Below are 56393 nucleotides of genomic sequence, written 5' to 3'. Positions count from 1 at the left end.
CCACATGTCGTTTGCGATCAAGGCCGAGGGCCTGGTCAAGCAGTTCGGGGAGACCAAGGCGCTGGACGGGGTGGACCTGGAGGTTCCGTTCGGCAAGGTGGTGGGGGTGCTCGGGCCCAACGGCGCGGGCAAGACCACGGCCGTGCGCATCCTGGCCACACTCATCAAGCCCGACGCCGGGCACGCCACGGTCGGGGGTTTCGACGTGGTGCAGGACCCGGTGCGGGTGCGCTCGCTGATCGGGCTCACGGGCCAGTACGCGTCCGTCGACGAAGACCTCAACGGCATCGAGAACCTGGTGCTGATCGGCCGGCTGCTCGACCTGTCGCGCGCCGACGCCAAGGCCCGGGCGAAGGAGCTGTTGGAGCGCTTCGAGCTGTCCGATGCCGCCAAGCGCCCGATCCGCACCTACTCCGGCGGCATGCGCCGGCGGATCGACCTCGCCGCGAGCCTCGTCGGGCGACCCGAGGTGCTCTACCTCGACGAGCCCACGACCGGGCTCGACCCGCACGCCCGCAACGAGGTGTGGGCCGTGGTCCGCGGCCTCGTCGCCGACGGCGCGACGGTGCTGCTCACCACGCAGTACCTCGAGGAAGCCGACCAGCTGGCCGACAAGATCACCGTGTTCGACCACGGCCACGTGGTCGCCGACGGCCGCGCCGACGAGCTCAAGCGCCGCGTCGGCGGCCAGACACTTCAGGTGCGCCCGACGTCGCTGGCCGACCTCGACGCCGTCGCCCGCATCCTGGGCGAGCTCACCGGCGTCCGGCCGACCCGAGACAACGACACGGGCCTGCTCACCGCGCCGGTTTCCGACCCGGTGCTGCTGTCCACGCTCGTGCGCAAGCTCGACGAGGCCGGCATCACCTCCGACGAGCTCGCGCTGCGGCTGCCGAGCCTCGACGAGGTGTTCCTGGCCCTGACCGGCCACTCCGCCGAACCGACCACTGCCGACACCCAGCTCGAAGGGAGCCTCGCGTGACCACGCTCGCGCTCGATCCACCCCGTCGCATCAGCCCGGTGAAAGGCACGCAGCACGCGCTTTCCCTGGCCTGGCGCGGAATCCTGAAGATCCGCAAGAACCCGGAGCAGCTGGCCGATGTGACGCTGATGCCGATCATCTTCCTGCTGATGTTCACCTACCTGTTCGGCAACGCGCTGGGCGGGTCCATTTCGAACTATCTGCAGAGCCTGGTGCCCGGCCTGGTCGTGATGAACATTCTGCAAGCCAGCTTGACCGTGGGCGTGCAGCTGAACACCGACGTCACCAAGGGCGTGTTCGACCGGTTCCGCAGCATGCCGATCGCGCGCTCGGCGCCGTTGGTCGGCGCGGTGCTGGCGGACCTCGTGCGCTACGTCGTGTGCCTGGCCGTGCTGATGATCGTCGCGATGGTGATGGGCTACCGCATCGAGACGGGGCCGATGCAGTTCCTGGCCGCGATCCTGCTGGTGCTGGCGTTCGGGCTGTGCTTCTGCTGGGGCTCGGTGTTCGTCGGGATGCTGATGAAGTCGCCGGGTGCCGCGCAGGGCCTGATGTTCGTGTTCATCATGCCGCTCACCTTCGGCAGCAACGTGTTCGTCTCCACCGCCACGATGCCGGGGTGGCTGCGGGCGTGGGCGGACATCAGCCCGGTGAGCCTGATGGCCAACGCGTTGCGGGGCTTGATGAACGGCGGCGCGGTCGCCGGACCGCTCGGCGGGGCGCTGGCGTGGATGGTCGGGGCCGTGGTGGTGTTCTTCCCGCTCGCGACCTGGGCCTACCGCCGCCGTGTCTGAGCGACTGTCGCACTAGGACCACAACAGAAAATGGGGGCGCTCGGTCCCCTTCACCGCGGGGGTGGTGGAGGGGACCGAGCTCGTCAGGTCCCGATTTCCTCTTCCAGCCAGGCGATACCGGCGTCGCGGTCCAGCGCGCGCATCTCGGCGACGAGCTGCGCGTACCGGTCCGCGCCCAGCTTGTCCTCCAGCCCGGCGATCAACCCAAGCACCTCCGGGCTGCCGAGGTCGAACTCGCCCCGGATCAACGCGCTCAGCGCCAGCATGCGCGCCGCCGTCTCGAACCGGCCCTGCGCGAAGCGGATCTCCGCGACGACCTCCACGATCCGCGCCAGGTCGGGCATGTCGCGGCGGTTGGTCACGGAGCGGATGGCGGCCGCGGCGTGCGGCAAGGCGTCGTCCGGCTTCCCCTCCGTCAACGCGATCCTGGCGTGGACCATGCCGAACCACTCGTCCTCGAAGTTGCCCGGGTAGGGCCAGTCGTCGCGGCTGTTCGAGATGGCCTTGCCGACGGTGCGCGCCTCGTCGAGCCGGCCCTCGCGGATGAGTAGTTCGAGGCGGCCGAACGACAGGATCATGGTCAGCTCCCGGTTCGCGCTGCCCGCGTAGCGTTCGGCCGCCGCCAGCTCACGCCAGGCGCCTTCGTGGTCACCACCGCGCGAACGCTCCACGGCCAGGCGCCACCACTGCTGGATCACGTCGTCCTGCGAACGCAGCTCCATCGCCAGCCGCAGGCCCTCGGTGTACGCCGCGATCGCCCCGGCGTGGTCGCCGCGCTGCGACAGGCTCGTGGCGCGGAAGCTCAACGTCATCGCCAGGCCCCAGCGGTCGCCGATCTCCAGGAACCCGGCGTGAGCCTCCTCGCGGGCGCGCGCGGAACCCTCCAGATCACCCTCGTCGGCGAGCAGGAAGCTTTCGGCCCAGCGCGCCGCGGCCCGGCTCCACGGGTCGTCGCTGCGGGTGGAGCGCTCGATCTCGCGCCGGGCCAGCTCGCGGTGGCCGCTGAGGAACGCGACCATCGGCACGGCGAGCGCGAGCCACGGGTTGCCCGTTACCGCGTCCGTGCGCAGGCAGTCCTCGATCACCTCCTCGGCACTCGCGAGCGCCTGCGGGCCGGTCATCATGTGCATCATCAGCTGGCTCAGGCGCAGGCTGGCCGCGACGTCGGGCGCCAGGCGATCGCCGAAGGCGAGCACATCGACCACGAAGCGCTCGGCGCGCTCGCTCTGGCCGAGGATCGAGAGGTACCAGAACATGCCATACAGCAGCCGGCTCGCGGAATCGACGTCCTCGGAGTCGATGGCGCCGCGCAGCGCGGTGGTGAGGTTGTCGTTGTCGTGCTCGAAGATCGTGATCGCCGTGAGCTGGTCACGGGTGCGCAGCCGCGGCTCGGTGCGTTCGACGAGGTCGACGAAGTAGCGCACCATGGCCGCGCGCAGCCGCTCGGTCTCCCCCGACGCGGTGAGCCGCTCGGTGGCGTACACCCGCAGCGTCTCCAGCATGCGGTACCGCCCGCCGACCGTGTCCACAATGGATTTCTCGACGAGGGAACCCAGCACGTACACCACGTCTTCGGCGGGCAGGAGCTCACCGTCGGCGCAGACGGCGGTCACGGCGTCCTCGTCGAACGTCGCCGCGAACACGGCCAGCCGCCGCGCCAGGGCGAGCTCCGCGTCGGTGAGCAGGTCCCAGCTCCACTCCACGACGGCGCGCAGCGTGCGTTGCCGCGGCAGGGCCGTGCGGCTGCCGGAGGTGAGCAGGCGGAAGCGGTCGTCGAGGCGTTCGGCGATGCCCGTGACGGACATCGAACGCAGGCGCGCCGCCGCCAGCTCCAGCGCGAGCGGCATGCCGTCGAGGCGGCGGCAGATCTGCGTCACGGCGTCCACTGTGGACTCGTCGAGCGTGAAGTCCGGCCGCACGGCGATGGCGCGGTCGAGGAACAGTCGCGCGGAGTCGAGCGCACCCACTTCGCCCGGCGGCGTCGACTCGGCCGGCACGGGCAGCGGGCCGAGCGGGCACAGCGCCTCGCCGGTGATGGCGAGCGGTTCACGGCTGGTGGCCAGGATGCGCAGCGCCGGGACGCGGCGCAGCAGGTCGTCGGCCAGCTGCGCGGCGACCTCGACCACGTGTTCGCAGTTGTCCAGCACCAGCAGTGTTTCGCTGCCGCTCAGCGCCTCGACGGCGTGCTCGAACAGGTCGATCGGCTTGCGCAGCACCTCGGTCTCAGTGGCGCGCACGTCGCGGATCCCCAACGCGGTGAGCAGCGCGCCGAGCACGTCGTCGGCGTCGCGGACGCCGGCGAGCGGCGCGAACCACACGCGCCCGGGCCCGTGCGCCGGGTGGCGCGCCGCGGCCTCGGTCGCCAGGCGTGTCTTGCCCGCACCGCCGGGGCCGACGAGCGTGACGAGCCGAGAGCCGTCGAGCAGCTCCGACAGCTGCTTCAGCTCGTCACCGCGGCCGACGAAGCTCGTGAGGCGCACCGGCAGCCGGTCGGTGACCGTCGCGGCGGGCGCGAGCTCGCCGCGCAGCGCCTGCAGGTGGATCTCCTGCAGCTCGGCCGACGGGTCCACGCCCAGCTCGTCGGCCAGTGTCGCGCGGATCGTGCTGTACGCGGCGAGCGCGTCGGCTTGGCGCCCGGCCGAGCACAGCGCGCGGATGCGCAGGCCGGCGAGCCGCTCGCGCAACGGGTGGGCCTCGGCGGCCGCGGTGAGATCGGCGAGTACGTCGGCGTGGCGGCCCCGCCGCAGCTCGGCGTCGAAGCGATCCTCGGCGGCTTCCGTGCGCAGCTCCTCCAGCCGGGTCGCGGGCGCGGCGGCGAACGGCGCGTCGAGCACGTCCGCCAGCGCGGCGCCGTGCCAGAGGTCCAGAGCAGTGCGCAGCAGCTCGGCCGCGCGCGACTCGCGGCCCGCCGAAAGCTCACGGCGGCCCTCGGCCGCGAGCCGCTCGAACCGGTGCGCGTCGACGGTGTCCGCGGCCAGCGCGAGCCGGTAGCCGCCGGCGCCGGACTCCAGCTCGGCCCCGGCCGGCCGCAACGCGCGGCGCAGGCGCGAGACCAGCGACTGCAGCGCGTTGGCCGCGTCGGCGGGCGGCTCGGTGCCCCACAGGCCGTCGATGAGCACTTCGGCCGGCACCGCGCGGCCGGCGTCGAGCGCGAGCCGGGCCAAGAGCATGCGAAGGCGCGCACCGCCGATGTCCACCGGGGTGCCGTCGTCGCAGGCCGCCCGCAGCGGACCCAGGAGCGCCACGCGCATGGCACCAGCTTTCCAGACGGATGCTGAGGACGGGTCCGAACGGCCGCCGGGGAACCGACGGAAGTGTGGACTTTCAGGACAAAACACCACGATCAGGCGTCAACAGCCCTTCGCGGCGATACGTTGCAAACGGTTTCCCGAGCAGCAGACAGGAGCGTTCATGAGACTGCAGCACCGCTGGCGTCGCCCGGCAGTGACGGTCGTCGCCACGCTGGCCGCGCTGAGCCTGGGCGGCGGCATCGCCTCCGCAGGGCAGGACGGGTACGGCTGGGGCACCCCGGGTGCCGACGGAGCGGGCGACAGCTACTACCCGCAGGACGGCAACGGCGGCTACGACGTAGCCGACTACGACCTCGCCGTGACCTACGCGCCGGACAGCCACCAGCTCACCGGCGTGCAGACGATCAGCGCACGCGCCACGCAGACGTTGAGCTCGTTCAACCTCGACCTCAGCGGCCTCACCGTCGACTCGGTGAAGGTCAACGGCCTCAAGGCCAAGTTCACCCGCAGCGGCGACCACGAGCTGACCATCACGCCGTTGCTGCCGCTGTTGCACGGCCTGCCGTTCCGCACCGTGATCACCTACCACGGCGTGCCCGCCCCGATCAGCGACCCGCTGCTGGGCAACAACGGCTGGCAGTACGCCAAGGACGGCGGCGCGTTCGCCGCGGGCGAGCCGAAGTCGGCCAGCACGTGGTACCCGGTGAACGACACCCCGCTCGACAAGGCGACGTTCCACCTGGCCATCACCGTCCCCGACGAGTGGGGCGTGATCGCCAACGGCCGTGAGCGGGGCACGCACAAGACCTCGAAGGGCACCACGCACGTGTGGGCCGAGACCACGCCCGCCGTGCCGTACATGACCACGGTCGCCATCGACAAGTGGACGTTCGACAAGCGCAAGCGCAAGGACGGCACGCCGATCGTCAGCGCGTTCGCGCCCGGCACGCCCGATTCGACCAAGCAGGCCGACGCGCGGCTGCCGGAGGTCCTCGACTTCCTGGAGTCGAAGTTCGGCCAGTACCCCGTGGACGCCGCGGGCGGCATCTACCTGGCCGAGCCCATCGGCTTCTCGCTCGAAACGATGAGCCGGCCGATCTACTCCGGCCGCGCGGGCAACGTCGACACGATCGTCCACGAGAACGCCCACCAGTGGTACGGCGACACCGTGGCCGTGGACCACTGGAAGGACGTCTGCCTCAACGAGTGCTTCGCCTCCTACGCCACCTGGCTCTGGGACGAGGCCAAGAACGGCGTGAACCTCGACGACCAGTACCGCCAGCAGGTGGCGACCGCGTCCGACCGGTTCTGGAACGGCAAGCTCTACGACATGGGCCCGGGCAACGAGTTCACCTACGTGTACTCCAAGGGCCCGGTCGCGCTGCACGCCCTGAGCAAGTACATGGGCGAGGCCGCGTTCGACAAGGTGCTCAAGACGTGGAACTCCTTGCACCGCAACGGGAACGCGAACATGCAGGAGTTCCAGAAGTACTGCGAATCCGTGTCTCACAAGGATCTGCAGGGCTTCTTCGACGCCTGGATCTACGGCTCGGGCAAGCCGGCCGACAAGTATCTCTACCCGGGCGACCTGAACACAGTGTGATCTGCGGCGGCTCCGCCGCCGCGTGCGAGATCGCCTTTAAGCCGGCTCCTTCCCACCCGACATGATCGGCCCCGGGGGCCGACCACATCGGGTGGGAAGAAACCGGCGCGATCTCGCTTCGTGGTTAAGGTTCGTGGTTGTCTGGTCGTATGACTGTGTTGCTCACGGGGTTCGCGCCGTTCGGCGGCTCGGCGACGAACCCTTCCTGGCAGGCGGCGCGGCTGGTGGCTTCGCGGCGCGACGACGTGGTCGCGGTGGAGTTGCCGGTGGAGTTCGGCGCGTCGCTGACGGCCTTGCGGGCGGCGATCGAGCAGCACCAGCCGAATCTCGTGGTGTGTGTGGGAGAAGCGGGTGGGCGCGGCGCGGTCACGCCGGAGCGGTTGGCGATCAACCTGATCGACGCGCGGATTCCGGACAACGCCGGTGACCAGCCCGTCGACGTGCCGGTGACTGCGGGCGGCCCGGCGGCTTACTTCACCACCTTGCCGGTCAAGGCGGCCGTGGCGGCGATCCAGGCCGAGGGTGTGCCCGCGGCGGTGTCGCACACGGCGGGAACCTATGTGTGCAACCAGGTCTTCTACGGCCTGATGCACCTGCTCGCCAACGAGTTCCCTGCGCTGCGAGGTGGGTTCGTGCATGTGCCGTCGGCTCCGGAGCAGGGCGAGGCGGGGCCATCGCTCGACGCGCGACAGTCGGCAACCGCGCTGGACGCCGTGATCACGGCCGCGCTGACCACCGCGGATGACCTCGACGTCAGCGCTGGAACGTTGAACTGAGGCTCGGGAACGGCGCTTCGCGGTCCTCACGCAGGCGGTTGTAGAACTCAGTGAACTCCACGGCTGTCTTCGCGTGCCGCGCGACCACCGACGCCACGGGTTCCGGCAGCGGCAGCTCACCGGCGGCCGCGCGGCGGACCGCGGCCAGCCGTTCGGCGCGGTCCCAGGTGCCGTGGACCTCCGTGACCAGCCACTGCGTCAGGTGCATGGCCAGGTACGCCTCGTCGTGCTCGACGTTGAGCTCGGCGAACGCGCGCTCCTCGGCGCTGAGGTCGAACCGCGTGGCGAACGCGAGCCCGAAGTCGGTGAGGTAGATCCGCGAGCCGTCGGTGAGGTAGTTGCCGAAGTGCGTGTCGAAGTGCAGAACGCCTTGCTCACGAAGGAAAGCGGCCGTCTCGAACAGCTGCTGCTCGACGTGGTCCGCCTCGTCGAGGTGCTCCTTGAGCCACAGGTGCAGCGTCGTCGGGAAGTACTCGCAGAACAGCACCAAGCTCGTGTCGGCGGCCTCCAGGTCCTCCAGCCGTCGGCGCACGGGCGCGGAGCCGCCCCAGTACTCGACGTCCTCTTCGAGCGGCTGGTCCGGCACCCGGCCGGCGCGTACTGGAAGCACCCGCCAGTGGTGCAGCAGCGGGAAGTGCTCGCACTCGCCGCCGAGCACCCAGCCGTTGGCCATGGTGTGCAGCGCCAGCTCGCGCCACGCCGAGCCCTCGGGTGAGCCACTGACGCCGTAGTGGCAGAACGTCGGCAGGTCGTAGAGGTTGGCCGTGTCGTGCGGGTGCTCGCGTTCGAGCGCGGTCAACGGCATGCACTTCGCGAACACGGGTGTGCCGTCGACGTCGAGCCGCACGCCGGTGCCGCCGATGCCTCGGGACACGACTTCGGCCGTTTCGAGGCGTTCGACGAGCTGGCGGTCGCTCAGCAGCGACAGCGCCGTGGCCGCTTGAAGGTGCTTGGTGAGCCGGGAATCCCCCATGGCTTCGACGATACGGAGAAGGGCGGCTCCCCGTGGGGAACCGCCCTTCTCAGGTACTGCGCTTTCTCAAATACTGCGGGTGATCAGTCGTTCTCGGTGTCGTGCTCCGAGGCGCCGATGGTCACCGGCGGCGCGTCCGGAACCGAAGACGGGCGCTTCTCACCGCGGAAGGTGAAGTGCGCTTCGTCGTCGCGGTCCTCGGGGTTGCCGCTCCAGCCCTCGACGTCGACCAGGATGATCTGACCCGGCTCGACCTCGCCGAACAGGATCTTCTCCGACAGCTGGTCCTCGATCTCGCGCTGGATCGTGCGACGCAACGGCCGGGCGCCGAGCACGGGGTCGAAGCCACGCTTGGCCAGCAGAGCCTTGGCCTTCTCCGTGAGCTCCAGCTCCATGTCCTTGGCCTTGAGCTGCGTTTCCACGCGGCCGATCATCAGGTCGACCATCATGATGATCTGGTCCTGCGTGAGCTGGTGGAAGACGATGATGTCGTCGATCCGGTTCAGGAACTCGGGCCGGAAATGCTTCTTCATCTCCTCGTTGACCTTCTGCTTCATCTTCTCGTAGCGGTTGGTGACGTCCGCTCCGGAGGAGAAGCCGAGGCTCACGGACTTGGAGATGTCCGAGGTGCCCAGGTTCGAGGTGAAGATCAGGACCGTGTTCTTGAAGTCGACCGTGCGACCCTGGCCGTCGGTGAGGCGGCCGTCTTCGAGCACCTGCAGGAGCGTGTTGTAGATCTCCTGGTGCGCCTTCTCGATCTCGTCGAAGAGCACCACCGAGAACGGCTTGCGCCGCACCTTCTCGGTCAGCTGCCCGCCCTCTTCGTAGCCGACGTAGCCCGGAGGGGCACCGAAGAGCCGCGAAGCGGTGTAGCGGTCGTGGAACTCACCCATGTCGATCTGGATGAGCGCGTCGTCCTCGCCGAACAGGAAGGCCGCCAGCGCCTTGGACAGCTCGGTCTTACCGACACCGGACGGGCCGGCGAAGATGAACGAGCCCGACGGGCGCTTCGGGTCCTTCAGACCCGCACGCGTACGGCGGATCGCCTGGGAGACGGCCTTGACCGCGTCCTCCTGGCCGATGATGCGCTTGTGGAGCTCTTCCTCCATGCGCAGCAGCCGGGTGGTCTCCTCCTCGGTGAGCTTGAACACCGGGATGCCGGTCCAGTTGGCCAGCACCTCCGCGATCTGCTCGTCGTCCACCTCGGCGACGACGTCGAGGTCGCCGTCCTTCCACTGCTTCTCGCGCTCGCCCTTCTGGCCGAGGAGGGTCTTCTCCTCGTCACGCAGGCGCGCGGCCCGCTCGAAGTCCTGCGCGTCGATCGCGGACTCCTTGTCGCGGCGGACGTCGGCGATCTTCTCGTCGAACTCGCGCAGGTCCGGCGGCGCGGTCATGCGGCGGATGCGCATGCGGGCGCCGGCCTCGTCGATGAGGTCGATGGCCTTGTCCGGCAGGAACCGGTCGTTGATGTAGCGGTCGGCCAGTGTGGCGGCCGCGACCAGCGCCGAGTCGGTGATCGAGACGCGGTGGTGCGCCTCGTACCGGTCGCGCAGGCCCTTGAGGATCTCGATGGTGTGCTCGAGCGACGGCTCGCCGACCTGGATCGGCTGGAAGCGGCGCTCCAGCGCGGCGTCCTTCTCGATGTACTTGCGGTACTCCTCGAGCGTGGTCGCACCGATCGTCTGCAGCTCACCGCGGGCCAGCATCGGCTTCAGGATCGAAGCCGCGTCGATGGCGCCCTCGGCGGCACCCGCGCCGACGAGCGTGTGGAGCTCGTCGATGAACAGGATGATGTCGCCGCGGGTCTTGATCTCCTTGAGCACCTTCTTCAGGCGCTCTTCGAAGTCACCGCGGTAGCGGGAGCCGGCGACCAGAGAGCCCAGGTCCAGCGTGTAGAGCTGCTTGTCCTTGAGCGTCTCGGGCACCTCGCCCTTGACGATGCTCTGGGCCAGGCCCTCGACGACGGCCGTCTTGCCGACGCCCGGCTCGCCGATGAGCACCGGGTTGTTCTTGGTGCGGCGGGACAGCACCTGCATGACCCGCTCGATCTCCTTGCCGCGCCCGATGACCGGGTCGAGCTTGCCCTCGCGGGCGAGCACGGTCATGTTGCGGCCGAACTGGTCGAGCACCAGCGACGACGACGGGGTGCCCTCGCCGCGGCCCGAGCCGCTCTCGGTGGACTTCTCGCCGGTCTGGTAGCCCGACAGAAGCTGCAGCACCTGCTGGCGCACCCGGTTGAGGTCCGCGCCGAGCTTGACGAGCACCTGTGCGGCGACGCCCTCACCCTCGCGGATCAGACCGAGCAGGATGTGCTCGGTACCGATGTAGTTGTGGCCGAGCTGCAGCGCTTCGCGCAGCGACAGCTCAAGCACCTTCTTGGCCCGCGGCGTGAACGGGATGTGCCCGCTCGGCGCCTGCTGGCCCTGGCCGATGATCTCTTCGACCTGCTGGCGCACTCCCTCGAGGGCAATGCCCAGCGACTCGAGCGCCTTGGCGGCGACACCCTCACCCTCGTGGATCAGACCCAGGAGGATGTGCTCGGTGCCGATGTAGTTGTGGTTGAGCATCCGGGCCTCTTCTTGGGCCAGGACGACCACCCGCCTCGCGCGGTCGGTGAACCTCTCAAACATGCGCACTCCCTCGACTGCTGCGTCGGCGGCCCGTTGCCGGCGCGGATTCACACCCGCGTCGGACAGCACCGTGAGACCACTGTAGTAGCCAAGCGGTCGCGCTTGCGTACCACTACGGCTTGCGGTGGCCTTTCAACACCCGGCCGGCGACCTGTCCGGTCACCCTCCAATATCCGGTTGCCCTGCACTTTTACTTCCTGTCGAACGTACGGCCCCGCGTTCGGATTCCGCGCGCACCCCCCTGTCCGCTCAGCGCGAACACATCCGGGAGCTGCCCGTTTCCACCAGGTGGGCACCCGATTGGCGCAACCGCGAAATCTCTGTAAGGTTAGGCACGCCTAATCAGTTCGGCCGGTGAGGAGGGCCGCGGTGAACCAGCAGCGGTCTTCCCGCGACGTCGGTGACGTCGGCGACGGCCTCGCCAGTTCGCTCCTGCGGGTCGGGGGGCTACAGGAGCGCGGTGAGCTGCGGCGAGACGTCCCGACCGGGTGGTTCCACTGCGCCGAGCTGCTCGAACACCCCGAGCTTTTCACCGAATGGCGTGAACGGCTGGAAAAGTGGCTTCTCCACAACCACGGCGCCGCGCCCGAGCGCACGGCCGCGAGTTACGTCATGTCGTGGTACCTGCATGTGCCCGCGTACGTCGGCGCGCTGCTGCTGCACCACGAACGCCGCGTGCCGTCGCTCAAACCAGAGCAGCTCGCCTTCGGCCTCGGCGACGACCGTCCGCACCCCGAGGGCATGGCCGTGCTGGGCGACAGCTTCTACTGCCTGCCCACCGACCCCGGCTCCGCTCGCGCGGAAGCCACGGTCGTGGCCGACGAACGCGCGCTGGCCGGCGTGCTGCGCGCCCAGTTCGTGGCGCACGCCACACGCTTCGTGCGCGCGTACGCGCCGAGCAGCCGGCTGGGTCGCCGCATGTTGTGGGCCGCGGCCACCGACGCGCTGGACAACTCACTGTGGTGGGCCGGCCGTCAGGGCGGGACGCCGGACGCGGAAGGCGCCGGTGTCGCCGACGCCGCGTTGGTGCTGGACGACCGGTACCGCCCGCTGACCTCCGCCTCGACCCTGCGCATGGCCGTGGACGCCGAAGGGCACCGCGCCTGGGAACGGCGGCGGGAGAGCTGCTGCTTCTCCTACCTGCTGCCGGGCGAGGCCGAGTGCGAGGAATGCCCGCGCGTCTGCTCGCGATAAGCGCAGGTCACGCGCGCCAGGCCGGGTTGCGGCCCGACGCGCCCAGCGCGCGGTTCAGCGCCGGAGCGTCCGACGGAACCGGTACCTCGGGGCCGTAGACGCCCATCGCCCGCGCCTGCTCGCCCATGGCGACGGCGGACGCGCGCACGGCTTCCGCGGCCTCGTCGCTACAGGTCAGCAGCGTGCCCGCCGCGCGGGCGAGGTCCCAGCCGTGGATCACGAACTCGCCGAGCACCATGTCGCCGACGACGGCCGCGGGCATCGTGGCCGAGCCGAGCGTCGCCAGGCTTTCCACGCGGCTGCGGGCGCGAAGGCGTCGACGAGGTCTTCGGTCTGCTTCCCCAGCGTTGCGAGCCAGTCTTCGCCGAAGAGGGCGGCGTCGGCTTCGGTGCCGGTCGCCGTGTACGTCTCGCGCCGGCCGGCGGCCACGAGCCAGGGGCCCCAGTAGAGCAAGTGGTTGAGCAGGCCGCGCACGTCGTAGCCGGCGCACGGGGTGGGCGCCGTGAACGGTTTCGCGGCGGCTGCCACACGCAGGAACTCGGCCGCGGCCGGGCGCAGCAGGGCTGAGTGGTCGGTCATGCGTGAAGCCAAGCACCGCGGGTGACGGCCGTCTTGAACGAACGCGACGCACTAGCGTGAAGCGCATGCGCTCGATCCCGCGCGGCATCGTCGACGAGCACGTGGCCCGCACGAAGTTCACGCTCGCCCGCTACGCGCCGGCGCCCGCGCTCAACGAGTTCGTCGACTACCACTGGGTGCTGCACTGGGACCTCGACGGCTTCCACGATCAGCACGTGCTGCCCAACATCGCGGTTCACGTGACCTTCTTCCCCGGCGCGTGCGGCGTCTACGGCCCAGGCCACACCCTGTTCACGCACCGGCTCGAGGGCCGCGCACACGGCCTCGGTGTGCGATTCCGGCCGGGGTGCTTCCGCCCGTTCCTCGGCGCGCCGGTGCGAACGCTCGCGGACCGATCCGTGGCACTCGAAGCGGTGTTCGGCCGGGAAGGGACCGCGGCCGCCGAATCGGTGCGAAATGCGAGCGGCGATCAGGAAATGATCGCTGCAGTCGACAACTTGCTGATCGCAAAGCACTCGGCTCTTCCGCCCGCCGCGCCGACGGTCGCCGCGGCGGTGGAAACAATCGCGGGGGATCCGGAAATCACACGCGTCGATCAACTCGCCACGAGCGCCGGCTTGTCCGCACGTGCACTTCAGCGGCTCTTCGCGGAACACGTCGGCTGCACGCCCAAGTGGGCGATCCGGATATACCGCCTGAACGACGCCGCGCGCAACCTCGCCGACGCCGGAAGTCCCGATTTCGCGGACCTCGCAGCCCGGCTCGGCTATAGCGATCAATCTCACTTCACCCGCGATTTTCGTGCGGTCACCGGATCCTCGCCCGGCGAGTTCGCCCGATCGGCTCGCCGAGCCGTACCGGCGCAGCACGAGCGTTCTTGAACACTCCGCCGCGGTGAACACAAGCCACGGTGAACACAAGCCGCACTGAACGCAAGCCGACCCGGCACAAGCGACCGGACAGAAACCGGACAAGCAAAACGGCCGCCGGAAATAACCCGGCGGCCGCCTCCTCGTTGTGTCCCTCAGTTCTTCTGGTGGTAGGCCTCCACGACCTCCGACGGGATCCGGCCCCGGTCGGAAACCGCGAAACCGTTCTTGCGCGCCCAGGCGCGAATGGCCTGGTTCTGCTCGCGGTCGACGGTGGCCGGGCGGGCCGAGGCCTTCGCACCCGCGACCGGGCGCAGCGCGGCGCGCTTGCGGCCGCCGGCACGGCGGGCGTGCTCCACGTACTGGGCCAGTGCGTCGCGCAGCTCTTCGGCGTTTTCCGAGGAGAGGTCGATCTGGTAAGTCACACCGTCCAAACCGAACTCGACGGTCTCTTCGGCCTCACTGCCGTCGAGGTCATCGACCAGGGAGACGAGCACCTTCTGTGCCATCTGATTCCTCCTGCGGGGCTTACGCGAATGATCTGGTTACGGGGCGAGCCCCGGGACAGAAGTCTTTGTCACTCACATTAATACCCGCTCATCCCCCGACGTGCAAATCTCGTTTGAGATAAACCCCGCCGGTTCCTACCGTCGGGTGGGGTTATTCAGGCCGTACGAGGGGGAAGAGGATCGTCTCCCGGATACCGAGACCGGTCAGCGCCATGAGCAGCCGGTCGACTCCCATTCCGACACCGCCGCTCGGTGGCATTCCGTACTCCAGGGCGCGAAGGAAATCCTCGTCGAGACGCATGGCCTCGCTATCACCCTGTGCCGCCAGGAGGGACTGTTCGGTGAGGCGCTGCCGCTCCACGACCGGATCCACCAGCTCGGAGTAACCCGTGGCGAGTTCGAAACCGCGCACGTAGAGGTCCCACTTCTCCGCGACCCCGGCCCGGCTGCGATGCTGCCTGGTCAGAGGGGATGTCTCGAGCGGAAAATCACGCACAAATGTGGGCGCGGTGAGATCGTCGCCCACGAGGTGTTCCCACAGTTCTTCGACCAGTTTGCCGTGGGTGAGCTTCGGGTCCACCTCGATCTCGCGCGCCGCGGCGATCTTGTGCAACCGCTCGGCGGGAGTCTCGGGTGACACTTCTTCACCCAATGCCTCCGACAGCGACTCGTACATGCCGAGCGTCGTCCATTCGCCGGAAAGGTCGTACTCCGTTCCGTCGACGAGGGTGACGACCTGGGTGCCCAGCACGTTCTCCGCGGCCTCCTGGATGAGTTCGCGGGTCATCACGGCATTCGTGTCGTACGTGGCGTAGGCCTCGTAGTACTCCAGCATCGCGAACTCGGGCGAGTGCGAGGAGTCGCTGCCCTCGTTGCGGAAGTTGCGGTTGATCTCGAAAACCTTCTCGATCCCGCCGACCACGCAGCGCTTGAGGTAGAGCTCCGGCGCGATGCGCAGGTACAGCTCCAGGTCGAACGCATTCGAATGCGTGACGAATGGCCTGGCCGCGGCGCCGCCGTGCAGCGTCTGCAGCATCGGCGTCTCGACCTCAGTGAATCCGCGGCGGTGGAACGACTCGCGCAGCGAGCGCACCACGCCGGCGCGAGTGCGCACCACATCGCGAGCCCGATCGCGCAGAATCAAGTCGACATAACGCTGCCGGATTCGCGTTTCCTCGGCGAGGTCGGAGTGCGTGTTGGGCAGCGGCCGCAGCGCCTTCGACGTGAGCTGCCACTTGTCGGCCATCACGGAAAGTTCACCGCGCTTGGAAGTGATCACCTCGCCGGCGACGAATACGTGGTCACCGAGATCGACATCGCTCTTCCACGACGCGAGCGACTCCTCACCGACCTTCGCGAGGCTGAGCATCGCCTGCAGTTCCGTGCCGTCGCCCTCACGAAGAGTGGCGAAACACAGTTTGCCCGTATTGCGCAGAAACATCACCCGGCCGGTGACGCCGACCGTCTGACCAGTGGCGGTGTCGGGTGCGAGATCTGTGTGCGCGGCCCGGATCTCGGCGAGCGAGTGAGTGCGGGGAACCTCTACGGGGTAAGGATCGACACCCTCCGCGATTATCCGGTCGCGCTTGTCCCGGCGCACCCGCATCTGTTCGGGCAGGTCGTCTTCGGGCAGCGCGTCGGGCGCGGGGAATTCGGTCATGGCCCATAGCGTACGAACCCGCTGGTCGGCGACGCCAACCGGATTACCCTTCGAGGCACCGGCGCTGCCTTTTCCCGTATTAGTCTCGGTTCTCGTGACCGAAGCCACGTATGACCAGGAACTCCACGCCCGCCGCGCCTCGTCGTTCGGCGGCCACGCCGCCGCCTACGCCGAGCACCGGCCCGACTACCCGCAGGCCGCCGTGGAATGGGGGCTCGCCGGCGCCGCGCACGACGCGCACGACGTGCTCGACCTCGCCGCCGGCACCGGAAAGCTCACGCAGGGGCTGGTCGACCTCGGCCTCACCGTGACCGCGGTCGAGCCCGACGAGGGCATGCTCGCCCAGCTGTCCAAGCTGCTGCCGGACACGACGGCGCTGACGGGCAAGGCCGAGGACATCCCGCTGGCCGACGAGTCCGTCGACGCGGTGTTCATCGGACAGGCGCTGCACTGGTTCGATCTCGAGCCCGCGTTCGCGGAAATCCGCCGCGTGCTACGCCCGTGCGGGGTCGTCGTGGCGCTGTGGAACCACGACGACGCGACGGTGGAGTGGGTGGTCGAGTTCTCGAGGCTCGTGCGCACGGGCGTGAGCCGACTGTTCCGCGACGAGAACGAGGGCCTGACGGCAGCCGGCTTCGAGCCGTTCGAGGACCACGAGTTCCCGCACACGCACCGCCGCACGATCGACTCGCTGCTGGCCACCGTCGGCACGCACTCCAACTTCCTGGTCGCCGAAGCAGCCGAACGCGACGCGGCACTGGCTGCCGCTCGTGAGTACCTCCTGGCGGTGCCGGAAGCGGGTGCGGGCGAGTTCGACTACCCGCTGGTGACGACTGTTTTCCGGGCGCGCAAGAGCTGAGGTTTCCGGCGACGAAGATCACCGGCAGGGCGTGCGAGTCGGTGCTAATTTCGGAACTGATGCCACTCGGCGTCCCGGACGAGAGCGTCGTACCCGGTCAGGACAAGACGGCGCAGTGAATGAACACGTCACTGCGAAAGGTTCTTGATCATGGCTTGGGCAGTTCTGGTTGTCGCGGGCTTTCTGGAAACCGTCTGGGCGGCCGCGCTGTCGGCCACGAAGGGTTTCACGAAGCTGTGGCCGACGGTGGTCTTCCTCGTCGCCCTCATCGCCAGCATGGGTGGTCTCGCGTACGCCCTGCGCAGCATTCCCCTCGGCACCGGTTACGACGTGTGGGTCGGTATCGGTGCCGTGGGGACCGCCTTGTACGGCGTCTTCGCCCTCCACGACCCCGCGACGATCGGCCGCATCGCGTGCCTGGTGCTGATCGTCGTCGGGGTTGTGGGGTTGAAGGTGCTGCACTAAGGAACGGTGATCTCCAGCGCGCTGAGATGCTTCGGATCCCCGATGACGTCGATCGCCGTGATGCGGTCGCCGTCGAAGGTGAACGTGAGGACCACCTCGAGACGGCCGCGTGGGGCCAGCACCAGAGCGGGCAGGCCGTCGACCAGCGCGACCTGCGTGCCGCGAGCCCGGTCGGACGCGAGCAGCGCGCCCTTGCTCACGCTGCGGACGCCGCGCAGCACCACGGGCGCCGGAGCGCCCGAGACGACGGCGTCGGCCTGCAGCACCACATCGGGGTCGAGCAGCTGCAGCAGCGCCTCGAAGTCGCCGCCGCGCGCGGCCGCCAGGTAGGCCTCGACGGCCCGGCGACTGCGCGTGACGTCGGCGGCCGGCTGCTCGCCCCGGACCCGGCGCCGGGCGCGGCTGGCCAGCTGGCGCACGGCGGCGGGCGTGCGGTCGAGCATCACGGCGATGTCCTCGAACGGCACCGCGAACATGTCGTGCAGCACGAACGCGATGCGCTCGGCCGGCCCCAGCGAGTCGAGCACGACCAGCAACGCGAGCCCCACCGAGTCGGCGAGCTGCGCTTCTGCCTCGAGGTCGAAGTCGTCGCCGCGCTCGAAGACCTCGGCGTCGAGCGAGTCCTCACGCCGGCGTTCGCGCGCGCGCAGCTGGTTGAGGCACTGGCGCGAGACGACCGTGGTGAGCCAGGCGGGCAGGCTCTCGATCTCGGCCGAGTCCACGCCGTCGAGCCGCAGCCACGCTTCCTGCACGGCGTCCTCGGCCTCGCTCAGCGAGCCCAGCATCCGGTACGCGACGCCACGCAGCCGCGGGCGGTTCTCCTCGAACTGCTGCGCCAACCAGGCCTTTTCGTCCACGTGTCACATTCCTCCGTCGCGCGGGTTCACCGAAGTAGACACCGACAATCCCGGTCACGTGACCGGAACGGAGGAACCCGATGAGCACGATCCTCGTCACCGGCGGCACCGGCACGCTCGGCACCCTCGTCACCCCGCAGCTGCGGGACGCGAAGCTGCGCGTGCTCAGCCGCCACGCCCGCAAGCCCGCCGACGGCATCGAGTACTTCGCCTGCGACCTGCTCAGCGGCGATGGCCTGGAAGCCGCGGTGGACGGCGTGGACGTGGTGCTGCACCTGGCCGGCGGCCCGAAGGGCGACGACGTGGCCACCGCGAACCTGGTGAAAGCCGCCGAACGCGCAGGGGTGGGCCACTTCGTGCTCATCTCGGTGATCGCCGCCGACCGCGTGCCGCTGGGTTACTTCACGCGCAAGTTCGAGGCGGAGAAGACCTTGATCGCCTCGGGCCTGCCGTGGACGATCCTGCGCGCCGCCCAGTTCCACGGCTTCTGCCTCGACGCCGTGCGCGCCGCCGCGAAACTGCCCGTCGTCCCCGTGCCGGGCGGCATGCGGTTCCAGCCGGTGGACGCCCACGACGTCGCGGCTCGCCTCGCCGAACTGACCCTCGGCGCGCCCGCCGGCCGCGTCCCCGACCTGGCCGGCCCGAAGATCTACACCATGCGCGAACTCGTCGAGGATTACTTACGGACCAACGGAAAACGCCGCCCCAAGCTGCCCGTCCGGCTGCCGGGCAAGGCCGGCCGCGCCTACCGCGCGGGCGACAACCTCAACCTCGACGCCGAAACCGGCACCCGCACCTGGGAGGAATTCCTCGCGCGCGACTAACGCACGTTGCGTTCATAAACCAACCGCAAGCCCAGCAACGTCAAATCGGGCACGTGTTCCTTGATCGTCTCCGATTCGCCGATCACCAACGGCGCGAGGCCGCCGGTCGCGATCACCGCGACCGGCTCGGTTTCCTCGCTGCGCAGCTCGCGCACGATGCGCTTGACGAGGCCGTCGACCTGGCCCGCGAAGCCGTAGAGGATGCCGGACTGCAGACATTCCACGGTGTTCTTGCCGATGACCGAGCGTGGCGGCACGAGCTCCACCTTGCGCAACGCGGCCGCGCGGGCGGCGAGCGCGTCCACGGAGATGTCGATGCCGGGGGCGAACGCGCCGCCGAGGAACTCGCCCTTGGCGGAGATGGCGTCGACGTTCGTGGACGTGCCGAAGTCGACCACCACGCACGCGGTGGCGTGCAGGTGGTGGGCGGCGAGGGTGTTCACGAGCCGGTCGGCGCCCACCTCCTTGGGGTTGTCCACGAGCAGCGGCACACCCGTGCGCACGCCGGGCTCCACCACGATCTTCGGCAGCCGCGAGTAGTAACGCCCGAGCATCACCCGCAGTTCGCGCAGCACGGCGGGCACTGTGGACAGTGCGCTGATGCCGGTGATCGCGTCCGCGTGCGGACCGAGCAAGCCGCGCATGGTGAGCGCGAGCTCGTCGGCGGTCATGCGCGCGTCGGTGCGCATGCGCCAGTCGCCGACGAGCCGCTGCCCCTCGTACAGGCCGAGGACGATGTTGGTGTTGCCGACGTCGACGGTGAGCAGCAACGCGGACTTCCTTTACTGCGGCCCCGGTTTCGCCGCCGACTCAGTGGATCACAGTTATGACTTAGCTTTCCGCGTGCAGCAACGCGTCGAGGCGGCGCGCGTCCGCGGTTTCGGCCACGGGGAAGGCGATCGTGTCCTCCTCGGGCAGCGTGACGGTGCCGCTCAGAAGCCCCGACCCTTCCGGCGCGTGGGCCGGGTCGGTGCCGCGTTCGACGATCTGGTTGTCCTCGTCGACGAAGATCACCCGCGGCTTGTAGTTCAGCGCCTCCACGCTGTCCATCTGGCCGTAGGAGATGAGGATGACGAGGTCTCCGGGGTGCACCAGGTGCGCCGCGGCGCCGTTGATGCCGAGCACGCCGCTGCCGCGCTCGCCCTTGATCACGTAGGTCTCGAGCCGGGCCCCGTTCGTGACGTCCACAATGGACACCTGTTCGCCCGGCAGGAGGTCGGCGGCCTCCATCAGGTCCTCGTCGACGGTTACCGACCCCACGTAGTGCAGATCCGCCTGCGTCACGGTGGCCCGGTGGATCTTCGACTTCAGCATCGTGCGGTACATCGTGGACTCTCCCTATTCCCCTGCGTCCAGATCCACACTCGGATGGTCCACAGCCCGTCCGAGCAGCACTCCCACGTTGTCGATCAGCCGGGTGCTCCCCACCCGGGCGGCGATCAACAACCGTGCCTCACCGTCGACGGGCGCCGGCCCGAGATCGGTTCCCCTCAGCTCCAGGTAGTCCACCTCCACCTGCGGACGCTCGGCGAGCGTCCGGCGAGCCATCGCCAGCACCGCTTCGGTCCCGTCGCGGCCGACGTGCGCCCCCGCGGTCAATGCCGCGGAGAGCACCACGGCGTCCTCCCGCTGCTCCGGCGTGAGGTACACGTTGCGGGAAGACAATGCGAGCCCGTCGCGCTCGCGGACCGTCGGCACCCCGATCACGCGGGTGTCGATGTTCAGGTCGGCCACCATTTTCTTGATCAGCACCAGCTGCTGGTAGTCCTTCTCCCCGAAGAACGCGTAGTCCGGGCGCAGCAGGTTGAACAGCTTCGCGACGACGGTGAGCACCCCGGTGAAGTGCCCGGGCCGCACGGCGCCTTCCAGCTCGTCGCCGAGCGGGCCGGGGTGCACGGTGACCATCGCGTTCTCGGTGTACAGGTCGCTCGCCTTCGGCGTGAAGGCCAGCTCGACGCCGGCTTCGGCCAGCGTCGCGAGGTCCTCCTCCATGCGCCGCGGGTACGCCTCGAAATCCTCGCCCGCGCCGAACTGCAGCGGGTTCACGAAGATCGACGCGGCCACGATCGTGTTCGGCAGGCGCTTCGCGCGGCGCATCAGCTCGCGGTGGCCGGCGTGCAACGCGCCCATCGTGGGCACGAGCGCCACCTTGTGGCCGACGCTGCGCAGCGCGCGGCTCACCTGACTGATGTGTTCGGGCGGCTGGTACGCGTTGAGCGTGGCGCGCTGGAACTTCGGTGTGGTCACGGGGTCTGCCCTTCGGCGGGGTCGTCGAGGAGGTCGGTCAGCTCGGCGGCGGTCGCCGCGTCGAGCAGGCCGGCGGCGCGGGACCGCTCGGCCGTGCGCCGGGCCAGTGCCCGGTAGGCCGGGGCGATCGCCGGCTCCGAGTCCGCGAGCACGGTGAGGTGCTTGCGGACGGTGCCGAGATCACCACGCGCCACCGGGCCGGTGAGGGCGCGGTCGCCGTGGCGCAGCACATTATCCAATGCGGCCGACAGCAGTGGCGCGACGAGTCGTTCCGAATGCCCGATTCCGGCTTCGCGCAGCAGCTCCGTGCAGTCCGCGACGAGCGTCATCAGGTGGTTGGCGCCGTGCGAGAGCGCCGCGTGGTAGAGCGCGCGGGCGGCCTCGGGGATGCGCACGGGCTCGGTGCCCATCTCCACGGCCAGCGCTTCGCCGACGTTCCACGCCACCTCGTCGTCGGGCGCCGCCGTGACGCCGATGCTGGCGGTGCTGAGGCGTTCGAGGTCCTCGGCGCGGCCGGTGAACGTGAGCACGGGGTGCAGCGCGAGCGCCAGCGCGCCGGCCTGCGCGGCGGGCTTCAGGACGTCGACTCCGTGGGCACCGGAGGTGTGGACGACGATCTGGCCCGGCCGCAGCGACTCCGTCGCCACGAGCCCGCGGACCATGCCTTCGAGGGCGTCGTCGGGCAGTGCGAGCAGCACCAGGTCGGCACGGCGGACGACCTCGTCGGGCGGCAGCAGGGGGACGTCGGGTAGCAGGCGTTCGGCCCGCGCCAGCGACTCGGCCGACAGGCCGGATGCGGCGACCACCGTGTGCCCGGCCCTGGCCAGTGCGGCGCCGAGGACGCTGCCCACCCGGCCGGCCGAGACCACGCCCACCGCGAGGCGGGCCGGTCGGTTCATGGCGTGCGCCTGTGGACGCTCATGGCTCGAAACTCCTTGGCTCGTTCCAGTCCCGCTCTTCCGGCGCGGGTACCAGACGACGGCGCGAGAGTAGCCCCGTCGCGTCCGGATGGCGGAGCTCTGGTGACGAGCTTCACCCGGTCGTTCAATCGCGGAGGTAATTTAATCGCGCCTCGGGGATCTGTGTGGCGGAGGGCCGCCGCACCCCCGCTGAGCACGGGTTTCTCGACTCGATCGAGCTACCCCGCGAGGGGGATGACGATCATCGCGGCTCGCCCGCGGTGGCGAGACGCACGGCGTCGGCCCGAGCGGTTTTGAGGGTGCGCAGCAGCTCGTCCTGACGCTGCTGGTCCTCTTCGCTGCGGATGCTGTTGCGCCCCAGGAACGCGAGCTCCGACACGCTCGCCTGGTACAGCCCGACCGCCCGCGCCGCCGCTCTGCCGGACTCGCGTCTGGCCTGTCTGCGCCACGCACGGCGCCCCGAAAGACTCGCCAGCAGGCTGACCTCCGACTTCGCGATCCACCGGTCGGCCACCATCTTCGGCAACGCGGCGGCCACGATGCGTTGTTCGCGCCGCCGTTGCAGCACGATCACGTAGACCACACCGATGAACAGCGGCACCATGATCAGGAAGTACACGGTGAGGAACGCCTTCGAGCCACCGAGCGTGGCGGCGCTGTTCCACAGCGCGTGGAGGCAGACGCCCGCGAGGTACCCGGCCAGCGGCGCGACCACCCGCAACCACCGCTGCCGCGTGCGTGCCGCCACCCCGAAACCGATGCCCGCCATCACGGCGAACAACGGGTGTGTGAACGGCGACAGCACCCCGCGCAGGAAGAACGCGGCGAGCACGCCCGCGTTGGCGCCGTTGCCGAAGCCGTACTCGGCGAACGCGCGGCCGAAGTAGTAGATGTTCTCGGTGAACGCGAAGCCGGCCGCCGAGAAGCCCGCGTAGACGATCCCGTCGACCACCCCGTCGAACTCCGCGCTGCGGCGCCAGAAGATGAGCAGCACGAAGGCGTCCTTCGCAGCTTCTTCCACCAGCGGAGCGGAGACGAGCGCGCTCACCTTGGAGCCGTTGCCACTGCCGAGCAGGATGTCGCCCACGGCCTCGGCGCCACTGTTGATGACCAGCGCGGTGATCGTCGCGATGCACGCGCCCCACGCGAAAGCCAGCAACAGCAACTTCGCGGGCTCCGGCTCCCACCGGTCCACCCACAGGAACCCCGCGACCACCACCGCGACCGGCACGAGCGCCGCCAGCACCCCGATCGCCACCGCCCCCACGCCGACGCGCGCCGTGGCCAGCCCGAACAGGAACAGGCCACACAACGCCACGACGATCAACCCGACCACGGGCAACAACACCGTGACCCGACGCGGAAGACGAGCACCTGGTCTCGCCGCTGAGCCCTTCGTGGTGGGGAGGGTTCCGTTCACGAGCGGTCACCATACGGGGGTGAGGTGTGTGGTGCTGGCTGTGGCTCTTCGAGGCCGCGGTTTTTCCGGGATAGGCAACGGCTGCGCGGGAGTCGCCGCTCATCTCGCGGCGGCCGGTTGATTCGACAGGCGGGGTCACGAGCACCGATCCGGCTCGGCCCCCACTCGTGTTCACCGGCGCCGGCCACGGCTGCGGCGAGCGGCTCCTCGGGTTCGAAGCCAGTGCGCGGCCGAGGTTTGGCCTCTCCCGCCGCGACGAATCCGGCTCGAACCGACGACCGCGCTCTCCGGCTCCGGCCACAGCAGCCGCGCTTCCCGGCGCAGCGGCGCCGCGCGACCGAGATTTCGGTGCTGCTTCTCTCGTCACCGAAGACTGCGCGGCCCACGTCGCCACCACCGCCCAAGTCGATCGGGCGAGCGAGCCGGCGCTTCGCGCGGCGGCGTGAGGCTTGCGGAAGGCTGATACACAGCGAAAAGCCCCGGCCCAATCATCATGGGCCGGGGCTTTCCGGGAGGTTCAGTCTTCTGCGCGACGACGTCGCCGCGGCGCTGATTCCGCAGCGCCATTGGCGGCCAGGAGTTCCGTGACCGACCGGCCCGCCGTGTGAGAGCCGCTCGCCGGCGCGGCGTCGGCGGAGCGGCGGCCGCGGGAGGGGGTTTCCTCCGGGGCCTCCACCGGGGGCACGTTGCGGCGGCTCTGCGAAGCCCGCTCGGTGACCACGCCTTCCCAAGCGGGGGGCTCGCCGTCCGGGCGACGGCGGCGGCCGCTTCCGGGCGTTTCGGCCGGCTCGTCGTCGGAGCGGCGGCGGCGACCGCCGGAGCTCTTGGCGGCGGTGCTGCGGACCGACTCCGGCAAGGTCGGGTTGACCGGCTCCTCGGGTTCGTCGCCCGAGTTCGAGTGAGCCCCGTGCCGCGTCGAGGGGGCGGAGTCGGCCAGGGGCGACAGGTCCGCGCGCGAGAACTGCTCCAGGCGCGAAGGCTTGCGCTGGCCCGGTTCCGCGTGCGAGGGCTCCGGAGTTTCCGCCACGGGCGGGAGGTCGGTGCGTGAAGCGGTGGCCTCGCGGGGCTTCGGCGGGGTGTCGCCGGAGGAGTGGCGGCGCTCACCGAAGTCGGCGGACGCGTCCCACGCCGGCTTCCACGCACCCGTGGACTCGCCGGTCGGCTGGTCTTGGCGGCTCACGCGGGGCAGGTCGGGCCGGGACACCTCGGCGTGCGAGACCGGGGGTTCGACCCGTCGCAGGTCCGGTCGCGACGCCTCGGCGCGCGACACCGGTGGCTCGACGCGACGCAGGTCCGGCCGCGACACCTCAGCGCGCGACACCGGTGGCTCCACCTGACGCATGCCCGGACGCGAAACCTCGGCCCGCGGCACCTGGCGCGTTTCCTCAAGCGACTCGGGCTTCGCGACCGGCGCGACGGTGCGCGTCGGCTGCGACTCGGCCGCGGAGGCCTGGCGACGCGCGGCTTCGGCGCGCAGTTCGGCGGCCTTCACGGCGCGCGCGGCGGCCGACTCGGGCTCGGGTTGGGACGACGGCTGCGGAGCCGGCTTCGGCCGGTTCTGTTTCGGCCGCGCGAGCTGCTGCGTGCGCTGGGTGTTCAGCGCAGCGGGCGGTTTGCCGTTCGGCCCCTGGCCCTGACCCGGACCATGCTGACCTGGCTGGCCCGAACCGTTGGCGGGCTTGCGCCGCCGGTCGGTGCCGGGGGTGTCGAGCACGCGGTCCATCAGCTCGGTGGGCCGGTCGTTGCCGACCTCGACCACCGGATTCTTCGGCGCCATGAGCTGCGCGGGCTTCTTGCCGTTGCCGTTCTTCGACTCCGAGCCGGCCGACACGAGCCGCTGGTCGTCGTTGAGCGAGCGCATGCGCGTGGCCTGCGCGGTGAGCGCGACGCGTTCCAGCAGCACCTCGCCACCGAACAGCGACTGCAGGCTCTCGCGCAGCGCCGACACCTCGGCGCGCAACGCGTCGAGCTCTTCGCGCGACTGGGCCTCCGCGGTCTCCCTCGTCTCGGCTTCGATCTCCAGCTCGTACTCACGCCGAGCCGCGATCTCGCGTTCCAGTTCCAGTTCGTATACCGCCTGCGCCTCGGCGACCGCGTCCTCGCTGTGCGCCGCGTGCTTGCGATACCTCACGGCGAGGAAGGCGCCGATCAAGGCGGCCCACAGGGCTGCGACGATTCCCAACCGGAGGAACCGGAGGTCGTCGCTGAGCACCAGTGCGAGAGTGGCTCCGATGGCGAGGACGAATCCGACGACGAGCCACGGCCTGCCCAGAAGGCGGCCGCGCGAGTCGTCACCCACGCCGGTCATGACAGACACCGTACCTTCTAGTGATCCGAACGAGACCTAGTCGGTACTTCGAGCGGCAGGATCTGGTCGTTAACCGGTCGTCGGACGGTTGTCCTGGCGCTCGTCGCCGGGAGGGGTCCGGCAGGAGTGCTCGAGCCACAAAGCCGCAGCTACGAGCATCGCGGAGCACACCACACCGACCACCGCGGCACGGGTGTCGAAGACGCTGGCGACGAGTTCGTCACGTCGGGGAAAAACATACGCGAACGCCGCCAGCCAACCCCCTGTCATGAAGGATCCGGCCAACGAAGACGCCTTCGCGAGCGCTACTGAGCGTGCGATGCCGATCGAGGCCGTCACCCGTCCGGCCTTGATTCTCGACCTGATCGTGTAAGCCATGATCGCCTCGATCACGGCGAGTACTGCGAACGTCACTCCTGCCAGCGTCGGGAGTCGGGGCAGGTCACCGTAGGCGAGCTGGAAGACGACGTAGACCAGGACCAGGCCGAGGACCGCGGCCACCACCAGCTCACGGGGCCGGGTGAAGTGCATGGGGTCTACCGTACCGAGAAGCCTTGACCCTCCAGTTGACTGGAGACTCCACCATGCGTCGTGTGGGTGCCACCGCGGTCTTCACGATCGGCGAGCTGTCCCGGCGGACGGGACTGCCGGTCAAGACCATCCGCTTCTACTCCGACGAGGGCCTGCTCCCGCCCACGGAGCGCACCGACGCCGGCTACCGGCTGTACGACGGGCACGCGCTCGCCCGGCTGGAGCTGGTGCGGACGCTGCGTGAGCTGGGGCTCGGCCTCGCCGACGTCGCTCGCGCCCTCGAGCGCGAGTCGTCGGTGCGCGACCTGGCCGTGCGCCACGTCGAGGCCCTCGACGAGCAGATCCGCAGGCTCCGGCTGCGCCGGGCCGTGCTGCGGGCGGTGGCGAAACGCGATTCCGAACTGGAGGAAGTGAAGCTGATGAACCGCCTCGCACAGATGTCCGATGAAGAGCGCAAGCGTCTCGTCGACGAGTTCTGGGCCGAGATGACCGAGGACCTCGCCGTGGACCCCGAGTTCTACGAGCGCATGGGCTCGGCCAAGCCCGAGCTGCCGGACGACCCGTCGCCCGAGCAGCTGGAGGCCTGGCTGGAGTTCGCCGAGCTCGTGCAGGACCCGGAGTTCCGCCGCCTGATCCGCGGCATGAGCGAGCGCCACGCGGCCGACCGCGACGCCGGCGCGTCGGCTGAGGTCACGCAAGCCCAGCGGGACAACTGGTTCGCCTGGTCCGCCGACGCCCGCGCCGCCCTCGACGCGGGTCTGGGCGCGGACTCACCGGAGGGCCGCGCCTTGGCCACAACCATCGCCGTCGCGTCGGCCGGCCCGCACGACGACCCGGCAGACCCCGCTTTCCGCCGCGCCCTGGCCGACAAGTTCGCCTCCGGCGGCGATCCCCGGGCCGAGCGCTACTGGCAGCTGCTGGCGATCATCAACGGCTGGCCGCCGATCCCGAGCGCCCAGCCCGAGGTCGGCTTCATGCTGGCGGCGCTCCGGACCTGAGTGCGTGCCTGAGTGAGTGCGTTACCGCCGAATCGGTGAACGGCGGGTGAACGGCGCCGAGTCACCGAAACCGCAGGTCCGGCCGGAGGACGACACCCGCTTTGTCCTCCTCCGGCCGAGCCCGCAGGAGATCCGCGACGGGACCGTGGCCCGGCAACACCGCATCCGGCTCGATTTCCAGCCACGGGATCAGCACGCTCGCGCGGTCCGGCGTACCCGGGTGCGGGAGGAGCAGGCGCGGGTCGTCGGACGTCACGGCGTCGACGGTCACCACGTCGACGTCGAGGGTCCGCGGGCCCCAGCGCACCTCGCGGACGCGGCCGGCCGCCTGTTCCGCGGCCTGGGCCGTCGCGAGCCAGGCCCAGTGGTCGCGCGCGGGGTCGTCGACGACGCACACGGCGTTGAGGAAGTCCGGCTGGTCCTCGACGCCCCACGGCTTCGTCTCGTACACGCTCGACACGGCCACCAGCGCCGGCCCGACCGTGTCCAGCGCGATGCGCAAGTACGCCAGCCGGTCGCCGAGGTTCGAGCCGAGCGAGAGGACGGCGCGGCTCACCGCTCGCGCCGGACGGTGACCGCGACGTCGTCGAACGTCAGCGGGATCGGCGCCGCCGGCTTGTGCACCGTGACCTCGACGGCGCTCAGCCGCGAGTCGCGCATGACCTCGTCGGCGATCTTGCCCGCGACGCTCTCGATGAGGTAGTAGGGCTCGCCCGCCACGATCCCGGCGGCCAGCTCGGCGAGCTCGCCGTAGTGCAGCGTTTTGGTCAGGTCGTCGGACGCGGCGGCCGGTCCGAGGTCCAGCCACGCGGTGACGTCGACGACGAACTCCTGCCCGTCGCGCTTCTCGTGCTCGAACACGCCGTGGCGGCCGAACACCCGCAGCCCCGTCAACGTGATGCGATCAGCCATCGGCCCGCCCCTTCCGCCACGCGGCCGCGACGGCGACCGCGTCGAGCGACGCGCCCACCTCGTGCACGCGCACTCCCCACGCCCCGGCCGCTGCGGCCAGGGCGGAAATCGCGGCGGTGCCGTTCTCGCGCCCGTCCGGCGGCCGCGGCTCACCGTCCTTTTCGGCCAGCAGCCGCCCGAGGAACCGTTTGCGCGAAGCTCCGACGAGCACCGGGAAACCCAGTGACAGCACTGAATCCAGGCCGTGCAGCAGCGCCCAGTCGTGCTCGGCGTGCTTCGCGAACCCGAGCCCGGGGTCGAGCACGATCGCGCTTTCGTCCACACCGGCGGCGAGTGCATCGTCCACTCTGGACTGGAGCTCGCTGCGCACCTCGGCCACGACGTCGGTGTATGTCGCGAGCTTGGTCATGTCCTTGCTGTGCCCCCGCCAGTGCATCAGCACCCACGGCACGCGGCTTTGCGCGGCGACGCGCCCCATGTTCGCGTCGGCGAGCCCGCCGGACACGTCGTTGATCACCCGCGCCCCCGCCTCGACGGCTGCCTCCGCGACGGAAGCACGCGTCGTGTCCACGGACAGCGCGACACCTTCGGACGCCAACTGCCGGATCACCGGCAGCACCCGCGCGGCCTCGGTCTCCGCGTCCACGCGCAACGCCCCCGGCCGCGTCGACTCGCCACCGACGTCGATCAGGTCCGCGCCCCGCGCCCACATGTCGCGCGCGTGCTCCAGCGCCTGGTCGAGGTCGAGGTAGCGGCCACCGTCGGAGAACGAATCGGGTGTCACGTTCAGCACGCCCATCACGGCGCACCGCCCGGGCCGGGGCAGGCCCGAGATCACGGGCGCCGCCCCTTGATCAGCTCGATCGCCTCCGCGCGCGACGTCGGCGACGTCCGCATCAGCCCCCGCACCGCCGACGTCACCGTCAGCGAACCCGGCTTGCGGATGCCGCGCATCGACATGCAGAGGTGCTCGGCCTCCATCACCACGATGACGCCGCGCGGCTCCAGCTTGCGGTCCAGCGCGTCGGCGACCTGCGACGTCAGCCGTTCCTGGACCTGTGGCCGCTTCGCGTAGAGGTCGACGAGCCGGGCGAGCTTGGACAGCCCAGTGACCTTGCCGTTGGCGTTCGGGATGTACCCGACGTGGGCGACGCCGTGGAACGGCAGCAGGTGGTGTTCACAGTTCGAATACATCGGGATGTCCGTGACGAGCACGAGCTCCTCGTGCGACTCGTCGAATGTCTTCGCGAGCACCTCGTCCGGGTCGGTGTACAGCCCGCCGAACATCTCGCGGTACGCGCGGGCCACGCGGGCCGGCGTGTCACGAAGGCCGTCGCGGTCGGGGTTCTCACCGCAGGCCAGCAGGAGCTCCCGAATAGCGCGCTCCGCCCGGTCCTGGTCGAAGACCGGGACCGGGCGGAGGCCGTCGTTGCTAGTGCTTGTCTGGTCCGTCCACGTCACGCCGCTGCTGCCCCTCGTCCGGCTGCTGGCCGTTCGCGCCGTCGGCGAACCAGCCCTGCTCACGCGGACGGTCTTCGGCTGGGCGCCAAGGCTGGCTGCCCGGCGACGTCGCCGGGGTCCAGCCCGGAGGCGCCCCGTAGTTGGGCGGACCGCTCTGCGTACCGCTCGGGCCACCCGGGTAGTAGCCGCCTGCCGGACCGCCCGGCTGCTGACCACCATACGACTGGGGCCAGCGACCGGTGCCGTTCGGCCCACCGTTCGGACGGCCACCGTTGGGCGGCGGGGCGTACGGGTTGGCGTTCGGGTCGGGCGGCGTCGGCGGTGCGTACGGCGGCCCACCGGGGAGGTCACCCGCGCCCGCGGCGGTGCCGACGGGCGTCGGCTCCGGCTGCAGGACTGGCTTCGCCTTCTCCGGCGGGGGCCACGGCTCGCCGCGCTCCATCGCCAGCTCGCCCGGGGTCTTGATGGGCGGCTTGTCCGACGGGGTGCGCTCACCGAACTCGTTGAAGACGGTGATGTGCGGGCGCTTCTCGACGGTCGCGAAGATCCGCTCGAGGTCCTTGCGCTGCAGCGTCTCCTTCTCGAGCAGCTCCAGCACCAGGTTGTCGAGCACGTCGCGGTAGGTGTTGAGCACGTGCCACGCCTCGGTGTGCGCCGTCTCGATGAGCTTGCGCACCTCCTCATCGATCTCGTGCGCCACCTCGAGCGAGTAGTCGGCCTGCCGGCCCGCGGAGCGGCCCAGGAACGGGTCGCCCTGCTCCTGGCCGTACTTCACGGCGCCGAGCCGCGCGCTCATGCCGTACTCGGTGACCATGGAGCGGGCGATCTTCGTGGCCTGCTCGATGTCGGAGGAGGCACCGGTGGTGGGCTCGTGGAACACGAGCTCCTCCGCCGTGCGGCCACCCATCGCGAACACCAGGCGGCCGATCATCTCCGACCGGGTCATGAGCTGCTTGTCGTCCTCCGGCACGAGCAGGGCGTGGCCGCCGGTGCGTCCGCGCGGGAGAATCGTGAGCTTGTACACGGGCTCGATGTCCGGCATCGCCCACGCGGCGAGCGCGTGCCCACCCTCGTGGTAGGCCGTGATCTTCTTCTCCTTCTCGGAGATGATCCGGCTTTTGCGCGCCGGCCCGCCGACCACACGGTCGACCGACTCTTCGAGCTCGACTTCGCCGATCACGTGCCCGTTCTTGCGGGCGGTGAGCAACGCGGCTTCGTTCAGCACGTTGGCCAGGTCCGCACCCGACATGCCGACGGTGCGCTTGGCGAGGCCGGTCAGATCCACGCCCTGCGCGATCGGCTTGCCCTTGGAGTGCACATCGAGGATCGCCTTGCGGCCGCGCAGGTCCGGCGCCGACACGGGGATCTGGCGGTCGAACCGGCCCGGGCGCAGCAGCGCCGGGTCGAGGATGTCGGGCCGGTTGGTGGCCGCGATCAGGATGATGCCGCCGCGGGCGTCGAAGCCGTCCATCTCGACGAGCAGCTGGTTCAGCGTCTGCTCGCGCTCGTCGTGCCCGCCGCCGAGGCCGGCACCGCGCTGGCGGCCGACCGCGTCGATCTCGTCGACGAAGATGATGCACGGCGCGTTCTGCTTGGCCTGCTCGAACAGGTCGCGGACGCGCGAGGCGCCCACACCGACGAACATCTCGACGAAGTCGGAGCCGGAGATCGTGTAGAACGGCACGCCCGCTTCACCGGCGACGGCTCGCGCGAGCAGCGTCTTACCGGTACCGGGCGGCCCGTAGAGCAGCACGCCCTTGGGGATCTTCGCTCCGAGTGCCTGGTAGCGCGCCGGGTTCTGCAGGAAGTCCTTGATCTCGTACAGCTCTTCGACGGCTTCGTCCGCGCCCGCCACGTCACCGAACGTGGTCTTCGGCATGTCCTTGTTCAGCTGCTTGGCCTTGGACTTGCCGAAGTTGAGGACGCGGTTGCCGCCGCCCTGCGCGTTGTTCATCATCCACATCAGCAGGCCTAGCACGAGGGCCAGCGGGATGGCGAAGATGAGGATCTGCGTCAGGATGCTCTGCTGCGTCACCTTGGTGTCGAACTTGACCGGCTGCTTGTTGAGGGTCGCGGAGTTCAGTTCGTTGTAGATGTTCACGGCCGCGTTCGCCGGGTACTGCGCGACGATCTGGTCGGTCTGGGTGCCGTTGACGTCGATCTTCTGGGTCAAGGACAGTTTGACCTGCTGTTCCTTGTCCTCGATGCTGGCTTCCTTGACGTGGCCCGCTTTGATCTGCTGGTTCGCCACGGAGATCGGAGCCTGGGTGTAGCCACGATCGCTGTCGAAGATCGTGTTGTAGGCGAACAACGCCAGCAACCCTGCGACGATCCACAGCAGTGGGTTCCTGAGCACGCTCTTCCGGTTCATACGACTCGGCCCTTGCGGCCTCGACCCTCCCTGGTTGGGCGGCTCCTGTGATACCCGCCATCACGATCTTGACAACCCGTGGTGCCCGGGCCAGTCCCACCAGGGTACCGCCCGTCCGGACGATCGACCCTTGTGAGCCTCACGCAGGTCAACGGGCAATACAGCACGAGGGTTCCCGGATGGTGCCGGTTCGCGTCACCCTAGCGTGTGTCGGCGGCCACTGAAGCCACCATCTCACCGAGTCGCGTCCGCAACGTCATCGGGTCCGCGGGCGCCACCGTCACCCATTCGCGGCCGTCGGATCCCGCTCGCGACAGGCTGAGGTAACGGCCCGTGGCGGTGTCGAACCAGCCCAGCACGCGGGACCGCTGCCGGGCTCCGAGCTGGGTACGGCTGTTCGCGGCCAGCTGACCGCCGCGCAGCCGCGGCTGGCCGGAGATGAGCGCGTACGTCTCGCGCGGGTCGACCGTCGCGCGCTCGCTCAGCGACTGGCGCTTCGCCCGCCGCCCCTTCTCCTCCGCCGCGCCGAGGCCGCCGGCCGCGACGGGCACACGGATCGGGCGTGTGTGCAACGCCTCGTCCAGCGGGAGTGTGATGGATGCCTCGCTGCCGCGGCGACCGCCGGGCAGCAGGTCGACGATCGTGGAGACCAGGCCGTCGGCAGGGGTTTCGCGCAGCCAGATGCCGTCGGCGTCCTGGATGGCCACCACGCCGGCGGCCCGGCCGTCGCCCGCGGCGAGCAGCGCGACGGGGTGGGCCTGGAACTCGGGGATGTGCAGCGCGTCGAGCGTGATCGGCGCGCGGGCGAGCAGGTTCAGCCACTCGTCCACGGGCGGTTCGAGCCGGCCGCGCGCGTCGCGGACGCCCCGCGCCTTGAGCTCGACATCGACCCGGTGCCGCAGCGATACGCGCTCGTCTTCCGTGGCACCGTGCGACCGCACGCGCAGCGGGTAGGGCAGCTCGCCGAGCCCGGCGGACTCCCAGAGGAAGTCGAACGCCAACGGCGAGAAGAACTCTTGGTGCATGCGGTGGTGCTCACCCTCCAGGATCGATCTCTTGCTCAGCGTAGCGCGAGCGTGCCCGGGCAGGAACGGCCTGAAGTGCTGAACTACCAGCAGCTCCTCAGAACGCCGCCGCGCTCTCCTGCCCCGCCGCGCCGGCCATCATCTCGCCGAGACGGTGCCGCAGGGTCGCGGCGTCGGCCGGCGCGATGGTGATCCAGTCACGGCCGTCGTGGCCGCGGGTGGCCTGCGTGAAGTAGCGGCCGGTCTCGGTGTCGAACCAGCTGAGCACCGGCGACCGGCTGCGCCCGCCGAGGCGGTTGCGCGCGTTGGCGCCGATCTGCCCGCCGCGCAGCCGGGGCTGGGCGTGCAGACGGGCCAGTGCCTTGCGGTCCTCGTCCACGCTCGCGCGGCCCGAGGCGTCGACCTGGTTGCCGCGGCGCTGCATGAAGTCGACGCCGGAGCTGCCCACGAGCTGCTCCAGCGGCACCGTGATCGACTTCTCCGTGCCGCGCGGGGCGCCCGGCAGGAGCGAGACGATGGCAGTGGCCAAGCCGTCGGCCGGGCACGGCTGCAGGTGCAGGCCGCGCTGGTCCTGTACGGCCAGCAGGCCCTGCTCGCCGACGAGGCCGGCGACGGCCAGCAGCGGTTCGGCGTTGGGGTCGAGCAGCTGCACCGTGTCGAGGCTCGTGTCGGGCGCGGCGAGGATGCCGAAGTACTCCTCGACGTGCGGCGCGGGCCGGCCGCGGCCGTCGGCGAGATCCCGCTGGGCCAGGCCGCCGAGCGTGCGCGCGCGCAGTGCGTCGCGCTCGTCGACGGTGGCGCCGTGCGAACGGATCCGCAGCGGGTAGGGCAACTCACCCAGCGCGGCCGACTCCCACAGGAAGTCCACCTCGAGCGGGGTGAGCAGCTCCGCGTTCGGCATCGACCAAACCCCCAAACCCCGTGTCACACCTTGTGTTCAGGACGTTGTGTTCAAGACAGACGCGGGCGCGCGGCCGGAAAGGCCGCGCGCCCGCGGGAAGTGCGTCAGTTGTCGTCGTCGTCCGACCAGGCGCCGATCACCGGCGGAGGCGTGGCCTCGTTGGCGCCGAAGGCGTCGTCCGGGTCCGGCTCGATGAGGAAGGACGCGTGGGTGTGCTCCTGGTCCTCCTGGCCCTGGCCGCCACCGTGACCCATGCCGCCGCCCATGCCGCCGCCCATCGGGTTCATGCCCGGCGCCGCCGGCTGGCCGCCGATGGTGCCGCCGGCCGAGACCACGCCCTGCTGCTGCACCGGAGCGGCACCACCCTGGGCGCTCTGGCGCTCGGACGCGGCCGAGGTCTTCTCCTCGTCGTTGCGCGAACCACTGCGCGAGCCCGCGCCCAGCTTGCCGCCGGCGAAGCCGACGCCGCCGCCGACCGCGCTGAGACCCAGGGCCGACGCGGCACCGCCACCGCCACCACCGGCGGGCGCGCTCGGCGCGGCCGGAGCCGGGGCCGGAGCGGCACCCGCGCCGGCGGCCGAAGCGGCCATGCTGCCGTCGAAGCCCGACGTGCCGTAGGTGCCCGAGTTGCCGGTGACCAGCGGGCCACCCGAACCGGACGTGCCCGCAGCGCTGCTGCCGGCGTGGCCGGAGTAACCCCCGCCGCCGCCGGCGTAGCTGCCGGCGCCGAGGGCACCGGTGCCGACCGGCGCCGAGATCGTGCCGACGTTGCCGAAGTCGTTGCCGTTGAAGTGCGTGGGCGTGGGCTTCATGCCGAGCGAGTCGGGGCCGAAGCTCGGGGTCGTGTTGTCGACCTCTTTCATCGACTGCGTGTAGGCGTTGAAGAACGCGACCTGCTGGGCCTTGACGTCGTTGGCGGCGTCGGCCTGGGCCTTCTGGTCCGCGGCGAGCGCGGCGGGACCGCCGGCCAGCGCCGCGGACATGGCCTGCTTCGGGTCGTAGTCGAGCGGCGCCGGCATCTTCTTGACCTCGGCGGCGGCCGCGGCCTGCTTCGCGAGACGGTCGGCCATCGTGTGCGCGGCGTCGGAGGCCTGCGTGCCCGAGGCGGCGATCGACACGAGCGCGCTCTGCGCACCCGCGGCGCCGTCGCCGACCCACGCGTTGCCCAGCTCGGAGACGGCGTTGAACAGGTCGTCCGACGCCGTCTTCAGCTCGGTGCCGTGCTTGGTCCAGTGCTGCCCGGTGGCCTCGGCCGTGCCCGGGTCGTTGTCGGTGATCGCGCCGTTGTAGAGCTGGTGGCTCTCCTGCGCGTTCCAGTTGGGCGGGTTGGCGATCGCGCGGTCGCCGCCCATCTCGAACCCACCGGCGCGGCCGCGTGCGGAGTCGACGATGTTCTGGGAGACGGAGTTGTCCCCGAGCTGCACCGCGGACCCGCTCACGGGCACGTTCTGCGCGGGCGGCTGCTGACCGTAGCCGCTGTCTTGGTTTCCAGCCATGACTTCGTGATCCCCCTCGTCAGGCCTTGCGGAACGGGTCGGCCGCGGACTGGTCGAACTCGTGGTAGCGCGCCATCGCCGTGACGATGCCCTGCTCCGCCGCCTCGTACTGGCTCAGCAGGTTCTGCAGGGCCGCGGAGTAGGAGTCGCCACCGCCGTCGGCGCGCTGGACGAACTTCTCGGCCATCGCCTGGCCGACGGGGTTCGCGCCGAGCTTCGGCGGCTGCGCCAGCGAGCCCGCGCTGTTGAGCAGGGCTTCGACCGCGTCCTTGCCCGTGCGGATCTTGTTGAGCGCGGTCTGCGCGGCGTCCGGGTCGATGCCGACCTGGCCGTTGACAGCGGCGCTCTTGAACGCGTTGGCATCGGCCAAGCTGCTGTTGCCCATTGCCCTCTCTCCGTTCCCCCGCGCGAGCTCCCCGCTCGCTTGGCAGTAGGTCTTCGCATAGGTTAACGCACCAGGTCGGCACCTATGACGCGATCGGCGAACCCCAGGTTCCCCGCCGTGTGTGATCGCCGCAACACCGCCGGCGCGTTACCACCTCTGACACGTCCGAAGGCCCCGCGAGGTTCACCGCCGGGCTTCAGGACGTGTAGACGTGCGGGTCCAGTGTGCCGATATAGGGCAGGTCGCGGTAGCGCTCGGCGTAGTCGAGGCCGTAACCGACCACGAACTCGTTGGGGATGTCGAAGCCGATGTACTTCACCGGCACGTCGACCTTCACGGCCTCGGGCTTGCGCAGCAGCGAGACGACCTCGAGCGACGCGGGGTTGCGGCTCGCGAGGTTCTTCAGCAGCCACGACAGCGTGAGGCCGGAGTCGACGATGTCCTCGACGATCAGCACGTCGCGCCCCGCGATGTCGCGGTCGAGGTCCTTGAGGATGCGCACCACACCCGACGACGAGGTCGAGGAGCCGTAGGACGACACGGCCATGAACTCCAGCTGTGTCGGCACCGGCAGAGCGCGGGCGAAGTCGGTCATGAACATCACGGCACCCTTGAGCACGCCCACCAGGAGGAGGTCACCCTGGCCGTTTTCGGGGTAGTCCGCGGCGATCTTGGCCGCCAGCTCCGCGATCTTGTCCTTGATCTGCTGCTCGGTGATGAGCACGGAGGCGATCTCGCCCTCGTACACGGTCATTCCCCTCGGGTGGTGGGTTCGGGTCCGGACAGCGAGAGCCTGCCACGGCACCGGCGCGCCTCCAAGTTGCCCGGCAGCCAGACGCCGCCCTGCCCGCGCCAGCGGGCCACGAGCGCGTCGACCGAGCGCAAGTGCGCGTCGGTGAGTTCCCGCACGCCCGAGCCCAGCAGCCACCTGCGGAGAACCCGTCTGCGCAGTGCTGCGGGCTCGCCCTCGAGCACCGTCACGTCCAGCCCTCCGGGCCCGCCCCCGCGGGTGAGAATCCTGTCCGCCACTGTGTCCAACGCCTCGGTGTCGTCACGCAGCTGTGCGGCCGTTCGGGCCAATGCGGCCGCGACGCCGCCGGCGAGCACCTCTTCCAGCAGTGGCAGCACTTCCGCGCGCAGGCGGACGCGGGTGAAGCGCGGATCGGCGTTGTGCGGGTCCTGCCAGGGTTCGACGCCGAGCTCGGCGCAGGCACCGCGGGTCTGCTCGCGCGTGACGCCCAGCAGCGGCCGGCCCCACGGCGGGTCGAGCGGGCGCATGCCGGCGAGCGACCGCGGTCCGGAGCCGCGGCCGAGGCCCAGCAGCACCGTTTCGGCCTGGTCGTCGAGGGTGTGGCCGAGGAGCACGAGTCCTTCTTCGCCGCCGGGCAGCGCTTCGCGCAGCGCGTGGTACCTCGCGGCGCGCGCGGCGGCTTCGGGACCGCCCTTGCCCGTGACGTCCACGGTGAGGATTTCCGCCTCGTCCACGCCGAGCTCCTTCGCGGCCGCGGCGGCTCGCGCGGCGACTTCCGCGGAGCCGTCCTGAAGCCCGTGATCGACGATCAGCGCGCGCGTGCGCAGCTTCCGGTGGCGCGCGACGTACGCCGTGGCTTCCGCCAGGGCAAGGGAATCCGCCCCGCCCGAGACGGCGACGCAGACCTCCGGCGGTGGCGCGTGCGTCGTGAGGAACTCCCGCACGGCCCGGCGGACCGCCGCGAGCGCGCTCATCCGTGCAGGCGCCGCACCCAGGCCGCGGGATCGCTGATCTCGGCCCGGGTCGGCAGCGTGTTCGGCGAGCGCCAGACCGCGTTGAACCCCTCCATGCCGACGGCGTCCACCACGCGTTTTGTGAACTTCGCGCCTTCTTCGTACTGGCGAATCTTCGCGTCGAGCCCGAGCAACGCGCGCAGCATGCGGTCGAAGACACCGCCGCCCTGGCGACGGGCGCTGAAGCGCGAGCGGATCACCTCGACGGTGGGCACGACCCGCGGACCGACGGCGTCCATCACGTAGTCGGCGTGGCCTTCGAGCAGCGTCGACAGGGCCAGCAGCCGATCGAAGATCGCGCGTTCCGCGGGCGACTGCAGCAGTTCCGCGATGCCGATGCCCTTGCCCCGCTGCTTGAGCGCCTCGGGCAGACGCCCGACGAGCTCCGAAAGGCCGTCGGCGGAATGCCCCGCGATGCCGGTGACGAGGCGTTCCACCTCGTCGGCGAAGTAGTCGCGCAGCCACCGCACGGCCGTGAACTGCAGCCGGTGCGTGCACTCGTGCAGGCACACCCACAGCCGGAAGTCGGGCGCGTGCACCTTCATCGCGCGCTCGGCGGCGACGACGTTGGGCGCGACCAGCAACAGCTGCCCTTCACGCTCGGGGCCGCCGAAGGGGTCGTACTGGCCGAGCACGCGCGAAGCGAGGAACGACAGCACCAGCCCCGTCTGCACGCCCGCGCCCGACGCCAGGATCGGGCCGAGCGGGCCGCCCTGCGCTTCGGGCAAGGCGCGGCCCGTGAGCGCTTCGAGCCCCGACGCGGCGGACCGCACCCAGCCGGGCCGGTCGACGACCGTGCCCGGCAACAACGGCAGGTCCTTGCCCAGGCCCGTCAGCTCCCGCACGTGGCCCTCGGCCTCGGCCGTGAGGTCACGCAGGTCGGTGACCGCGCGCGCGGCCTCTTCCTTGGGCACCTGCGGACCACCGCGCACCAACCGCGCTCCGGTGGACGCCGCGAGGTCCCAGTCGACCATCGGCCGCCGTGGGGTCTCGGTTTCCTGGCTCACCTGTCCGACGCTACCTGCACAAGGGCACTTTGCCCGACTGGATCCGGCACCGATTCGCCTAGTTGCAGCCACACTTCCGCAGGGTGGTGGCCAGCACGTCGAGCGCGGCCTGGCCCGGGTTCTTCTCCGAACCGTTGGACATGAACGCGAACGCGAGCACGCGGTTGTCGCTGTCGAGCACGTAGCCGGCGAGGGTGTTGACGCCGGTGAGCGTGCCCGTCTTCGCGCGAACCCAGCCCTTGCCCGCGGCCGAGTTCGGCGTGGCGTAGCGGGTGGCGAGCGTGCCGGCGGGGCTGCCGGCCACGGGCAGGCCCGCGAGCAGCGGGCGCAGCTTCGGGGTGTCCGGGTTCTTGCCGTCCGGCGCCGCGGCCTCGGCTAGCACCTGCGCGAGCAGCCGCGCGGGCACCTTGTTCTGGTTGGACAGGCCACTCGTGTCGGACAGCTGCAGGCCCGTGACGTCGAACCCGTGATCGGCCAGCACCTTCTTCACCGACGCGGCCGCGCCGGAGAACGACGCCTCGGCGCCCGCGGTGATGGCGACCTGGCGGCCGAGAGCGTCGGCGAGGACGTTGTCGGAGATCTGCAACAGCGCGTACGCCAGGTCCGGCAACGGCGCCGACTGCACCTGCGCGACGACCTTCGCGTCGGCCGGCGCCTTCGCAGTGCCGGCGGCCTGCGCACCGAGCTTGTCGGCGACGAGCTGGGTGAGCGTGGTCGCCGGGTTCCCCGAGCGCGGCGTCTCGTCGACCGACGGGTTGAGGCGGCCGCCGTCGGCCATCGCGGGCACGATCGGCGCGCCGTAGGTCGAAGGCGCGTCGCCGGGCTCCCAGCCCGGGGCGGTCGTGGGGCCCGAGTAGGCGCTGACGTCGACCTGCACCTTCTGGACGCTCGGGTCGGCCTTCTTGATCTGGGCGACGAGGTCGTCCACGTGGGCCGCGCCGGGGTAGAGCGGCGAGTCGGTGCCGATGGGCAGCGCGGTGAGCGACGGGTCGCCACCGCCGACGATGATCACCGTGCCGGGCGACGAGCCCTGCACGACCTTGGTGACGATCCGCTTCGTCGGGTCCATCGACAGCAGCGCGGCCGACACCGTGAGGATTTTCGTGGTCGACGCCGGGGTCAGCGGAGTGGTCGAGCTGTGGTCCCACAGGACGGAGCCGTTGGCGGGGTCGATCACGCTGCCGCTGAGCTGCGACAGCGCCGACGCACCGGCGGGTCCGGCCAGCGCCGAAGCGACGCCGTTCGCCGACGGGCCCTGGCCCGAGGTGTCAGGGCCGTGCAGCGCGAGGGTCACGGACGCGGGATCGGGACTTTCGCCCTTCGGCGCGTTGGGCGCCCACGGCAGGCCGAGCTTGTTGGACACCTGCGGCATCGCGGACGCGACCCCGGCCGCGACGAGCACCAGCACCACGACGAGGCCGAGGACGACGAACTTCTTCTTGCCCTTCTTGGCTTTCGGCTCTTCTGATGAGGTGTCCCGCTGCGGCTCGCTACGGGGCGGCTCCTGGTCGTCGTAACCGCCGGCGAAGCCTTCGGCGGGGCGCTCGATGCCGACGGTCGCCTCCGCCGGGAACTGCTCACCCGACGGTTCGATGCGCACCGGGCGGGCCTGCGTCCCCGACGCCGGGGGGACCGCGCCACGCGGCGGCTCGGGGAGGCCGCGGGGGTTGTCGGGCTTGTCCTGGGACCAGGCGCCCTCGTTTTGGAGGCTGTCCCACTGGGGTGCGTCTCGGGGGCCTTCGGGTTCGTTGCCGCCCTGGGCGGTGTGGAAGACGTCCCAGCGTTCTTCGCGTGGGGACTCGGTGTTCTGGCGCTGGGATTCTTGGCGCTGGGATTCGCGCTTCTGCTCGTTGCGGAAGACGTCCCACTTGGACAGGTCGATGTACTCGGTGCCGCTCTCGCTGTTGGCGGCGCCGCTGTCTTCGCTCGCCTCTTCCTCGGGCGGCTCCGCGGGCCCGGATTCGAACATCGACCCGACGCGGCGCGGCTCTTCGCTCCGGTTCTGGTCGCCACGGTTCTCGTCACCGCGGCTCTGATCACTGCGGCTCTGATCACTGCGGCTCTGATCACCGTCGCCCGGGCGCGCGGGCCGCTCCACCGGCACCCAGGGCACGGCGGGCGGCGGCACCCGAAGCTGCTGAGTCGACTGGTCGGACGGCGTCTGCTGCGACCGTTCCGACGAGGACTGCTCCTGCCCCTGCTGGTTCTGCCCCTGCTGCCGCTGACCTTCCGAGCGGTCCTGCTGCAGGCCCCCCGGCTGACCCTGTTGGGACGCGCCTTGCTGTTGCTGCTGCGGCTGGCCTTGCTGCTGGCCCCACGGCGCGTTGGCGGACTGCTGCCGGCCCGGCCCCTGCTGCGATTGCCGGCCCTGCTGAGGCTGGCCACCCTGACTCTGCCGGCCGAACAGGCCCTGGCCCGGCTGGGACTGGCTCCGCTCGCCCTGCGACTGCGGCCCCGGCGTCTGCTGGTTCTGAGACTGCGGTCCCGATGACGGCTGGTTCTGGGGCTGCCGGACTCGCGGCTGCTCACCCGGCCGCGGCCCGAGCCGGTCGGCGAGGTCCTGCCGCGGCTGTCCCGGCTGCCGCATCTGCCCGGATTGCCCCGGCTGGCTCTGCTGCCCCGCCTGCCCCTGCTGACCCTGCTGACTCGGCTGGCCGGACTGTCCCTGCGACGGCTGCTGCCCCGCCTGTCCACCTCGGTCACCAGCCGGGCGCGGCTCGACCGGAGTGTTCAGCCCCGGAACCAGTTCGGGCGGGACGTTCGGCTTGAACCACGACCCCGGCGGACGCTCTCCGGCGCCGGGTGAAGAACCCGCGGGAGGTGTGACGTTCGGCACGGCGAGCCGGTCCGTGACGGTCTGACCGGGCTTGGGGATGGGAAAGCGCGCCGTCGCCCCACCGCCGCGCGACGACTTGTCCTCGTCACCCTCGGGCCACATCGGCTGGTCGTTGTCCGACACCCACCACTCCTTCTCACCTGCCCGGAAGGGGCCAAGGTCACATGCTGCTAGCCGACATCCATGGGACCCGGCGGCAGCGCGTAGTCCACACTAGTGACGTCAATGAGGTGATTACGGTTGCCGCCCACGACGTGTGGGATACCGAGATTCGAGAAGCAGCGAGGACGGCCGTGGAGTTCGACGTCACGATCGAAATCCCCAAGGGGGAGCGCAACAAGTACGAGGTCGACCACAAGACCGGTCGCATCAAGCTGGACCGGACCCTGTTCACGGCGACGCAGTACCCGGCGGACTACGGCTTCATCGACGACACGCTCGGCCAGGACGGCGACCCGCTCGACGTGCTCGTGCTGGTGCAGGAGCCGACGTTCCCGGGCTGCCTGATCCGCTGCCGCGCCATCGGCATGTTCCGCATGACCGACGAAAAGGGTCCGGACGACAAGGTGCTGGCCATCCCGACCAACGACCCGCGCCTTGAGCACCTGCGCGACATCCACCACCTCAACGAGTTCCACAAGCTCGAGATCCAGCACTTCTTCGAGGTCTACAAGGACCTCGAGCCGGGCAAGAGCGTCGAGGGTTCGTCGTGGGTGGGCCGCGCGGAGGCGGAGGCCGAGATTTCGCGGTCGTACCAGCGGGAGCAGGACCGGCTGGCCAAGGAAGAGGTCGACGGTCCCGCTCACTGAGAGCGACCGAAACGCGCGAAAGGGCCGTTCACCCCGAGCTTGGGGTGAACGGCCCTTTCTTTGATCTGTTTCAGTGCGCCAGCGCGAGCGCTTCCTGCTCCGAGCGCTGCTCCATCGCCGACTTGTCCGAAAGCGGCTTCTCCTTGAGCAGCCAGACCAGGGCGAACCCGACCGTCAGCACGATCCCGCCGACCAGGAACACCGTGCTCATCGAGCCGGCGAACCCGTCGAGGATCGGGCGGGCAAGCACCGGGTCGAGGTGGGCGAGGAACGAGGTGTCGTTCACGTCCACGCCGCCGTTCGCCATCTGCTGCGCGAACTCCGGGTGCTGGGCGAGCGCCGCGACGTACGACGGGGTCGCCATCGCCGAGCGCGCCGCCGCCGCGATCCGGTCACCGACCGTGCCGAACAGGATCGAGAGGAACACCGCGGTCCCCGCCGTGCCGCCGATCTGGCGGAAGAACGTCGCCGACGAGGTCGCGACCCCGATGTCCTGCGGGGCGACGTCGTTGGTCGCGGCGAGCTGCAGCGTCTGCATCGAGGCGCCCAGGCCCAGGCCGATCACGAACGCGATCGCCATCACGACGCCCAGCGGCGTGGCCGCGCCGATCGTCGACAGCCCGAACAGCGCCGCCGCCATCAGCCCCAGACCGGCCACGGCGAAGGCCTTGTAGCGGCCGGTCCGCGAGATCACCGTGCCGGAGCCGAGGCTTGCGACCATGATCCCGAGGGTGAGCGGCAGCATCTGCAGGCCGGCCTGCGTCGGCGTCGCGCCCTTCACGATCTGCAGGTACAGCGGCAGCGACATCATCGCGCCGAACATGCCCGCGCCCTGGATCACCGTCACGAGCGTGGCCACCCGGAACACCGGCCGGCGGAACAGCCGCAGCGGCAGCAGAGCCGCGTCGCCCATCCGGCGTTCCTGCAGGATGAACAGGACCACCCCGACCAGCCCGATCGCGTACATGCCGAGCGACGCGGGCGAACCCCAGCCCCACTCGCGCCCCTGCTCGGCGACGATCAGCAGCGGCACCAGGCCCAGCGTCAGCGCGCCGGCTCCGAGGAAGTCCACGCGCTGCTGCACGCGGGTGTGCGGGAGGTTCAGCACCTTGCTCACCACGACCAGCGCGGCCAGGGCAATCGGGACGTTGACCAGGAAGACCCAGCGCCAGCCCGTGACGCCCGCGAAGGAGTCGAGCCCCGCGAAGAACCCGCCGACGACCGGTCCCGCCACGCTCGAGATCCCGAACACGGCCATGAAGTAGCCCTGGTACTTGCTGCGCTCGCGCGGCGCCGTGATGTCCGTGATGATCGCCAGCGCCAGCGACATCAGCCCACCGGCGCCGAGCCCCTGGAACGCGCGGAACGCGGCCAGCTCGTACATCGAGCTCGCGAACCCGCTGGCCAGCGAGCCGGCGAGGAACAGCGAGATCGCCGTGAGGTACATGGGTTTGCGCCCGAACAGGTCGGACAGCTTGCCGTAGAGCGGCGTCGAGAGCGTCGCGGTGATCAGGTAGGCCGTGGTGGCCCACGCCTGCAGGCTCTGGCCGTGCAGCTCGTCCGCGATCGTCTTCATCGCCGACGACACGATGGTCTGGTCCAGTGCGGCCAGGAACATACCGAGCATCAGCCCGGACAACACGGTCAGGATCTGCCGGTGCGACAGCTTGCCGGTGCCCCCTTCCGCAGTGATGGTGGCGGTCATCGTGGTACTCCCTCAAGTCTGGTCGAGCAGTTGCTTGTATCCACCAACTACTTTCAGGGTGCAACTGTTCCCGGGAAGCTTGTATGAGGCAAGTAAATAAGGTGTGACGCTGGTCGCAGGGAGTGTCGCAGGGAGTTAGAGGTGGGCCTTGAACTGGACGAAGTCGGCTTCACGCATGGGCTGCGCATGGCCCGGCCGGGGGCTTCGGGGCTCTCCCGTAAGCGCGACGGGCACCTCGGCAAGCCCAAGCCGCACCGCCACGGCGATGCGGTGGTTGCCGTCGAGGATGCCGAACTCCTCGTTGAACCCCAGCCTGAGCGGCACGAGAATCCCACGCCGCGCGATGTCCCGCGTCAGCTCGTCCAGGTGGCGCGGGGTGTCAACCAACGCCGACCCGACCACCTCCCGGTCGACGGCCCGGTACCGCGCGACGATCTCAGTCGGCAGGAAGAGAGGCGACATCGGCTCATCCTCGCGCGCAGCCGGCCAACGCCCCGATCGCGACGGCTCCGCTCTCGGACGCCGGTGGGTCCGTTCGCCACGCGAAAGGTCCCCTCGCGACCCGAAGCGGCACGAACGGCCCCCTCACGCCACGTCCCGCGGTGCGAAAGGCCCTCTTGCAACAAGCGCGCGGTGCGAACGGTCCCGTCGCAACACCCGCCCGACATAAAAGGACCCCTCGCATCGCACCGAACCCACAGCGCGAATGGCCCCTTCGCCGCGCCGACACAGAACGAACGGTCCCTTCGCAACGCGACACCCGCACGAACGGTCCCCTCACGCCACGGCCGCGGCGCGAAAGGCCCTCCCGCACCAAGCACACGGCGCGAACGGTCCCCTCACGCCACGGCCCACGGCGCGAACGGTCCTGCCGCAACACCCGCCCGGCACAAAAGGACTCCTCGCATCGCACCGCACCCACAGCGCGAACGGCCCCTTCGCCGCGCCGACACAGCACCAAAGGCCCACTCGCACCAGACCCACAACACGAGCGGTCCCCTCACCCGGCCGACACCGCACGAAACGCCCACTCGCACCGCCGCCACAGCGCAAAAGGTCCCCCCGCACCAACCACCGTGCGCAAGGGGACCGTTCGCTCAGCGAAAGCAGCGTCAGGCGACGTAACCCGGAATCGGGAACGGCGTCAGAAACTCCCGGATCTCAGCAGCAATCCGGTCCAACTCCGCCTCCGGAGAAGAAGAAGCAGCCGCCGCGATCACCGTGCGGTCGATCCACTCCGCCACCTGCACCTGGTGCTCCGGCAGCAACCCGCGCGTCGTGATGGCCGAGGTGCCCAGCCGGATGCCCGACGGGTCGAACGGCTTGCGCGGGTCAAACGGCACCGTGTTGTAGTTCAGCTCGATCCCGGCGCGGTCCAGGGCCTGGGCGGCAGGCTTGCCGGCGACGTTCTTGTTCGTCAGGTCGATCAGCAGCAGGTGGTTGTCCGTGCCGCCGGAGACGAGGTCGTAGCCGCGGTCGAGCAAAGCCGACGCCAACGCGGCGGCGTTCGCCACGATCGTCTGCGCGTACGTGGCGAACGACGGCTGCGCAGCCTCCCCCAGCGCCACCGCGATGGCCGCCGTCGTGTGGTTGTGGGGGCCGCCCTGCAAACCGGGGAACACGGCCTTGTCGATCGCCTTGGCGTGAGAAGCGTCCGACATGATCATCGCGCCGCGCGGGCCGCGCAGGGTTTTGTGAGTGGTGGTCGTAATAACACCGGCGTGGCCGACCGGTGACGGGTGCGCGCCGCCCGCGATGAGGCCGGCGATGTGGGCGATGTCGGCCACCAGCACCGCGTCCACTTCGCGCGCGATTTCCGCGAAGCGGGGGAAGTCGATGGTGCGCGGGATGGCCGTGCCGCCGGCGAAGATCAGCTTCGGGCGGTGTTCCAGAGCGAGGTCGCGCACCTGGTCGAAGTCGACGCGGCCGGTTTCCTTGCGCACGCCGTAGCGGACCGGGTTGAACCACTTGCCCGTCGCGGACACGGACCAGCCGTGAGTCAAGTGGCCACCGTCGGGCAGGGCCATGCCGAGCACGGTGTCGCCGGGCTGGGCGAAGGCCAGGTACACGGCGAGGTTGGCCGGGGAGCCGGAGTACGGCTGCACGTTGGCGTGGTCCACGCCGAACACGGCCTTCGCGCGCTCGATCGCCAGGTTCTCGATGGGGTCGATGAACTGCTGGCCCTCGTAGTAGCGCTTGCCGGCGTAGCCCTCGGAGTACTTGTTGGTGAGCACGGTGCCGGTGGCCTCGAGGACCGCGCGCGAGACGTAGTTCTCCGACGCGATCAGGCGGATCTTGTCGTGCTGGCGCTTCGCTTCGTCCTCGACGAGCCCGGCGATCTGCGGGTCGGCGGCGGCGAGCGTGGAAAGGGCGGGCTGATGTGTCATCACGTCTCCGGCTCTAAACCGGCCGGGCACCCAGGCGCGCGGTGCCGGCCTCGTCGTCGCTTCCCGGTGGTGCTCCACCTCTGATGGCGCCAGTCGCAGCTGCGTGCCGAAGTTTAGTGCACGTCAGACGGGCTTGGAGCCCTCCCGGTGCCGTCGCGCGAGGTCCTGGTAGATCCCGGCGTTGTGCTCCACCCACATCCGCGCCGAGTCGGTGAGCGGCACGAACTTCTTGGCCGGGCTGCCCATCGCGATGACCTCCGCGGGCACCTCCGTACCGGGGGTCACGGTCGAACCCGCGGCAACGAGCGCCCGCGGGCCGATCACCGACTTGTCCAGCACCGTCGAACCGTTGCCGATCAGCGCCTGCTCGCCGATCGTGCAGTCGTGGACCAGGCACTGGTGCCCGACGGTCACGTTCTTCCCGATCTCCGTCAGCGTGCCGCCGCAGTGGATCACCGAGTTGTCCTGCACGTTCGCACCCTCGCGGATCACGATCGGCCCGAAGTCGGCGCGGATCACGGCGCCGTACCAAACCGAAGCGTCCTTCTCGACGGTCACGTCGCCGATCAGGGTGGCGGTAGGGGCGATCCAGGCGTCCGGGTGGACCTGCGGGCTCGCGCCCTCGAAGGAGAACAGAGGCATGCCAGCACCCTAAGCGGCGTCAGCGATAACCGGCGAAGCAGAGCGCCTCGACGTCGCCGCGCAGGCTCTCGAACGGCCGCGGTCGCACCCGCTGCTGCACTACCGCGCCGAGCAGGTAGCTCAGCAGCGCGCGGGCGCGCGCCCGCGGGTCGTCGACGTCGAGCGGCGCCAGCAGCTCCGCGAACAGCTCGGTGATCGACGTCAGCATCGCGTCGATCGCCTGAGGGTGCTGCGCGCGCCCGGCCGCGATCCAGTACTCGAACCACAGGAACGCGCCATTGGGCCGCTCCGCGAACTCCGCCAGGTACGCCTTGGTCACCTCGAACAGGCGCTCGCGCGGGTTGTCGAACATCTCCCCGACGGCGCGCAGGTCCGTGGCGAACGTGGTGATGTGGGCGGCCATCGCGCGGTCGATGAGCACGTCGATGTCGGCGAAGTAGTAGTGGATCGCGCTCTTCGTGAGCGGGCCCGCGTCGGCGATCGCGCGTACTGTGCACCCGGCAAGCCCGTCTCTGGCGAGCACGACTCGTGCGGCCTCGACGATCTGCTCCTGCTTCTGCAGCTGGTTGGGCGACAGCTGCGCGCTGCGGCCGGGTACGGCGGTCACGGTGATCCTCGTTACGTTATTCAGGACGACAGGCCCGAATCCTAGGGCAGACGTCCCATCACGCCCTCTCGGGTGAAAAAGCGGATTGGCCACCCCGGTCCGCACAGCGGACAATGCCCGGCATGGTGATCTCAGGGGACAAGGGGCTCAGCGAGGCGGCGCGCCGCCAGCTGGAGAAGGAAATAGCCGGCCTGCGCGCACAACGGGCGGCGCTCGCACCGCAGCCCGGCGAGCAGGAACGCACGGGGGACGCGGCCGACCAGGCCGACGTGATCGACCGGGCCGAGGCCGCCGCGCGGCTGGAGCGCCAGATCTCCGACGTCGCCGCCAAGCTCGAACACGGCGCCTACAACAGCAATCTGCTTCCCGACGGCACGCGCGTCTCGCTGCGCTTCGCCGACGGTGACGAGGAAGTACTCAACGTCGTCACCATCCCGGGCGAGGACCTCGACTCGCTGACTTCGGACAGCCCGCTGGGCCTCGCCCTGGTCGGCGCCAAGGCCGGCGACAAGATCACCTACCGCACCCCGCGCGGCGAAGCCTCCGCCACGGTGATCGAGCTGACCCCGCCGGAGGACTGACTACTTCGGACTCCACGGATCGGGCTGCCGGGCATCACGCCTCGGCGGCCCGATCCGTCTTTTCGCGCAACCCTCAGCGACGTTGGTCGAGCGTCTCCGGTTTGTAGGCGTAGATCAGGCCCTGGTCGGCGATGACGTGCCAGTCGGTGTCGCAGACGCGGTCGGTGCGGTGCTCCTGGCCGGCGGGCCACCAGTCGGCCGACAGCGTCGCGCGGGTCGCCGACGCGGGACCCTTGACGCACGTCGCGGGCAGGCCCGAGGCGCCTGGGGTGTAGCGCAGGATCCGTTCGGACCCGGTGGTGCGGATGACCTCCGTGACGGCCGTCGCGTCGTCGGGGATCCAGGACGGCAGGCGCGCGTCGGTGTCGGCCTTGCCGATGGCGCCGGTGTCGTACGAGACGTTTTTGACGTGCTCCGGCCCGTCCGGCGCACACGCGGTGACGGTCGCCAGTGCCGCCGCGATCGCCGCGAACCAGGTCGCGGTTTTCCCGATTTCGTTCATGCCACCGAGTCAATCCAGGCCCCGGAGGACCGGCATCGGCTTTCCGGCCCGAAGCCACACGCCGGATGGCCGAGTCAGCGCGCGCGGCGCGTGATCCACGTCGCGATCTGCGAACGCGAGCGGAAGCCCAGCTTGTCGAGGATGTGGACCACGTGCGACTCGGCCGTGCGGCGGCTGATGACCAGTCGTTCGGCGATGTCCTTGTTGGACAGCCCGTCGGCGACCAGCCGCGCCACCTCGTACTCGCGGCGGCTCAGCTCGGCGGGGCGTTCGTCGGGGATCCCGCTGCCCAGCGCGAACGCGATCGCCGAGTCGAGATCGGACACGGCGGCCGCACCGCGCTCGTAGGCCGGCCGGAACCGCGCGCCCAACGCCGAAGCGATGCCGGCCACGCAATCCGCGTGCACGTCGATCAGCCGGCCGAACCCGTACATCGGCCGCCCGCCGACCAGCGGCCAAACCGCGGAAGCCGTGCCCAGCAGCTCGGCCGCGCGGTCCGGCTGCCCCAGCGCCGCGCTCGTCCACGCGAGGAACTCGAGGGCTTTCGCGGCGCCCAGCACGTCGCCGAACGGCCGGGCCGAGCTCAGTGCCGCCGTCAGGTCCTCGGCGGCGGCCGCGAACGAACCAAGTCGCCAGTGGGCCAGGCCCCGGACGCCGAGGAGGCCGCTGCGGGAGAACTGCTCGCCGCACAGCGCGAGCCCTCGTGACGCGACGGCCAGCGCCTCGTCGCCGTCGTCGCGCCAGACGGCCGTGTGCGCGACGGCTATGAGGATCTGCAGCAGCACCTCGCCGTCGGCCGTCACCTCGGCTTCGTGGAACAGCTCGTCGGCCCGGTCGACGTCCCCACCGAGGAACGCGCACCCGCCAAGCACCAGGCGGGCGTGGGCCAGCTCGTCGGCGTCGTCGTGCTCCAGCGCCCACGCCTCGGCCTCCCGCCCTAGAGCGACCGCCTGCTCGCGGCCGCCCCGGAAGGCCAGCGACGACGCCACGATCCACAACGCCCGCGCCCGGTCCTTGCCCGGCTCGGGGTTCAGCGCCAGCGCGCGCTCCAGCCAGTGCGCGCCCTCGGCGACGTGGCCGCAGAACAGCCACAGGAACTCCAGCGCCACCCCCAGCCGCAGGCCGACGGCCGGGTCCCCGGCCAGGCTGTGCTCCAGTGCGGCGCGCAGGTTCGGCAGGTCCGCCCGCACCCGCGCGGCCACGAGCGCCTGCTCCGGGCCGTGGCCCCAGTCGTGCGCGGCCTGCTCGGCAAGGCGCAGGTAGTGGTCGCGATGCCGGTCGCGCAGCTCGTCGCACAGGCCGAGCTCCCGCAGCTTCGCCTGCGCGTACTGCCGGATGGGCTCGAGCAGGCGGAAGCGCGTGGTGCCGGCCGGCCGCTCGGCCTGCACCACCGAGCTGCCGACGAGTCCGGCCAGCAGGTCGAGCACGTCGTCGCGCTCGATCCCGTCGCCGGCGCACACACGCTCCACGGCTGTGACGTCGAAGGCGCCCGCGAACACCCCGAGCCGCGCCCACAGCAGCCGCTGGCCTGAGCTGCACAGCTCATGGCTCCACTCGACGGTGCCTGCGAGCGTCCGGTGGCGCGCGGGCACGACAGGGCTGCCGCGCCGGAGCAGAGCGAAGAAGTCGTCGAGCCGGGCCAGGAGCTCGTCGACGCTCAGCACCCGCAGCCACCCCGCGGCCAGCTCGACGGCGAGCGGTATCCCCTCCAGCCGGTGGCAGATCTGCACCACCTGCGGCCAGTTTCCACTGTGGACGGTGAAGCCGGCGCACACCGCGGCCGCGCGATCGACGAAAAGCTTCACGACGTCGAGCCCCCGCGCGCCCGCGAGGTCACGCACCGGCGGCACGGCCAGCGGCGGCACCGGGAGCACGTGTTCCCCGTCGAGTCCGAGCACGTGTCGGCTGGTCGTGAGCACGCGCAGGTCAGGGACCGCCACGAGCAACTCGTGCACCAGCGCGGCGAGCGCCTGGCCGAGGTGCTCGCAGTTGTCGAGCACGAGCAGCAGCTGCTTGTCACGCAGGAAGTCAACGAGCCGCGCGGAGGGATCACCGCCGGTGTCGCCGAGGCGGAACGCCGCGCCGATCGTCTGCGCGAGCAGCGCCGGATCTCGCAACGCGGCCAGCTCGACGAGCCACACCCCGTCGGCGAAGGAACCGCGCACCTCGGTGGCGGCCCGCAGCGCGAGCCGCGTCTTGCCGACACCGCCGGTGCCGGTGAGCGTGACGAGCCGGGCCGCGGCGAGCACCTTCCGCGTCGCCCGCAGCTCTTCGCGGCGGCCGACGAAACTCGTCACCTCCACCGGCAGTGCGCCCACCTCGGTCACTTCCCTCGTCCGGGGACCGGCCGAGGGCAAGGCTAACCCGCGCGCCGCCCCTCCGGTCCTCGCCGGAGGGGCGGCAGGTGTGCGGTTCAGGACAGCAGGTGCTTGAGGTCCGCGGCCGCGTGCCGGAACTCGGCGCGGGTGCTCGGCACGTCGTGAATCGGGTTCAGCAGGGCCATGTCGTGGATCTGGCCCACGTACTGCACCGAGATCACGTCGACGCCGGCCTCGTCGAGCTTGTGCGCGTACGCGACGCCTTCGTCGCGAAGTACGTCGTTCGACGAGGTGTGGACGATCGCCGGCGGCAGGCCACGCAGCTGGTCCACAGTGGCCCGCAGCGGCGAGGCGTACGGGTTGTCGCGCGTGGCCTCGTCCGGCGCGTAGACGTCCCAGCCGAACTTCATGAACGCGCGCGGCAGGAAGCGGCCGTCGGCGAACTCGGCGTAGGACGCGGTGTCGACGCGCGCGTCGGTGGCCGGGTACATCAGCAGCTGGGCCTTGATGGGCGGCCCGTCGTGGTCGCGCGTGTACATCGTGAGCGCCGCGCTCAGGTTGCCGCCGACGCTGTTGCCCGCCACCGCGAGCCGCGACGCGTCCAGCCGCTGCGAAGCGCCTTCACGCGCAACCCACTTGAGCGCGGCGAAGCACTCTTCGAGTTGCGTCGGGAACACGGCGTCCGGGATCGGCGTGTACTCCACGAAGACCACGGCGTACCCCGTCGCGAGCACGAGGTCGCGCGTGAGGCGGCGGTGGTTGTCGAAGTCGCCCGCGATCCACACGCCGCCGTGCAGGAACAGCACCACGGGCAACGTCTCCTGCGACCGCGCGGGGCGCTGCACGTAGATCTTCGTGCGCACGCCGTCGACCTCGATGTCGCGTTCCTCGGTGTCGACCCCGCTCAGGTCGACGTCGACCGTTGCCTGCAGGCCGCTGAGCGTGGCCCGCACCTGCTCGCCCGGCAGCAGCCAGAACGGGTCGGGATTCTTGTTGAGCTCCGCGAGGAACTCGCGGACGCGTCGCTCGATGCGCGGGTCGGTGCCGGCGTCGGGCACGTCGGTGGTCATGGTTCTCTCCTGACGTCTTGTCTGGCGGGGGCTCCGGAGCCAGGACGTCACGAGTCTCACCGCCGCGGCGGGCGGCGGGCATCCGGCAAAACACGGACTTCGACCCGGCTCTCACTCGACACCGGTGAAGGGTGGGGTCCGCGGCTACCGGCTGGTCGCCATCCGAAGGCCGGGGAAGAGATCACCCGCGGTCTCGTGCACGATGTCCAGCGCCTGTCCACCGCTGAGCTCGGCGTCGGGTGGGATGTCGGGCAACGCTTGTCCCAGCTGCTTGGTCAGCGCCAGGTAACCCTGGAACAGCGCTTTGGCCAGGGGCGACAGCGGAGCGCCGACCGGCACGAGGCTCTCGCGGAACTCGGGGACGGGCCGGGGCAGGACGTTGGGCCAGTCCTCGGGCGCGCGTGGCTCGTCGCGGCTGAGGACCGTCGCCAGGCCCGGCGCGGTCGCGTCCCGTGCGGTCAGAGGGGCGCCGAGGTTCCACCGCTGCCGCAGCGTCTGGATCACCGATGTGTGGTGGTGGACGTCGGTGACGACGGTCCGCTCCGGGATCCAGGCCGAGATCGCGATCGCGGACACTCGGACGCCAAGCCGGTCGAAGACGAAGCCCAGCTGCCCCGGCGGGCGGGCCGGCTCGGGTGGGGTCGCGGCCGGCGGGGGCACGTGGTCGTAGGTCCCGCCGTGCTCGTCGAACGTGACCATCAGCAAGGTGTTGAAGCAGTTCGAGCCGTCCGGGGAGGACGCCGTGCGGACCGCGTTGTAGATCTTCGCCAGCAGCGCCTCGCCGCCGAGAAGCGAGGAGGGCGCATCGCAACGCGGCGCCTGGGACGAGCGCCGAGATCGGGGGGTGCATGTCGTTGTGCCCGTGCCACAGGTTGGGCTCGATGAACGAGTACGTCGGCAGCCTCCCCTCCTCCGCGTCTTCCAGGAACCGGTCGGTGGTGGCGAAGTGGGAGGCGAACCGGGTACGCAGACGCGGCGCGTGGATGAGGCCCGTGAACGGGATCCGGCTCGGCGGATCGACGTAGACCCGCCACGACAGCCCGGCGGACTCCAGCCGCTCGAACACCGTCGTGGCCGCGTTGTGCAGCGGGAAATTCGCGTATGGGGCGTTGACGACCAGGCCGGAGGAGGTCGCGGCGTGCATGAAGGACCGGTTGGCGAAGGTCTGGGTCGGTACCTCGGCGACCAGTGGTCGAAGGTGGCGAACCCGCGGGCCAGCGCCGACACGACCGGCATCTGCTGCGGCGTGTAACCGGTCATGATCTGCGCGTACTCGTCGTAGCTGGGCTCGCGGCCCGTCTCGGCCCAAAACGCGCTGATGTAGTCCGCGACGAAGCCGTCCATGGTGGGTGCCCGCCCGTCTTCGGGCGCGTTGTAGGGCGCGACCATGTGCTCGGCGAGGGCAGCGCGGTTGCCGGCCGGATCGATCAGCCCGAACAGCTGGGTGTTGACGTGCTGATACTCCTCGCCGGGATCCGGATTCGGGGTGTCCATGGTCTGGGCCACCCCGTAGGGCACCACGCCCCCGGCGTGCTCGGCCCACCCTGGAACCGGGTTGGACAGCTCTTTGCCACGCACCCCGTCAAAAGCCGCGACCTCGCCCGGCTCGTACAGACACCCGAGAAGATTGTCGAACGAGCGGTTCTCGAACATGACCACGACGACGTGGTCAAGAGCACCCGGCCGACCTGGTCCAGGCATACCCCACCGTACGGCGACATTCGCGAAACACTGCCCCTCGTAAAAAACCCAGGTAAGGGCACTACTGGACCACGATCTTCATCAGCTCGAGGCCGACGGCCACCCGATGGCTGAACAGAACGCAACCAGGGACCCTCCGAAGTTCGGAAAGACCCTGGTCTAGTGCTGGAGCCGCCTAGGGGAATCGAACCCCTGACCTATCCATTACGAGATCGTGGTGGTCGGCTTCGCCATTTTCCCGATCACGACCTCTCGCCGGCCCGCGGCGTGCTACACACGCGGCGTGCCGAGATCCGTTTCCTCCCAGGAGATCCCATGAACGACGACGTGTCCCAGAACCTCGTCATCTTCCGCGTCGCCGGCCTCGCCGAGCCGGTGCTGGCGAGCGCGCCCACGAAGGCCGACGACGCCGTGGAGCAGGCGTGGGCGAGCGTGCGCAAGCAGCACAAGGTGCGTGCGTCGAAGGTTTCCGCCGTGTACAGCGAATGGGAGCCGTCCGCGGCCGACCTGAAGTTCATGGCCAAGAACTTCAAGAAGGCCGACTGCAAGTACAGCTTCGCCCGCCCTGGCCCGGATGGCTGGGAGCGCGCGTTCGCCGAAGCTCGCGCCGTGATGGCCGAAACGCACGCGGCGCGGCAGCAGCAGGAGGAGGAGCGCACGGAGGAGCTGTTGCCCGTGCTGTGGAGCGCGTCATCGCCCAGCGCCGGGCTCCTCGACGCCTTGCCGCACCGGCCGCTCGTGCCCGGCCGGTTGTCGGTCACGGTCGCGGCGGTGGGGCGGACGCCGGAGGGCAAGGTCGGCATGCAGCACGTGACCCGGCACCAGCAGGAGCAGATGGGCGTGCCGGTCGAGAAGCTCTTCGACGTCGCGTACGGCGCGCTGACCCGCGGCCTGAAGCTCGGCGTCCGCTCCTCCGGCGACGACGTGCTGGTGTCGGTGACCCGGGAGACGCTGCTGGCCGCGTCCGCGGTCGCGTTGCCCGACCTGTACTCGCAGCTGTCCCCGCACTTCGGCGGCGGTGACCTGCTCGTGGGCCTGACCTGCCCGGACGAGATGGTCGTGGTCCGGGAGGACTCCGGCTTGGCGGACGACGTGCTGCAGCAGGTGCTCAACTCGCCGCACGACACCACGGAGCTGGTCCCGTCGGTGCTCCGGCTCGGCCCCGGCGGGTTGGAGCTGCTCGCCGAACGGAGCAGTTAGTCGTCACCTCGTCGGGTGAACTTCACCAATCGGGCCGATGGGACCGTAGTCCCTCACTTCGTCCCCAGAAAACGAATCAGGGCCCATCCGAAGTGTTCCGGATGGGCCCTGACCTGCGGAGCCGCCTAGGGGAATCGAACCCCTGACCTATTCATTACGAGTGAATCGCTCTGGCCGACTGAGCTAAGGCGGCATGCCGGGTGGCTGGCGCCGTCCGACGGGAACAAGTGTAGCGGAGGTCGTTGGCGTCACCTTGCGGGGGCCGCGTCGTTAGGGTCCTATGACCTCGGTCTCACTGCCCGATCGGCCTACCTGGAGGACTCGGCACATGCGGCGAAGACTGCCCCGCACGGTGGCCCTGCCCGCGGCAGCGGCGTTGCTGCTGCTCCTCGCCGCGCCGGCGAGCGCCCAGGAGATCCCGACGACGCCGATCCCGCAGCCGGCGAACCCGTCGCAGCCCCCGGCGTCCGCGCCGATCGGGCCGCAGCCGCTCGGCCACGCGGTGGGCGACGCGGGCACGGCGCTGGGCGTGCTGCGCCTGCTGCCGAACTCCGTGCCGACGTCGACGATCCTGCCCGGCTTCGGGCAGACACTGCCGAAGCAGTCGACGCTGGAAGCCGGGATGGGCCTGTCGAGCGCGTCGGCGAACTCCGAGGCGTACCTGGCGTACGAGAAGTCGATCGCGCAGGCCTCGCCGTTCGGGGTTTCCGTGGGGGGCCAGGCACCGCAGACGCCGGGCTCCGTGGTGCAGACCGCGCTGCCGGACAACCCGCAGCCGCTGTCCGGCGGGCTCAACGCGCCGTCGAACCCGCTGCTGAACATCGGCGTGCTGAACGGCACCGCGCACGCCCGCTGGAGTGACTCGCTGGGCCCGTGCGTGGACACGATCGCCGACGCGAGCACGTCGGTTTCGAGCCTTTCGCTGCTGAACGTGATCCCGTCGCTGCCGCAGATTCCGTTGCTGGGCCAGGGTGGACTGAACCTGCCGCAGGGCACGCAGCTCGCGCAGGGCTTCGACCCGGCCAAGGGCCTGCAGAGCCTCGGCGGCCTGCTGTCCGGTGGCGGCCAGACCGCGGCCAACGGCACCGGCTCGCTGCTGAGCCTGCCGAACACGCTGTCGTCGCGTTCGCAGGTGAAGCTCGTGGACATCCCGGGGTCGAAGAACAAGGCGGTGCAGTCGATCTCGACGCTGCAGGCCGCCGACATCGACATCCTCAAGGGCACGCCGCTGGAGCTGTCGATCAAGGTCGCCAGCCAGCCGACGCTCACGGTCACCTCGACCGGCGACGAGAAGACCTCGAAGGTCGACTACACCGCGCCCGTGCTGACCATCGAGGCCGGCGGCAAGACGCTGTACACGCTCGACGCGGCGCACCCGACCAAGGACATCCCGATCGGCCTCCCGCTTGCGGGCCTGAGCGACAAGTTCGGGCAGCTCAACTCGATCCCCGTGGTCGGCGGCCT

The 56393-nt window shown here is 70.3% G+C and carries 50 protein-coding genes, 1 tRNA gene, 3 pseudogenes and 1 riboswitch (1 of these 55 only partly in view); of the genes and pseudogenes, 14 read left to right on the top strand and 40 right to left on the bottom strand.

Annotated features, from left to right (window positions below; all coding sequences use genetic code 11):
* The first annotated feature begins 4 nt into the window (after positions 1 to 4).
* Both AB0M56_RS03595 and AB0M56_RS03590 read left to right on the top strand, forming a co-directional pair.
* Positions 5 to 982, top strand: coding sequence for an ATP-binding cassette domain-containing protein (locus AB0M56_RS03595; protein ID WP_364170647.1), 978 nt, complete (start codon positions 5 to 7; stop codon positions 980 to 982).
* The gene (locus tag AB0M56_RS03590) at positions 979 to 1776 is read left to right on the top strand and encodes an ABC transporter permease (RefSeq protein WP_364170645.1); all 798 of its coding nucleotides are present in this window, start codon (positions 979 to 981) and stop codon (positions 1774 to 1776) included. The genes AB0M56_RS03595 and AB0M56_RS03590 overlap by 4 nt, the downstream gene beginning before the upstream one ends.
* Before the next feature lie 83 nt (positions 1777 to 1859).
* Here AB0M56_RS03590 and AB0M56_RS03585 read toward each other — a convergent pair whose 3' ends face one another.
* A complete protein-coding gene (locus AB0M56_RS03585; RefSeq protein WP_364170643.1) occupies positions 1860 to 5027 on the bottom strand; it encodes a BTAD domain-containing putative transcriptional regulator in 3168 nt (1055 codons plus the stop codon).
* A gap of 160 nt (positions 5028 to 5187) precedes the next feature.
* Between AB0M56_RS03585 and AB0M56_RS03580 the strand changes: the two genes are divergently transcribed.
* Both AB0M56_RS03580 and pcp read left to right on the top strand, forming a co-directional pair.
* Positions 5188 to 6630: a M1 family metallopeptidase gene (locus AB0M56_RS03580; RefSeq protein WP_364170641.1), complete on the top strand. Its 1443-nt coding sequence runs from the start codon at positions 5188 to 5190 to the stop codon at positions 6628 to 6630.
* A 149-nt stretch (positions 6631 to 6779) separates the two neighbouring features.
* Positions 6780 to 7406, top strand: a complete 627-nt coding sequence (gene pcp / locus AB0M56_RS03575; RefSeq protein ID WP_364170639.1) for a pyroglutamyl-peptidase I — start codon at positions 6780 to 6782, stop codon at positions 7404 to 7406.
* Here pcp and AB0M56_RS03570 read toward each other — a convergent pair.
* Together AB0M56_RS03570 and AB0M56_RS03565 are read right to left on the bottom strand one after the other, a co-directional pair.
* Positions 7384 to 8379, bottom strand: a complete 996-nt coding sequence (locus tag AB0M56_RS03570; protein WP_364170637.1) for a serine/threonine-protein kinase — start codon at positions 8377 to 8379, stop codon at positions 7384 to 7386. The two genes, pcp and AB0M56_RS03570, sit on opposite strands and share 23 nt — an antisense overlap.
* An 83-nt stretch (positions 8380 to 8462) precedes the next feature.
* On the bottom strand, positions 8463 to 11009 hold the full coding sequence (locus AB0M56_RS03565; protein ID WP_364170635.1) for an ATP-dependent Clp protease ATP-binding subunit: 2547 nt from the start codon (positions 11007 to 11009) through the stop codon (positions 8463 to 8465).
* 369 nt (positions 11010 to 11378) lie between these two features.
* On the opposite strand from AB0M56_RS03565, the gene AB0M56_RS03560 reads away from it, so the two are divergent.
* Complete coding sequence (locus AB0M56_RS03560; RefSeq protein WP_364170634.1) at positions 11379 to 12203, top strand: (2Fe-2S)-binding protein; 825 nt, start codon at positions 11379 to 11381, stop codon at positions 12201 to 12203.
* 7 nt (positions 12204 to 12210) lie between these two features.
* Here AB0M56_RS03560 and AB0M56_RS03555 read toward each other — a convergent pair whose 3' ends face one another.
* Both AB0M56_RS03555 and AB0M56_RS03550 read right to left on the bottom strand, forming a co-directional pair.
* Positions 12211 to 12465 carry a hypothetical protein gene (locus tag AB0M56_RS03555; RefSeq protein ID WP_364170632.1) on the bottom strand — a complete coding sequence of 85 codons (255 nt, stop codon included), beginning with the start codon at positions 12463 to 12465 and terminating at the stop codon, positions 12211 to 12213.
* A complete protein-coding gene (locus tag AB0M56_RS03550; RefSeq protein WP_364170630.1) occupies positions 12420 to 12782 on the bottom strand; it encodes a maleylpyruvate isomerase N-terminal domain-containing protein in 363 nt (120 codons plus the stop codon). The genes AB0M56_RS03555 and AB0M56_RS03550 overlap by 46 nt, the downstream gene beginning before the upstream one ends.
* A gap of 176 nt (positions 12783 to 12958) precedes the next feature.
* Here AB0M56_RS03550 and AB0M56_RS03545 point away from each other — a divergent pair, with 176 nt between their 5' ends.
* Positions 12959 to 13663 (top strand): helix-turn-helix domain-containing protein, encoded by a 705-nt coding sequence (locus AB0M56_RS03545; protein WP_364170628.1) that lies wholly within the window; start codon positions 12959 to 12961, stop codon positions 13661 to 13663.
* A gap of 143 nt (positions 13664 to 13806) precedes the next feature.
* Here AB0M56_RS03545 and AB0M56_RS03540 read toward each other — a convergent pair whose 3' ends face one another.
* Both AB0M56_RS03540 and lysS read right to left on the bottom strand, forming a co-directional pair.
* Positions 13807 to 14160 carry an Lsr2 family protein gene (locus AB0M56_RS03540; RefSeq protein ID WP_285971935.1) on the bottom strand — a complete coding sequence of 118 codons (354 nt, stop codon included), beginning with the start codon at positions 14158 to 14160 and terminating at the stop codon, positions 13807 to 13809.
* Between the two features lie 151 nt (positions 14161 to 14311).
* Complete coding sequence (lysS, locus tag AB0M56_RS03535) at positions 14312 to 15820, bottom strand: lysine--tRNA ligase (RefSeq protein ID WP_364170751.1); 1509 nt, start codon at positions 15818 to 15820, stop codon at positions 14312 to 14314.
* A 94-nt stretch (positions 15821 to 15914) separates the two neighbouring features.
* Here lysS and AB0M56_RS03530 point away from each other — a divergent pair, with 94 nt between their 5' ends.
* Positions 15915 to 16679 carry a class I SAM-dependent methyltransferase gene (locus AB0M56_RS03530; RefSeq protein WP_364170626.1) on the top strand — a complete coding sequence of 255 codons (765 nt, stop codon included), beginning with the start codon at positions 15915 to 15917 and terminating at the stop codon, positions 16677 to 16679.
* A 55-nt stretch (positions 16680 to 16734) separates the two neighbouring features.
* A riboswitch (guanidine-III (ykkC-III) riboswitch) is annotated at positions 16735 to 16796 on the top strand.
* A gap of 33 nt (positions 16797 to 16829) precedes the next feature.
* Positions 16830 to 17144 (top strand): SMR family transporter, encoded by a 315-nt coding sequence (locus AB0M56_RS03525; RefSeq protein WP_364170624.1) that lies wholly within the window; start codon positions 16830 to 16832, stop codon positions 17142 to 17144.
* Here AB0M56_RS03525 and AB0M56_RS03520 read toward each other — a convergent pair.
* A complete protein-coding gene (locus AB0M56_RS03520; RefSeq protein ID WP_364170622.1) occupies positions 17141 to 18001 on the bottom strand; it encodes a sigma-70 family RNA polymerase sigma factor in 861 nt (286 codons plus the stop codon). The two genes, AB0M56_RS03525 and AB0M56_RS03520, sit on opposite strands and share 4 nt — an antisense overlap.
* An 80-nt stretch (positions 18002 to 18081) precedes the next feature.
* On the opposite strand from AB0M56_RS03520, the gene AB0M56_RS03515 reads away from it, so the two are divergent.
* Positions 18082 to 18825 carry an NAD(P)H-binding protein gene (locus tag AB0M56_RS03515; RefSeq protein ID WP_364170620.1) on the top strand — a complete coding sequence of 248 codons (744 nt, stop codon included), beginning with the start codon at positions 18082 to 18084 and terminating at the stop codon, positions 18823 to 18825.
* Here the strand turns inward: AB0M56_RS03515 and AB0M56_RS03510 are convergent.
* The 7 genes from AB0M56_RS03510 to AB0M56_RS03480 form a co-directional block, all read right to left on the bottom strand.
* Positions 18822 to 19595 carry a type III pantothenate kinase gene (locus AB0M56_RS03510; RefSeq protein ID WP_360603552.1) on the bottom strand — a complete coding sequence of 258 codons (774 nt, stop codon included), beginning with the start codon at positions 19593 to 19595 and terminating at the stop codon, positions 18822 to 18824. The genes AB0M56_RS03515 and AB0M56_RS03510 overlap by 4 nt on opposite strands.
* Positions 19596 to 19656: 61 nt before the next feature.
* Positions 19657 to 20151, bottom strand: a complete 495-nt coding sequence (gene panD, locus AB0M56_RS03505; protein WP_364170617.1) for an aspartate 1-decarboxylase — start codon at positions 20149 to 20151, stop codon at positions 19657 to 19659.
* Positions 20152 to 20163: 12 nt separating this feature from the next.
* Positions 20164 to 21072: a pantoate--beta-alanine ligase gene (panC, locus tag AB0M56_RS03500; protein WP_364170614.1), complete on the bottom strand. Its 909-nt coding sequence runs from the start codon at positions 21070 to 21072 to the stop codon at positions 20164 to 20166.
* Complete coding sequence (locus tag AB0M56_RS03495; RefSeq protein WP_364170611.1) at positions 21069 to 21971, bottom strand: DUF2520 domain-containing protein; 903 nt, start codon at positions 21969 to 21971, stop codon at positions 21069 to 21071. The genes panC and AB0M56_RS03495 overlap by 4 nt, the downstream gene beginning before the upstream one ends.
* Positions 21972 to 22233: 262 nt before the next feature.
* Positions 22234 to 23340: a PrsW family intramembrane metalloprotease gene (locus AB0M56_RS03490; RefSeq protein WP_364170749.1), complete on the bottom strand. Its 1107-nt coding sequence runs from the start codon at positions 23338 to 23340 to the stop codon at positions 22234 to 22236.
* Positions 23341 to 23929: 589 nt separating this feature from the next.
* On the bottom strand, positions 23930 to 25720 hold the full coding sequence (locus AB0M56_RS03485) for a DUF6779 domain-containing protein (protein ID WP_364170609.1): 1791 nt from the start codon (positions 25718 to 25720) through the stop codon (positions 23930 to 23932).
* A gap of 69 nt (positions 25721 to 25789) precedes the next feature.
* On the bottom strand, positions 25790 to 26251 hold the full coding sequence (locus AB0M56_RS03480; protein ID WP_364170606.1) for a DUF3180 domain-containing protein: 462 nt from the start codon (positions 26249 to 26251) through the stop codon (positions 25790 to 25792).
* 62 nt (positions 26252 to 26313) lie between these two features.
* Between AB0M56_RS03480 and AB0M56_RS03475 the strand changes: the two genes are divergently transcribed.
* Positions 26314 to 27249, top strand: a complete 936-nt coding sequence (locus AB0M56_RS03475) for a MerR family transcriptional regulator (RefSeq protein ID WP_364170603.1) — start codon at positions 26314 to 26316, stop codon at positions 27247 to 27249.
* A 61-nt stretch (positions 27250 to 27310) separates the two neighbouring features.
* Here AB0M56_RS03475 and folK read toward each other — a convergent pair whose 3' ends face one another.
* From folK to dacB, 13 genes are all read right to left on the bottom strand, one after another.
* Entirely contained in the window at positions 27311 to 27805 is a 495-nt protein-coding gene (gene folK / locus AB0M56_RS03470; RefSeq protein WP_364170600.1) for a 2-amino-4-hydroxy-6-hydroxymethyldihydropteridine diphosphokinase, read from the bottom strand.
* On the bottom strand, positions 27802 to 28161 hold the full coding sequence (gene folB, locus AB0M56_RS03465) for a dihydroneopterin aldolase (RefSeq protein ID WP_364170597.1): 360 nt from the start codon (positions 28159 to 28161) through the stop codon (positions 27802 to 27804). The genes folK and folB overlap by 4 nt, the downstream gene beginning before the upstream one ends.
* Entirely contained in the window at positions 28154 to 28960 is an 807-nt protein-coding gene (gene folP, locus AB0M56_RS03460) for a dihydropteroate synthase (protein WP_364170594.1), read from the bottom strand. Before folP ends, folB begins: the two co-directional genes overlap by 8 nt.
* Positions 28961 to 28995: 35 nt before the next feature.
* On the bottom strand, positions 28996 to 29622 hold the full coding sequence (gene folE / locus AB0M56_RS03455; RefSeq protein WP_364170591.1) for a GTP cyclohydrolase I FolE: 627 nt from the start codon (positions 29620 to 29622) through the stop codon (positions 28996 to 28998).
* Positions 29594 to 31993 carry an ATP-dependent zinc metalloprotease FtsH gene (ftsH, locus tag AB0M56_RS03450; RefSeq protein ID WP_364170588.1) on the bottom strand — a complete coding sequence of 800 codons (2400 nt, stop codon included), beginning with the start codon at positions 31991 to 31993 and terminating at the stop codon, positions 29594 to 29596. The genes folE and ftsH overlap by 29 nt, the downstream gene beginning before the upstream one ends.
* A 200-nt stretch (positions 31994 to 32193) precedes the next feature.
* Positions 32194 to 33018 carry an ESX secretion-associated protein EspG gene (locus AB0M56_RS03445; protein ID WP_364170586.1) on the bottom strand — a complete coding sequence of 275 codons (825 nt, stop codon included), beginning with the start codon at positions 33016 to 33018 and terminating at the stop codon, positions 32194 to 32196.
* 97 nt (positions 33019 to 33115) lie between these two features.
* Positions 33116 to 33919 carry an ESX secretion-associated protein EspG gene (locus AB0M56_RS03440; RefSeq protein ID WP_364170584.1) on the bottom strand — a complete coding sequence of 268 codons (804 nt, stop codon included), beginning with the start codon at positions 33917 to 33919 and terminating at the stop codon, positions 33116 to 33118.
* A 104-nt stretch (positions 33920 to 34023) separates the two neighbouring features.
* Positions 34024 to 35415, bottom strand: a complete 1392-nt coding sequence (locus tag AB0M56_RS03435) for a hypothetical protein (RefSeq protein WP_364170581.1) — start codon at positions 35413 to 35415, stop codon at positions 34024 to 34026.
* A 19-nt stretch (positions 35416 to 35434) separates the two neighbouring features.
* Complete coding sequence (locus AB0M56_RS03430) at positions 35435 to 35800, bottom strand: hypothetical protein (RefSeq protein ID WP_364170578.1); 366 nt, start codon at positions 35798 to 35800, stop codon at positions 35435 to 35437.
* A gap of 196 nt (positions 35801 to 35996) precedes the next feature.
* Complete coding sequence (gene hpt / locus AB0M56_RS03425) at positions 35997 to 36548, bottom strand: hypoxanthine phosphoribosyltransferase (protein ID WP_220247209.1); 552 nt, start codon at positions 36546 to 36548, stop codon at positions 35997 to 35999.
* 2 nt (positions 36549 to 36550) lie between these two features.
* A complete protein-coding gene (gene tilS, locus AB0M56_RS03420) occupies positions 36551 to 37525 on the bottom strand; it encodes a tRNA lysidine(34) synthetase TilS (protein WP_364170576.1) in 975 nt (324 codons plus the stop codon).
* Positions 37522 to 38538 carry a zinc-dependent metalloprotease gene (locus AB0M56_RS03415; protein ID WP_364170747.1) on the bottom strand — a complete coding sequence of 339 codons (1017 nt, stop codon included), beginning with the start codon at positions 38536 to 38538 and terminating at the stop codon, positions 37522 to 37524. The genes tilS and AB0M56_RS03415 overlap by 4 nt, the downstream gene beginning before the upstream one ends.
* 91 nt (positions 38539 to 38629) lie before the next feature.
* Complete coding sequence (gene dacB, locus AB0M56_RS03410) at positions 38630 to 41530, bottom strand: D-alanyl-D-alanine carboxypeptidase/D-alanyl-D-alanine-endopeptidase (protein WP_364170573.1); 2901 nt, start codon at positions 41528 to 41530, stop codon at positions 38630 to 38632.
* A gap of 170 nt (positions 41531 to 41700) precedes the next feature.
* Here dacB and AB0M56_RS03405 point away from each other — a divergent pair, with 170 nt between their 5' ends.
* On the top strand, positions 41701 to 42216 hold the full coding sequence (locus AB0M56_RS03405) for an inorganic diphosphatase (protein ID WP_326566764.1): 516 nt from the start codon (positions 41701 to 41703) through the stop codon (positions 42214 to 42216).
* Positions 42217 to 42286: 70 nt separating this feature from the next.
* Here AB0M56_RS03405 and AB0M56_RS03400 read toward each other — a convergent pair whose 3' ends face one another.
* The 5 genes from AB0M56_RS03400 to AB0M56_RS03380 all read right to left on the bottom strand — a co-directional run bounded on the left by AB0M56_RS03400 (position 42287) and on the right by AB0M56_RS03380 (position 47557).
* Positions 42287 to 43921 carry an MDR family MFS transporter gene (locus AB0M56_RS03400; RefSeq protein WP_364170570.1) on the bottom strand — a complete coding sequence of 545 codons (1635 nt, stop codon included), beginning with the start codon at positions 43919 to 43921 and terminating at the stop codon, positions 42287 to 42289.
* Positions 43922 to 44056: 135 nt separating this feature from the next.
* Complete coding sequence (locus AB0M56_RS03395) at positions 44057 to 44383, bottom strand: ParB N-terminal domain-containing protein (protein WP_364170567.1); 327 nt, start codon at positions 44381 to 44383, stop codon at positions 44057 to 44059.
* A gap of 650 nt (positions 44384 to 45033) precedes the next feature.
* A complete protein-coding gene (glyA, locus tag AB0M56_RS03390; RefSeq protein WP_364170565.1) occupies positions 45034 to 46308 on the bottom strand; it encodes a serine hydroxymethyltransferase in 1275 nt (424 codons plus the stop codon).
* 123 nt (positions 46309 to 46431) lie between these two features.
* Positions 46432 to 46950, bottom strand: a complete 519-nt coding sequence (locus AB0M56_RS03385; protein ID WP_364170562.1) for a gamma carbonic anhydrase family protein — start codon at positions 46948 to 46950, stop codon at positions 46432 to 46434.
* Positions 46951 to 46969: 19 nt separating this feature from the next.
* Positions 46970 to 47557, bottom strand: coding sequence for a TetR family transcriptional regulator (locus AB0M56_RS03380; protein WP_364170559.1), 588 nt, complete (start codon positions 47555 to 47557; stop codon positions 46970 to 46972).
* A gap of 122 nt (positions 47558 to 47679) precedes the next feature.
* Here AB0M56_RS03380 and AB0M56_RS03375 point away from each other — a divergent pair, with 122 nt between their 5' ends.
* Entirely contained in the window at positions 47680 to 48138 is a 459-nt protein-coding gene (locus AB0M56_RS03375; protein WP_364170556.1) for a GreA/GreB family elongation factor, read from the top strand.
* A 73-nt stretch (positions 48139 to 48211) separates the two neighbouring features.
* Here the strand turns inward: AB0M56_RS03375 and AB0M56_RS03370 are convergent, their stop codons facing one another.
* The 6 genes and pseudogenes from AB0M56_RS03370 to AB0M56_RS03345 form a co-directional block, all read right to left on the bottom strand.
* Positions 48212 to 48640: a hypothetical protein gene (locus tag AB0M56_RS03370; RefSeq protein ID WP_364170553.1), complete on the bottom strand. Its 429-nt coding sequence runs from the start codon at positions 48638 to 48640 to the stop codon at positions 48212 to 48214.
* A 74-nt stretch (positions 48641 to 48714) separates the two neighbouring features.
* Positions 48715 to 50967, bottom strand: coding sequence for a LuxR C-terminal-related transcriptional regulator (locus tag AB0M56_RS03365; RefSeq protein ID WP_364170550.1), 2253 nt, complete (start codon positions 50965 to 50967; stop codon positions 48715 to 48717).
* Between the two features lie 86 nt (positions 50968 to 51053).
* Positions 51054 to 52028: an alpha/beta hydrolase gene (locus tag AB0M56_RS03360; RefSeq protein WP_364170547.1), complete on the bottom strand. Its 975-nt coding sequence runs from the start codon at positions 52026 to 52028 to the stop codon at positions 51054 to 51056.
* A gap of 144 nt (positions 52029 to 52172) precedes the next feature.
* Positions 52173 to 52808, bottom strand: a pseudogene (locus tag AB0M56_RS03355) (alkaline phosphatase family protein); the annotation flags it as partial.
* A 64-nt stretch (positions 52809 to 52872) separates the two neighbouring features.
* A pseudogene (locus AB0M56_RS03350) lies at positions 52873 to 53337 on the bottom strand (alkaline phosphatase family protein); the annotation flags it as partial.
* Positions 53226 to 53729, bottom strand: a pseudogene (locus tag AB0M56_RS03345) (alkaline phosphatase family protein); the annotation flags it as partial. The pseudogenes AB0M56_RS03350 and AB0M56_RS03345, both read right to left, overlap by 112 nt.
* 315 nt (positions 53730 to 54044) lie before the next feature.
* Between AB0M56_RS03345 and AB0M56_RS03340 the strand changes: the two are divergent.
* The gene (locus tag AB0M56_RS03340; protein WP_364170544.1) at positions 54045 to 54929 is read left to right on the top strand and encodes a hypothetical protein; all 885 of its coding nucleotides are present in this window, start codon (positions 54045 to 54047) and stop codon (positions 54927 to 54929) included.
* A 119-nt stretch (positions 54930 to 55048) separates the two neighbouring features.
* Here AB0M56_RS03340 and AB0M56_RS03335 read toward each other — a convergent pair.
* Positions 55049 to 55122, bottom strand: a tRNA-Thr gene (locus AB0M56_RS03335).
* A 135-nt stretch (positions 55123 to 55257) separates the two neighbouring features.
* Between AB0M56_RS03335 and AB0M56_RS03330 the strand changes: the two genes are divergently transcribed.
* On the top strand, positions 55258 to 56393 hold the 5' portion of the coding sequence (locus AB0M56_RS03330) for a hypothetical protein (protein ID WP_364170541.1). Its footprint extends 544 nt past the window's final position; only the first 1136 of its 1680 coding nucleotides appear in the window; the start codon lies at positions 55258 to 55260; the stop codon falls past the right edge of the window.

Source organism: Amycolatopsis sp. NPDC051372 (assembly GCF_040682095.1).
Lineage (GTDB): Bacteria > Actinomycetota > Actinomycetes > Mycobacteriales > Pseudonocardiaceae > Amycolatopsis.
The sequence above is the reverse complement of the archived record's forward strand: the minus strand, read 5'-3'. Positions and strand labels throughout refer to the sequence as shown.

Bases quoted from the DNA above. Each gene is read 5' to 3' on its own strand.
- AB0M56_RS03595 (WP_364170647.1), top strand. From the start codon at position 5: ATGTCGTTTGCGATCAAGGCCGAGGGCCTGGTCAAGCAGTTCGGGGAG.
- AB0M56_RS03585 (WP_364170643.1), bottom strand. From the start codon at position 5,027: ATGCGCGTGGCGCTCCTGGGTCCGCTGCGGGCGGCCTGCGACGACGGC.
- AB0M56_RS03580 (WP_364170641.1), top strand. From the start codon at position 5,188: ATGAGACTGCAGCACCGCTGGCGTCGCCCGGCAGTGACGGTCGTCGCC.
- pcp (WP_364170639.1), top strand. From the start codon at position 6,780: ATGACTGTGTTGCTCACGGGGTTCGCGCCGTTCGGCGGCTCGGCGACG.
- AB0M56_RS03570 (WP_364170637.1), bottom strand. From the start codon at position 8,379: ATGGGGGATTCCCGGCTCACCAAGCACCTTCAAGCGGCCACGGCGCTG.
- AB0M56_RS03565 (WP_364170635.1), bottom strand. From the start codon at position 11,009: ATGTTTGAGAGGTTCACCGACCGCGCGAGGCGGGTGGTCGTCCTGGCC.
- AB0M56_RS03555 (WP_364170632.1), bottom strand. From the start codon at position 12,465: ATGCCCGCGGCCGTCGTCGGCGACATGGTGCTCGGCGAGTTCGTGATC.
- AB0M56_RS03550 (WP_364170630.1), bottom strand. From the start codon at position 12,782: ATGACCGACCACTCAGCCCTGCTGCGCCCGGCCGCGGCCGAGTTCCTG.
- AB0M56_RS03540 (WP_285971935.1), bottom strand. From the start codon at position 14,160: ATGGCACAGAAGGTGCTCGTCTCCCTGGTCGATGACCTCGACGGCAGT.
- lysS (WP_364170751.1), bottom strand. From the start codon at position 15,820: ATGACCGAATTCCCCGCGCCCGACGCGCTGCCCGAAGACGACCTGCCC.
- AB0M56_RS03525 (WP_364170624.1), top strand. From the start codon at position 16,830: ATGGCTTGGGCAGTTCTGGTTGTCGCGGGCTTTCTGGAAACCGTCTGG.
- AB0M56_RS03515 (WP_364170620.1), top strand. From the start codon at position 18,082: ATGAGCACGATCCTCGTCACCGGCGGCACCGGCACGCTCGGCACCCTC.
- panD (WP_364170617.1), bottom strand. From the start codon at position 20,151: ATGTACCGCACGATGCTGAAGTCGAAGATCCACCGGGCCACCGTGACG.
- AB0M56_RS03495 (WP_364170611.1), bottom strand. From the start codon at position 21,971: ATGAACCGACCGGCCCGCCTCGCGGTGGGCGTGGTCTCGGCCGGCCGG.
- AB0M56_RS03485 (WP_364170609.1), bottom strand. From the start codon at position 25,720: ATGACCGGCGTGGGTGACGACTCGCGCGGCCGCCTTCTGGGCAGGCCG.
- AB0M56_RS03480 (WP_364170606.1), bottom strand. From the start codon at position 26,251: ATGCACTTCACCCGGCCCCGTGAGCTGGTGGTGGCCGCGGTCCTCGGC.
- folB (WP_364170597.1), bottom strand. From the start codon at position 28,161: ATGGCTGATCGCATCACGTTGACGGGGCTGCGGGTGTTCGGCCGCCAC.
- folP (WP_364170594.1), bottom strand. From the start codon at position 28,960: ATGGGCGTGCTGAACGTGACACCCGATTCGTTCTCCGACGGTGGCCGC.
- ftsH (WP_364170588.1), bottom strand. From the start codon at position 31,993: ATGAACCGGAAGAGCGTGCTCAGGAACCCACTGCTGTGGATCGTCGCA.
- AB0M56_RS03445 (WP_364170586.1), bottom strand. From the start codon at position 33,018: ATGCACCAAGAGTTCTTCTCGCCGTTGGCGTTCGACTTCCTCTGGGAG.
- AB0M56_RS03440 (WP_364170584.1), bottom strand. From the start codon at position 33,919: ATGCCGAACGCGGAGCTGCTCACCCCGCTCGAGGTGGACTTCCTGTGG.
- AB0M56_RS03435 (WP_364170581.1), bottom strand. From the start codon at position 35,415: ATGGCTGGAAACCAAGACAGCGGCTACGGTCAGCAGCCGCCCGCGCAG.
- AB0M56_RS03430 (WP_364170578.1), bottom strand. From the start codon at position 35,800: ATGGGCAACAGCAGCTTGGCCGATGCCAACGCGTTCAAGAGCGCCGCT.
- tilS (WP_364170576.1), bottom strand. From the start codon at position 37,525: ATGAGCGCGCTCGCGGCGGTCCGCCGGGCCGTGCGGGAGTTCCTCACG.
- AB0M56_RS03415 (WP_364170747.1), bottom strand. From the start codon at position 38,538: ATGGTCGACTGGGACCTCGCGGCGTCCACCGGAGCGCGGTTGGTGCGC.
- AB0M56_RS03400 (WP_364170570.1), bottom strand. From the start codon at position 43,921: ATGACCGCCACCATCACTGCGGAAGGGGGCACCGGCAAGCTGTCGCAC.
- AB0M56_RS03395 (WP_364170567.1), bottom strand. From the start codon at position 44,383: ATGTCGCCTCTCTTCCTGCCGACTGAGATCGTCGCGCGGTACCGGGCC.
- glyA (WP_364170565.1), bottom strand. From the start codon at position 46,308: ATGACACATCAGCCCGCCCTTTCCACGCTCGCCGCCGCCGACCCGCAG.
- AB0M56_RS03385 (WP_364170562.1), bottom strand. From the start codon at position 46,950: ATGCCTCTGTTCTCCTTCGAGGGCGCGAGCCCGCAGGTCCACCCGGAC.
- AB0M56_RS03375 (WP_364170556.1), top strand. From the start codon at position 47,680: ATGGTGATCTCAGGGGACAAGGGGCTCAGCGAGGCGGCGCGCCGCCAG.
- AB0M56_RS03370 (WP_364170553.1), bottom strand. From the start codon at position 48,640: ATGAACGAAATCGGGAAAACCGCGACCTGGTTCGCGGCGATCGCGGCG.
- AB0M56_RS03360 (WP_364170547.1), bottom strand. From the start codon at position 52,028: ATGACCACCGACGTGCCCGACGCCGGCACCGACCCGCGCATCGAGCGA.
- AB0M56_RS03340 (WP_364170544.1), top strand. From the start codon at position 54,045: ATGAACGACGACGTGTCCCAGAACCTCGTCATCTTCCGCGTCGCCGGC.